The sequence below is a fragment of the Paenibacillus sp. FW126-R14 genome (assembly GCF_058789495.1).
Genome location: NZ_JBYTBS010000001.1, coordinates 57672 through 115342 on the forward strand (window position 1 = coordinate 57672; position 57671 = coordinate 115342).

General features: G+C 45.5%; 50 protein-coding genes and 1 riboswitch (2 of these 51 cut by a window edge). Of the genes, 39 read left to right on the forward strand and 11 right to left on the reverse strand.

The features are described 5' to 3' along the window. The 10 genes from AC3WRW_RS00205 to AC3WRW_RS00250 form a co-directional block, all read left to right on the forward strand. A protein-coding gene (locus AC3WRW_RS00205) for an ADP-ribosylglycohydrolase family protein (RefSeq protein WP_492543827.1) crosses the window boundary here: on the forward strand, positions 1–589 show its final stretch. The gene continues 812 nt to the left of window position 1, outside the view; only the last 589 of its 1401 coding nucleotides appear in the window; its start codon lies beyond the left edge, outside the window; its stop codon occupies positions 587–589. 28 nt (positions 590–617) lie between these two features. Continuing rightward, positions 618–1547: a ribokinase gene (rbsK, locus tag AC3WRW_RS00210; RefSeq protein WP_492543828.1), complete on the forward strand. Its 930-nt coding sequence runs from the start codon at positions 618–620 to the stop codon at positions 1545–1547. Positions 1548–1648: 101 nt separating this feature from the next. After that, a complete protein-coding gene (locus tag AC3WRW_RS00215) occupies positions 1649–1963 on the forward strand; it encodes an AraC family ligand binding domain-containing protein (protein WP_492543830.1) in 315 nt (104 codons plus the stop codon). 108 nt (positions 1964–2071) lie between these two features. Next, complete coding sequence (locus AC3WRW_RS00220) at positions 2072–2545, forward strand: helix-turn-helix domain-containing protein (protein WP_492543832.1); 474 nt, start codon at positions 2072–2074, stop codon at positions 2543–2545. Between the two features lie 61 nt (positions 2546–2606). Further along, positions 2607–3980, forward strand: coding sequence for an ABC transporter substrate-binding protein (locus tag AC3WRW_RS00225; RefSeq protein ID WP_492543834.1), 1374 nt, complete (start codon positions 2607–2609; stop codon positions 3978–3980). A 14-nt stretch (positions 3981–3994) separates the two neighbouring features. Next, a complete protein-coding gene (locus AC3WRW_RS00230) occupies positions 3995–4795 on the forward strand; it encodes an endonuclease/exonuclease/phosphatase family protein (RefSeq protein ID WP_492543836.1) in 801 nt (266 codons plus the stop codon). A gap of 6 nt (positions 4796–4801) precedes the next feature. Further along, positions 4802–5722 (forward strand): carbohydrate ABC transporter permease, encoded by a 921-nt coding sequence (locus tag AC3WRW_RS00235; protein ID WP_492543838.1) that lies wholly within the window; start codon positions 4802–4804, stop codon positions 5720–5722. Continuing rightward, on the forward strand, positions 5719–6546 hold the full coding sequence (locus AC3WRW_RS00240) for a carbohydrate ABC transporter permease (protein ID WP_492543839.1): 828 nt from the start codon (positions 5719–5721) through the stop codon (positions 6544–6546). The genes AC3WRW_RS00235 and AC3WRW_RS00240 overlap by 4 nt, the downstream gene beginning before the upstream one ends. A 26-nt stretch (positions 6547–6572) precedes the next feature. Beyond that, the gene (locus tag AC3WRW_RS00245) at positions 6573–7319 is read left to right on the forward strand and encodes a Cof-type HAD-IIB family hydrolase (RefSeq protein WP_492543841.1); all 747 of its coding nucleotides are present in this window, start codon (positions 6573–6575) and stop codon (positions 7317–7319) included. Between the two features lie 194 nt (positions 7320–7513). Beyond that, a complete protein-coding gene (locus tag AC3WRW_RS00250; RefSeq protein WP_492543843.1) occupies positions 7514–10837 on the forward strand; it encodes a pectate lyase-like domain-containing protein in 3324 nt (1107 codons plus the stop codon). A 90-nt stretch (positions 10838–10927) separates the two neighbouring features. Here the strand turns inward: AC3WRW_RS00250 and AC3WRW_RS00255 are convergent, their stop codons facing one another. Beyond that, positions 10928–11272: a hypothetical protein gene (locus AC3WRW_RS00255; RefSeq protein WP_492543845.1), complete on the reverse strand. Its 345-nt coding sequence runs from the start codon at positions 11270–11272 to the stop codon at positions 10928–10930. A 141-nt stretch (positions 11273–11413) separates the two neighbouring features. Here AC3WRW_RS00255 and AC3WRW_RS00260 point away from each other — a divergent pair, with 141 nt between their 5' ends. The 11 genes from AC3WRW_RS00260 (at position 11414) to AC3WRW_RS00310 (ending at position 24806) form a co-directional block, all read left to right on the forward strand. Continuing rightward, on the forward strand, positions 11414–12607 hold the full coding sequence (locus AC3WRW_RS00260) for an ROK family transcriptional regulator (protein ID WP_492543846.1): 1194 nt from the start codon (positions 11414–11416) through the stop codon (positions 12605–12607). Positions 12608–12737: 130 nt separating this feature from the next. Next, positions 12738–13886, forward strand: a complete 1149-nt coding sequence (locus AC3WRW_RS00265) for a Gfo/Idh/MocA family protein (protein ID WP_492543848.1) — start codon at positions 12738–12740, stop codon at positions 13884–13886. Positions 13887–13998: 112 nt separating this feature from the next. Further along, the gene (locus AC3WRW_RS00270; RefSeq protein WP_492543850.1) at positions 13999–15726 is read left to right on the forward strand and encodes a sensor histidine kinase; all 1728 of its coding nucleotides are present in this window, start codon (positions 13999–14001) and stop codon (positions 15724–15726) included. A 22-nt stretch (positions 15727–15748) separates the two neighbouring features. Further along, a complete protein-coding gene (locus AC3WRW_RS00275) occupies positions 15749–17356 on the forward strand; it encodes a response regulator transcription factor (RefSeq protein WP_492543852.1) in 1608 nt (535 codons plus the stop codon). A gap of 238 nt (positions 17357–17594) precedes the next feature. Then, positions 17595–18464 (forward strand): ABC transporter permease, encoded by an 870-nt coding sequence (locus AC3WRW_RS00280; protein WP_492544268.1) that lies wholly within the window; start codon positions 17595–17597, stop codon positions 18462–18464. An 11-nt stretch (positions 18465–18475) separates the two neighbouring features. After that, positions 18476–19363, forward strand: coding sequence for a carbohydrate ABC transporter permease (locus tag AC3WRW_RS00285; RefSeq protein WP_492543854.1), 888 nt, complete (start codon positions 18476–18478; stop codon positions 19361–19363). Positions 19364–19431: 68 nt separating this feature from the next. Continuing rightward, positions 19432–20979 carry an ABC transporter substrate-binding protein gene (locus AC3WRW_RS00290; protein ID WP_492543856.1) on the forward strand — a complete coding sequence of 516 codons (1548 nt, stop codon included), beginning with the start codon at positions 19432–19434 and terminating at the stop codon, positions 20977–20979. Positions 20980–20990: 11 nt separating this feature from the next. Then, positions 20991–22094, forward strand: a complete 1104-nt coding sequence (locus tag AC3WRW_RS00295) for a Gfo/Idh/MocA family protein (protein ID WP_492543858.1) — start codon at positions 20991–20993, stop codon at positions 22092–22094. Positions 22095–22122: 28 nt separating this feature from the next. Further along, complete coding sequence (locus tag AC3WRW_RS00300) at positions 22123–22965, forward strand: sugar phosphate isomerase/epimerase family protein (protein ID WP_492543860.1); 843 nt, start codon at positions 22123–22125, stop codon at positions 22963–22965. Positions 22966–23027: 62 nt separating this feature from the next. Next, complete coding sequence (locus AC3WRW_RS00305) at positions 23028–24248, forward strand: MFS transporter (protein WP_492543862.1); 1221 nt, start codon at positions 23028–23030, stop codon at positions 24246–24248. Positions 24249–24323: 75 nt separating this feature from the next. Beyond that, a complete protein-coding gene (locus AC3WRW_RS00310; protein WP_492543864.1) occupies positions 24324–24806 on the forward strand; it encodes a GNAT family N-acetyltransferase in 483 nt (160 codons plus the stop codon). A 42-nt stretch (positions 24807–24848) separates the two neighbouring features. On the opposite strand, the gene AC3WRW_RS00315 is transcribed toward AC3WRW_RS00310, so the two are convergent. Further along, complete coding sequence (locus tag AC3WRW_RS00315; RefSeq protein WP_492543866.1) at positions 24849–25577, reverse strand: SDR family oxidoreductase; 729 nt, start codon at positions 25575–25577, stop codon at positions 24849–24851. A 200-nt stretch (positions 25578–25777) separates the two neighbouring features. Here AC3WRW_RS00315 and AC3WRW_RS00320 point away from each other — a divergent pair, with 200 nt between their 5' ends. Then, the gene (locus tag AC3WRW_RS00320; protein ID WP_492543868.1) at positions 25778–26116 is read left to right on the forward strand and encodes a winged helix-turn-helix transcriptional regulator; all 339 of its coding nucleotides are present in this window, start codon (positions 25778–25780) and stop codon (positions 26114–26116) included. Positions 26117–26220: 104 nt separating this feature from the next. Then, a complete protein-coding gene (locus AC3WRW_RS00325; protein ID WP_492543869.1) occupies positions 26221–26574 on the forward strand; it encodes a hypothetical protein in 354 nt (117 codons plus the stop codon). Between the two features lie 86 nt (positions 26575–26660). On the opposite strand, the gene AC3WRW_RS00330 is transcribed toward AC3WRW_RS00325, so the two are convergent. Then, positions 26661–29126: a PAS domain S-box protein gene (locus AC3WRW_RS00330; RefSeq protein ID WP_492543871.1), complete on the reverse strand. Its 2466-nt coding sequence runs from the start codon at positions 29124–29126 to the stop codon at positions 26661–26663. 422 nt (positions 29127–29548) lie between these two features. On the opposite strand from AC3WRW_RS00330, the gene AC3WRW_RS00335 reads away from it, so the two are divergent. Beyond that, positions 29549–35173 carry a family 43 glycosylhydrolase gene (locus tag AC3WRW_RS00335; RefSeq protein ID WP_492543873.1) on the forward strand — a complete coding sequence of 1875 codons (5625 nt, stop codon included), beginning with the start codon at positions 29549–29551 and terminating at the stop codon, positions 35171–35173. Positions 35174–35248: 75 nt separating this feature from the next. Here the strand turns inward: AC3WRW_RS00335 and AC3WRW_RS00340 are convergent, their stop codons facing one another. The 7 genes from AC3WRW_RS00340 to AC3WRW_RS00370 form a co-directional block, all read right to left on the reverse strand. Further along, entirely contained in the window at positions 35249–36508 is a 1260-nt protein-coding gene (locus AC3WRW_RS00340; protein WP_492543875.1) for a Ger(x)C family spore germination protein, read from the reverse strand. Beyond that, a complete protein-coding gene (locus AC3WRW_RS00345; protein WP_492543877.1) occupies positions 36430–37908 on the reverse strand; it encodes a spore germination protein in 1479 nt (492 codons plus the stop codon). Before AC3WRW_RS00345 ends, AC3WRW_RS00340 begins: the two co-directional genes overlap by 79 nt. After that, positions 37909–38988, reverse strand: coding sequence for an endospore germination permease (locus AC3WRW_RS00350; RefSeq protein WP_492543879.1), 1080 nt, complete (start codon positions 38986–38988; stop codon positions 37909–37911). A gap of 128 nt (positions 38989–39116) precedes the next feature. Next, positions 39117–40553: a MocR-like pyridoxine biosynthesis transcription factor PdxR gene (pdxR, locus tag AC3WRW_RS00355; RefSeq protein ID WP_492543881.1), complete on the reverse strand. Its 1437-nt coding sequence runs from the start codon at positions 40551–40553 to the stop codon at positions 39117–39119. A 566-nt stretch (positions 40554–41119) separates the two neighbouring features. Further along, complete coding sequence (locus AC3WRW_RS00360) at positions 41120–42463, reverse strand: MFS transporter (protein WP_492543883.1); 1344 nt, start codon at positions 42461–42463, stop codon at positions 41120–41122. A gap of 30 nt (positions 42464–42493) precedes the next feature. Continuing rightward, positions 42494–43210: a purine-nucleoside phosphorylase gene (gene deoD, locus AC3WRW_RS00365; RefSeq protein ID WP_492543885.1), complete on the reverse strand. Its 717-nt coding sequence runs from the start codon at positions 43208–43210 to the stop codon at positions 42494–42496. Positions 43211–43392: 182 nt separating this feature from the next. Beyond that, complete coding sequence (locus AC3WRW_RS00370) at positions 43393–44133, reverse strand: GntR family transcriptional regulator (RefSeq protein WP_492543887.1); 741 nt, start codon at positions 44131–44133, stop codon at positions 43393–43395. A 182-nt stretch (positions 44134–44315) separates the two neighbouring features. After that, positions 44316–44395: riboswitch (ZMP/ZTP riboswitch) on the forward strand. A gap of 49 nt (positions 44396–44444) precedes the next feature. Between AC3WRW_RS00370 and AC3WRW_RS00375 the strand changes: the two genes are divergently transcribed. The 15 genes from AC3WRW_RS00375 (at position 44445) to AC3WRW_RS00445 (ending at position 57369) form a co-directional block, all read left to right on the forward strand. Then, the gene (locus AC3WRW_RS00375) at positions 44445–45539 is read left to right on the forward strand and encodes a GNAT family N-acetyltransferase (RefSeq protein ID WP_492543889.1); all 1095 of its coding nucleotides are present in this window, start codon (positions 44445–44447) and stop codon (positions 45537–45539) included. Positions 45540–45812: 273 nt separating this feature from the next. Beyond that, complete coding sequence (locus AC3WRW_RS00380) at positions 45813–46115, forward strand: MBL fold metallo-hydrolase (protein WP_492543891.1); 303 nt, start codon at positions 45813–45815, stop codon at positions 46113–46115. A gap of 479 nt (positions 46116–46594) precedes the next feature. After that, positions 46595–47611, forward strand: coding sequence for an ABC transporter substrate-binding protein (locus AC3WRW_RS00385; protein ID WP_492543893.1), 1017 nt, complete (start codon positions 46595–46597; stop codon positions 47609–47611). Between the two features lie 95 nt (positions 47612–47706). Beyond that, on the forward strand, positions 47707–48723 hold the full coding sequence (locus AC3WRW_RS00390; RefSeq protein WP_492543895.1) for a FecCD family ABC transporter permease: 1017 nt from the start codon (positions 47707–47709) through the stop codon (positions 48721–48723). Continuing rightward, on the forward strand, positions 48720–49502 hold the full coding sequence (locus AC3WRW_RS00395; RefSeq protein WP_492543897.1) for an ABC transporter ATP-binding protein: 783 nt from the start codon (positions 48720–48722) through the stop codon (positions 49500–49502). The genes AC3WRW_RS00390 and AC3WRW_RS00395 overlap by 4 nt, the downstream gene beginning before the upstream one ends. 207 nt (positions 49503–49709) lie before the next feature. Continuing rightward, positions 49710–49979, forward strand: coding sequence for a hypothetical protein (locus tag AC3WRW_RS00400; RefSeq protein WP_492543899.1), 270 nt, complete (start codon positions 49710–49712; stop codon positions 49977–49979). Between the two features lie 192 nt (positions 49980–50171). After that, on the forward strand, positions 50172–51284 hold the full coding sequence (locus AC3WRW_RS00405; RefSeq protein ID WP_492543901.1) for an SPFH domain-containing protein: 1113 nt from the start codon (positions 50172–50174) through the stop codon (positions 51282–51284). A gap of 13 nt (positions 51285–51297) precedes the next feature. Beyond that, the gene (locus AC3WRW_RS00410) at positions 51298–52416 is read left to right on the forward strand and encodes a hypothetical protein (protein ID WP_492543903.1); all 1119 of its coding nucleotides are present in this window, start codon (positions 51298–51300) and stop codon (positions 52414–52416) included. A 205-nt stretch (positions 52417–52621) separates the two neighbouring features. Beyond that, entirely contained in the window at positions 52622–53278 is a 657-nt protein-coding gene (locus AC3WRW_RS00415; protein ID WP_492543905.1) for an HAD family hydrolase, read from the forward strand. Positions 53279–53296: 18 nt separating this feature from the next. Beyond that, positions 53297–54199, forward strand: a complete 903-nt coding sequence (locus AC3WRW_RS00420; RefSeq protein ID WP_492543907.1) for an ATP-grasp domain-containing protein — start codon at positions 53297–53299, stop codon at positions 54197–54199. Positions 54200–54203: 4 nt separating this feature from the next. After that, positions 54204–54491, forward strand: a complete 288-nt coding sequence (locus AC3WRW_RS00425) for a type II toxin-antitoxin system Phd/YefM family antitoxin (RefSeq protein WP_492543909.1) — start codon at positions 54204–54206, stop codon at positions 54489–54491. Positions 54492–54903: 412 nt separating this feature from the next. Further along, positions 54904–55482 (forward strand): hypothetical protein, encoded by a 579-nt coding sequence (locus tag AC3WRW_RS00430; RefSeq protein ID WP_492543911.1) that lies wholly within the window; start codon positions 54904–54906, stop codon positions 55480–55482. Positions 55483–55544: 62 nt separating this feature from the next. Then, positions 55545–56126 carry a dienelactone hydrolase family protein gene (locus AC3WRW_RS00435; protein WP_492543913.1) on the forward strand — a complete coding sequence of 194 codons (582 nt, stop codon included), beginning with the start codon at positions 55545–55547 and terminating at the stop codon, positions 56124–56126. A gap of 135 nt (positions 56127–56261) precedes the next feature. Then, entirely contained in the window at positions 56262–56771 is a 510-nt protein-coding gene (locus AC3WRW_RS00440) for an AAA family ATPase (protein WP_492543915.1), read from the forward strand. A gap of 58 nt (positions 56772–56829) precedes the next feature. Further along, positions 56830–57369, forward strand: a complete 540-nt coding sequence (locus tag AC3WRW_RS00445; protein ID WP_492543916.1) for a GNAT family N-acetyltransferase — start codon at positions 56830–56832, stop codon at positions 57367–57369. A gap of 74 nt (positions 57370–57443) precedes the next feature. Here the strand turns inward: AC3WRW_RS00445 and AC3WRW_RS00450 are convergent, their stop codons facing one another. Further along, a protein-coding gene (locus tag AC3WRW_RS00450; RefSeq protein ID WP_492543918.1) for a RidA family protein crosses the window boundary here: on the reverse strand, positions 57444–57671 show its 3' portion. Its footprint extends 231 nt past the window's final position; only the last 228 of its 459 coding nucleotides appear in the window; its start codon lies beyond the right edge, outside the window; its stop codon occupies positions 57444–57446.

A 57671-nucleotide genomic window follows, 5' to 3' on the forward strand; every position in this document is an offset into this window, starting at 1 on the left:
GCGGGATGCAAGCTTTACGCACCGCCGGACCGGTGTCTACGCCACGATGTTCATAGCTGCTGCGATTGCTGTCGCACAGGTGCTGCGCGATCCGCTAGAAATAATCCGTACTGCACTGCAATTCGTACCTAGACGGAGCCGGTTCTACGAGATTACTCAGGATTGCCTGCAGATAGTCGCGCATGCAGACAACTGGCTGACAGCCTATCAGAGCATTAACCATAAGTATGCGAGTTATCGTCATTGTCAGGTTTATCAGGAAATAGGCACCTTAATAAATACATTTCGATTTGCTGAAAACGTCGGAGATGGGATTTGCAAGCAGGTGATGCAAGGCAACGATACGGACAGCTTTGGTGCAACAGCCGGTTCTCTTCTCGGGGCTTATTTTGGTTCTGGCAGCTTGGAAACCAGATGGCTTGAGCCATTTCAGGACCGAATTTATACGGGGTTATCTTATTTTAATGAGCAAAAGCTTTCCCGTTTGGCTGAGCGAATGGGGCGTTTGCCGGAGCTGCTGCACATCGGCCAACATCGCATTCAACCGAGCGAACTCTATGTGAGAGAGAACATGGATTCCTGCCTTTGAATTGACTTTATCAATGAGGTGTAAGCATGTGGTAAAAATCATTGTAGTAGGTAGTATGAATATGGATATCGTAAATCATGTTTGGAGACGGCCTCTCCCAGGTGAAACGATTAAAAGTGTAAAGACTGACTTTCATCCTGGAGGAAAGGGAGCGAATCAGGCTGTAGCAGCAGCTCAAGCTGGAGCTCAGGTTATCTTCATCGGCGCTGTTGGCAATGATCCCTTCGCCTCACAGTTATTGTCCGCGATTTCTGAATGCGGTGTCCAGTCAGATTATATTGTTCATAAAGATGAAAATACGGGAGTAGCATCAATTACAGTAGAGGCGTCAGGAGAAAATCATATTATTCTTTCTGAGGGAGCTAACGGCTTGTTAACAGTAAAGGATATACAAGATTCTCTTGATGCATTTGATGCTGCTGATATTGTGATGCTTCAAAATGAAATAAATTGGGAGACTACGAGATATGTGATGGAAGAGTCCTATAAACGAGGCATCAGCGTTTACTTTAATCCCGCCCCGGCATTACAAATACCGTCAGATGTACTTCATTTCATTGATGTGTTAATTCTCAATGAAACTGAAGCCGAGTCTGTAACCGGAATCCCCATCTCTAATGATTACGGAGCCGTGCAGGCATCAGTAAAATTAATAAACGGAGGAGTAAGGAATGTCGTGCTGACGTTAGGAGACAAAGGATCAATGTTTACCGATAGCAGCTGTAATGTTATACATGTTCCATCCTTCGACGTACAGGCAGTTGATACGACGGCGGCCGGGGATACCTTCGTAGGAGTTTTGGCTGCATCGACAGGTTCGAAGGGTATTTCGGAAGAGACTTTGCGTTTTGCCTCTGCTGCTGCTGCAATAAAAATTACACGAAAAGGCGCCCTAAATGGCATTCCAAATAAATCGGAGATTGAGACTTTCTTAACAACTGGAAATTCAAAGAAGTAACCAGATGTCGCCAAATGAACCGTCAGAAGGATCTGACGGTTTATTTACCGTAGTCAATAGTACTCATCTAAAGCTACAAGTACCGTGGAAGGGGCGCATTTATGGAAGTTTTCAATAAGCTAGAAGAAGGCATACCTGTAGGCATAATCAAATGGACGCCCAATTCGTTACTAGAAACATTCCATTGGCATACTTCATTTGAAATTGGATATTGTCTTTCCGGCAAAGGTTGGTTTTACTTTGGAGATAAAAAATTTAGCGTAAATCCCGGCGATGTGTTTATCGTCAATCATATGGAACGGCACATTGCTCAGTCTGATCCTGAAAATCCGAGCCATTACATCTTTGTCTTTTTTAAAAAAGAGCTCCTTGAAATTGAAAAAGAGCTATTAATTCCATTCTTCTATAGTCCATGAAAATTTATTAATCAAATATCTTCCGAATTAGAGACAGCCAAAGAAATCGGACAAATTATTTTAGCTGTAAACGAGGAGATGGAAAAGAAAAGAACGGCGTACCATGGCATGATTCGTAGTTATATTCTGCAAATTTGTGTTCTGCTTTCTAGACATTTCAAGAGTCATATATCGACGGGGGAATTTAACCTGGTCTTTGCGCTTTATTACAAATTAGCGCCTGTATTAACCTACATGCATGAAAATTTTAGAGAACCTCTAGAACTCTCAGATGTCGCTAGGAAACTTGACCTCAGCCCTTCGCGGGTACGTCACTTATTTAAAGAGATTATGGGAGAGGGGTTTAAGGAGTATCTGCTCCACCTACGTGTGAATGAAGCAAGGAGATTACTGTTGAATACAAATTTGTCCATTGTGGATATATGTTATCAATCAGGCTTTCAGAGTCACAACCCGTTTTACCATGCATTTCAAAAAATTGTAGGGATGTCCCCTGGGGATTACAGGAAAGCGGCGATGAGAATAAATAGCCCTTTTTGGGAATCGGATGAAGTATTTAGTGAAGAAATTTCACCTGTTTAGGATTATATTTTAAGTAGTTTATAGGGATTTGTGGAGATCGCATAATAGGAGGGTTCTATGAATGAAGAAGCAGATGAAAACAATTTTAACAGTAGTCGTCCTGGCTGCGGCATTAGCAGGCTGCAGTAGTGAACCGGCAGTTGGCACTTCAGCAAAACCAAAAAGCACTGGGCAGGTAAGCTTGACATTTTGGCACGCCATGGGGGGCTCGAACGAAGAAGTTGTCAAAAAAATGGTGCAAAACTTTAATGAAACGGTCGGCAAGGAGAAAGGGATTACAATCACACCGGTGTTTCAAGGATCCTACGCTGACCTTCTGAAAAAAGTAAAGGCTGCCGTTCAGGCAAAAAACGAAAAGGATTTTCCGGATATCGTACAGATTCCTGCTTCGGATACCTCCTATATTAAAGACGTACCGGCGGTCATCTGGGCTCAAGATTTGCTGGCCAAAGATCCGTCGTTCAAGGTCGCGGACATAGAGCCGAATACTCTTGCCGGATTTAGTTTTAAAGGTAAGCAAGTCGGCATTCCTTTTGCAAATTCCACGATTTTACTCTATTACAATAAAAACTTGTTTAAAGAGGCAGGTCTGGACCCGACTAAGCCTCCGCAAACGATAAACGAGTTAGGAAAATATGCGGCACAAATGAGCAAGAAAAACGGCAGCCAAGTGACCCAATGGGGCTTTTCCGTCACCCCCGATCAATATCAGCTGTCAAGCTGGATTGGCATGCAGGGAGCCTATATTGGCAACAACAAAAACGGACGTGCCGATTATATGACGGCTGTTGAGTTTGATGCGAACGGATCGATGAAACGCTTTTTGACAGAGTGGAAAAAAGCAGTAGATTCCGGAGGCATTCAGACGGGCACCGATTTCAAAGCAGATGAAGAGTTTGCGGCGGGCAAATTGGCGATGTTCGTTGGATCTACTGCCGCATTAAAAGGCACACTGGCGAAGGTCGCAGACAAATTCGAGGTTGGGACCGCTTTCCTGCCGAAAGTGAATGAAACGGATAAAGGTGGAGTCGCAGTCGGCGGTTCCGCACTATACATTATGAACCGTGGAGATAAAGCAGCCTCAGATGCCGCTTGGGAATTCCTGAAATATGGCATTACGCCGGAATCCCAATTTGTATGGCACACCGGAACCGGGTATTTTCCTGTGAATACCAAAACGTATGAGCTGCCTCAAATGAAAGAGCATTTGACCAAGAATCCATTGTTTAAAACAGCAATCGAGCAGCTCCATGCGTCGTCTCCCGACACGCAAGAGCCGATGGGACCGGTAAGCGGCGAGTTTAGTCAAGCGATGCGGGAGGAAACTTTGAACTATGTACAAGGCAAAAAAAGCATAGATCAGGCGATCACGGATATGGCAACTACAAGCAACAAAGCTTTGAAGGATTATAACCGGGCAAATAATATTAAATGATGCTGGGGGCAGCGATGAATATTACGTTGATGACTTTTAACTTGAGAACCTGCATGGCATCGGACGGCGATCATGCGTGGGAGCGCCGTTGCGATACAATGGCAGCAATGATCAGAGAGCATAATCCGCTGCTTATGGGTATCCAGGAAGGACATATCCGTATGCTGGAGGATCTGCAGTTAAAGGAATATCATTGGGTCGGCGAGGATCGGCTTGGCGATCATGGAGATGAGCACTGTGCGATCTTTTTCAAAAAAGATGAACTGGATATTGTCGAACACGGCACCTTCTGGTTATCCGAGCAACCGGAGGTTCCGGCAAGTATTAGCTGGGACAGCTCCTTACCGCGTATTTGTACCTGGGGGCACTTTCGGCATAAAGGTACAGGTACGGAACTGCTAGTATTCAACACCCACCTAGATCATCAAGGGCAGCAGGCCAAGGAACAAGGTGTTCGGCTTATATGGAAGCGGATCCAGGAGATGCGGGCAGCAAGAAAGATTCCCGTCTTATTGACAGGGGACTTCAATTCACAACCCGATCATGCGGTGATCCGCTTTATGAGGGGAGAGCCAGTTTGGGATGAGGCGCTTGTGGACTTGACGGATGCCTATTCCATGATGGTTGGACCCGTAGGAGCAACGTTCCATGATAACTATTCCGGTAAAATAGACGGCGAGCCAATCGACTACATTTTTGTTACTCCTGACGTACAAATGTCATCCGTTCAAATCGACCGACGGATGATTGACGGACGGTATCCTTCGGATCATTATCCGGTCGTCGCTCATCTGATTGCTAGTGAAGGAGAATGATCCCGCGTGAATATCAGTTCTACTCAACAAGTGAAAAGCAAGCGATTCACAGGTCATTTCACGAAGAAAAGATTGAGAGAAGCCGTTAAGCCCTATTTGTTTATGCTGCCGTGTTTGATTTTTGTGTTCTTATTCACCTATTACCCATTTGCGAAAACATTTTATTTGGGGTTTACATTAGTGGACTTGAATGGCAATCCCATTGAGTTTGTATGGTTTGAAAACTTTAAACAAGTATTCAGTGATCAAAGAATGCTGCAAACTTTTTTTCATACGCTGAAATATACCGTCATCACGATTCCGGGAACGATAATAATCAGTCTTGGAATGGCATTATTGGCGGAAAATAAACGGAAAGGGACAAGCATTTACCAGATCTTGTTCGCTTTGCCCATGGCTGTATCGATGTCCTCGGCGGCGATGATATTTCAATTGATCTTAAATCCGTCGATCGGCGTATTCAACGCTCTAACCGGACTCAGCATCAACTGGTTCGGCGATGAAAAGTATGCCATGCTCGGCATAGCTATAGTTTCCATCTGGATGGGCATTGGATTTAGCTTCTTGTTTCTTTTGGCAGCTGTCCGCAATGTTCCCGAAGAATTGCTGGAGGCGGCGGGTATGGAGGGAAGCAGTTATTTTCAATCGCTGATTCATATTAAGCTTCCGTTGATGTCCCCGACTCTTTTTTTTCTGATTATCACGGATATTATTCATTCGCTGATGGTTTTCGGTCCGATCATGGTTCTGACAAAAGGAGGACCTATGGGATCTACCGAAACGATGATATACCGGATGTACATTGAAGCGTTCGAGAATGGCAAGTACGGATATGGAAGTGCTATCGCGATTATGATCTTCATCATTGTTATGATATTTACGTTAGTTACCTTTGTGTATGAAAAGAAAGGAGTGCATTATTCATGAAGACGGCCATGCAGATGCGCGACTTTCTATATAGCACGATGTGTATCGTGATTGGTTTGATCGTCATATCCCCGGTTATTTATTGTCTGAGTGCCAGTTTTATGAGTTCCAGCGATTTAAGCTCATATCCCCCTAAATTTATTCCAAGCCAATTATTTCTAAAAAATTATGAGATCGTATTTACTTCAACGCCGATTCTCCGATTTATATGGAACTCTTTTTTGATTGCCATTATTGGAACCGTCGGCAGATTAATTACGAGCAGCCTGGCTGCATACGCATTTTCATTTCTGGAATTTAAAGCGAAGAAATTATGGTTCTTAGTCATTCTCGGGACGATGATGATTCCTGGAGACATGCTGTTTATAACCAATTATATTACAGTGGCGAACATGAAGTTAATTAACACGTATTCCGGAGTGATCATTGTCATGATGGCATCCGCGACTTATATGTTCATCCTGAGGCAGCATTTCTTGAGCGTATCAAAAGAATATAGGGATGCCGCTTTTATCGATGGCTGTGGCGATTTCCGGTTCTTTACAAGCATGTTGGTGCCTATGTCGAAATCCATCTTGTCATCCATTTTTATTGCATCTTTTATCGGTCTGTGGAACGCCTATTTGTGGCCGCTGCTGGTTACCAATTCAGAGAGTATGCGAACGGTGCAGGTCGGCATTACGATGCTTCAATTTTCCGAAAGTGTTATCTACGGTCCTATTATGGCGGGAGTAACCATCATCCTTATTCCTTCAGTTCTGATCTTTATCCTATTCCAGAAGCAACTGGTGCAAGGGATCACATTAGGCGGATTAAAAGGATAGATTATTCAAATTCTGGAGGCAACTACATGAGCAGGATAAAATTAATAGCACTTGATTTGGACGGAACGCTGCTGAACGAGAAATCCCAAGTCTCTGAAGAAAACCGGAAGGCGATTGCCGAAGCACGCTCCCAAGGAGTTACCGTCATTGTGGCAACGGGGCGGGAGGTGCAGAGCGCCAAGCCTTATTGGCAAGAGCTGAATTTGGCATCACCAATGGTGACCGTTAATGGAAGCGAAGTGTGGAACTCTTCCGGCGAGCTGCATATGCGGCGAATGTTCAATGTCGAAACGGTTATGGCGCTTCATACAATTGCCGTTGATGAAAATTGTTGGTTTTATGGCTATACGACAGAAGGAGTGATTGATGGTGACAATTGGAGCCGAACGACCCAAGAGTCCCAATGGCTGAAGTTCTGTTACTCCTCGGAAAACCGGAACCAACTGGAACGGGTTCGAGCAAAGGCAGAAGAGGTAGAGCTGTTCGAGATAACGAATTCCCATCCGAGCAACATCGAGCTCAATCCATCGGGTATTTCCAAAGCGAGCGGAATCCGTGAAGTATGCGCTCTGTTGGCTTTATCCATGGAGGAGGTGATGGCTGTGGGCGACAGCTTGAATGATAAAGCAATGCTTCTTGAAGCCGGTATCGGTGTAGCAATGGGCAACGCCCAGGACGAGCTGAAGCAATTGGCCAATGCCGTCACGGGCAGCAATAGGGAGGACGGAGTGGCGCAGGCGATCCGCCGGTATGTATTGGAGGCAGGTAAATAACGTTCCTGTCGGCATGGGCGGTTATTAAGATCTAGAGGAATATTCCAGTGACATATAATAAGCTAAGGGTGCCAACTAAGAGACAGCATCCTACTTTTGAAAGAAGAGAGGGGGTGATCGGCGCTAGAAATGTAATCGCTTACAAATTAGCATCAGGCATGATGTTTCTTTTCCAATCTGAGGGAGGTATATGAATGCGCAGTTTTAAGAAAATGATTTCATCCGTATCGATGTTGGCGATTGTCCTCAGTTTATGGAGTCCTACAGGTATTTCACATGCAGCAACTCCAATCACTGATGCGAATTCAACGATTTTTGGCCCCAATGTCTATGTATTTAGCCCGGATATGCCAGCAGCAGATATTCAAAGCACGGCTAGTTCCATATTTGGCAGACAGGAAAGCAATGAGTTCGGTACAGAAAGAGATGCCCTCTTATTTAAACCAGGAAGTTATAATGTTAATTTCTATGTGGGCTTTAATACGCAAGTATCTGGTTTGGGACAAAATCCGGATGATGTGCTCATTAACGGCGGGCTGAATGTAAATGCAGATTGGGATAACGGGAAAGCATTACGCAACTTTTGGCGCGGTATTGAAAACCTGAGTATTAATCCGACGCTCACCATTCCTGCTCCAGCGCATATTACCTCGGGGACAACGCAAATCGCCGTTTCGCAAGCAGCGCCTCTTCGACGGTTACATATTAAAGGAAAACTGAATCTGTTTGACTTTGATTCGAATTGGAATGCCGGATATGCAAGCGGAGGCTTTCTAGCGGATTCCATTGTCGATGGTCAGATAACGCCAGCCTCCCAGCAGCAATGGTTCTCTCGAAACAGCCAGTATTCGAGTTGGTCCAACGGGGTTTGGAACATGGTATTCGTAGGTGACAAGAATGCACCGGCGGGGACATTTCCCGATCAGCCGTATACGGTCGTTCCGAACACGCCTGTCATCCGGGAAAAGCCTTATTTATATATTGACAAAACGGATCAATATCAAGTGTTTGTTCCATCGCTTTCACAGAATACGCAAGGAGTAAGCTGGGCTGCGGGAGCAACGCCAGGTCAGTCCATCGGGATCGACCAGTTCTATATTGTGCGTTCGGATCAGCCTGGCACATCGAGTGCTGCAAGCATCAATGCTGCATTAGCAGCCGGGAAGAATTTGTTGTTTACGCCGGGAATCTATCGCCTTGATGATACAATTCGTATCAATAACGCAAATACGGTTGTGCTTGGAATCGGGATGCCGACGTTAATTCCAACGACAGATAAGCCTGCAATGACGATTGCCGATGTGGACGGTGTGAAATTAGCTGGACTGCTTTATGAGGCCGGTCCAAATGCAACCTCTACGCTATTGGAAGTCGGACCTACAGGCAGTACGAACAATCATGCAACGAATCCAACCTCGTTACACGATTTATTTTTCCGCACAGGCGGAGCCGTAGCTGGAACGAACGCATCCCAAATGAAAATTAACAGCAATAACGTCATCGGGGATCACTTCTGGATGTGGCGCGCTGACCATGGCGCAGGTGCCGGTTGGACTACCAACGTATCGACGAACGGTCTTATTGTGAACGGAGCCGATGTCACGATTTACGGATTATTCAACGAGCATCACAATGAATATCAAACGATATGGAACGGGAACGGCGGCCGCTTGTATTTTTATCAATCCGAGATTCCGTACGATGTTCCGAACCAAGCCGCTTGGATGAACGGAAGCAAAAAAGGCTATGCCTCCTATAAAGTGGCGGATTCCGTCACTACACATGAAGCTTGGGGCCTCGGCGTTTACTCCTACTTCAGAGATGCAGCTGTGAAACTCGATTCCGCCATTGAAGTACCTAACGCCGCAGGGGTCAAAATTCATCACGCTACGACCATTTGGTTAAATGGGACGTCAGGCAGTGAAATCACGCACATTATTAACAACCTGGGAGGGCGTGTCTACGGCAAGTCAGGTAGTGCGATGAGACAAACGCTCAACGAATTCGTCGGTACGGATGTTGGGGATACGATACCGCCGAGCACTCCTACGAAATTAACAGCGACAGCAACGGCGTATAACCAAGTTAATTTAACTTGGACAGCATCGACGGATAATGTAGCGGTAGCGAGCTATGACATTTATCGTAACGGCAGTCTGATTGGCAGTGCAACATCGAATTCCTATAGCGATACTAGCGCGAAGCCTGGAACGACCTACAGCTATACGGTTACAGCGAAAGATGGCGCCAACAACGTTTCCCCCGCTAGCAATACGGCCACTGCGACTACACCTAAGAAACCGTTGGATCGAACGGGCTGGACAGCCACTTCGACCTCGACAAGCACAGACGGTCCGATGAATCTTTTGGATGGCAACATGAACACGCGATTTAGCATGGGTAAACCGATGGCGCCGACTCCGGAGCAATCCTTCACGATCGATATGAAAGCTCCAACGGCCATTACCAGCATCGAGATGGATTCGACAGGCAGCAATACGGACTACGCGCGAGGCTATGAGCTCTATGTTTCAAATGATGGCGTTAACTGGGGTCGTCCAATTGCAACGGGTACTCCTGACTCGGGTCCGATCGTTACCGTTAACTTTGAACCCCAAACCGTCCGGTATTTCAAAGTGGTCCAAACGGGCACAGCCTCGAACTGGTGGTCAGTTCGCGAGCTTAGAGTATATGGCTTGACACCGGCATCGGCGTCCTTAACGGTTCCGGCGAATGTGAACAGCGGGCAAAACTTTGATGCAACGGTTGAACTAGACAGCGTGGTGTCTAGTGTATATGCCCAAGATATTAATTTCACTTACGATCCCAACGTTGTGGAGTTCCTTTCAGCGGAATCCTTACAGTCTAAAGTCGTTATTGCGGCACAGTCCAATGCTGGAGGCCGTTTGCGCTTCTTGACTGCGAATATCGGTGGCGGCGGCAATGTGAATGGTGCATTATTGAAGCTGCATTGGAAAGCAAAAGAAACAACGGATAATGTCAGCACCACCATAGCTCTTTCCAGTATTGCGCTGGCTGATCTACAAAAGGAGACCAATCTCGATGGAAGCTCGAAGGTCATTCTCGTAAAAGCCCTCGTAGATCTGACTGAACTGAGAGCACTGATTAATCAAGTACAAACGAAGCACGATGCGGCCACGGAAGGTTACTCCTCCGGTCAATACCCTATTGGCTCGAAAGCAAAGCTGCAAACTGCAATTACCTCAGCCTATAATGTAGCCAATAATCCGGATGCAACGAAATCAGATGTCGCAGGAGCAATAACGGCACTGACGGCAGCCCTGCAAGCATTCACGTCTTCCGTCTACACTTCTGACCCGGCAGACATGAATAATGACGGTAAATTCACGGTAGTCGATTTAGCTATTGTGGCAGCGGCATATGGCAAAACTTCCGCCGATCCTGATTGGGAGATGTATAAACGAGCTGATTATAACCGAGATGGCAAGGTAGATCTCACAGACTTGGCTGCTGTTGCACAACGTATTCTAAAATAAGGATCTCCGTAAATCGTTTAAGTTGGCAGAATAAGCTGAAGGATGCCCGCTATGATACATTTTGTATCGTAGCGGGCTTTTTACGTCAGTCTAACAGGAGCAGATCGCCGCGCGGCAACTGCTCCTTGTTTTAGCGACTCCCTCGGCAATCATTTTTTTGGCCGCTTCCGTATAACCGATCGTTAATAACACGTTTAACCGGTCCGTCTTCAGCAATTTTTTTAGATAGTCCTCTTGCCGGTAGTTGGGCTTAAACCGCTCGATTCTTATAAAGGAACCGTTCAAACCAATTTTCCGGCTTATCACCTGCATCTCAATACAGCCGGACCTTGGGCTCTTCAAGAAGAAATAAAGATCGCTAAGCAAACCGTATATGCCGGCGGTGTTCGTTGCTCCTGGATTGAAATTCCTGTAGCAGAGTAATGAACATAGCATTTAGGCGGAGTAAGAACCGGGACCCCGGTAGGGTACCGGTTCTTACTCATTCTCCTTGATAAAGAGAAAAGGAACCGTTAAAATTATTATTTATTGCACGAATGGACAAGCAGCGAAAGTGGTGAATAGAGGATGCACGCTATGACGGCGAGTGTACTTCAGATGATTAGGAGGGCAAAGTCCCCTCTGTCTAAAGCTGAATTAGCAGACGAACTTGGTGTATCGTTGTCCGCCATTTCTATACATGTGGAACGATTACTCAATGAGAAATTGATCGAGGTATCAAGAATCGGAGTATCATCAGGTGGCCGGAAGCCAAAGGAATATGCTTTGAATAAGGACTTTGGTTTAATTTTGTCCATTGAACTGGGAACTTCTCTTGTTCGCATAGCCCTCACTAACTTTAATTGCGAAATCCTGTGTTTAACAGCCTCTGACATTGAAATCACGGATGGCCCTGATCGCGTTTTGACACGCATTCATGGGCTTGTCGAACAGATGCTTTTAGAAAATAAGATCGATAAAGTTTCAATTAAAGGCATTGGCATTGGCATACCGGGGCCAGTAGATTTTATTAGAGGTATACCGATTTCCCCTCCCATTATGCCGGGATGGGACCACTATCCGATCAGGGAATTCTGGGCCAGGCATTTTGACTGTCCTTGTTATATCGACAACGATGTGAATATTATGGCGCTGGGTGAACACTCTAAAGGATTAAAGTTTGAGGTCGACAATATCATTTTCATTAAAGTCGGGAGCGGTATTGGCTCTGGAATTATTTATCATGGCGGGTTATACAGAGGTTCCACTGGAAGTGCAGGAGACATTGGCCATTTTGACATCGGGTCGGATGTCGTATGTTGGTGCGGAAATAAAGGCTGTCTGGAAGCATCGGCAGGCGGCAAAGCCCTCGTTTCAAAAGGAAAAGAGAGGGCTCAGCTAACCAACAGCGGTTATTTGTTGGATATTCTCAATAGCCGCGGAGAGCTGTCAATTGAAGATATAGGTGCAGGACTCCTTCAGCTCGACTCCTCTTGTGTAGAGTTGGTTCGTGAAAGCGGCGCTTTAATCGGAAGAGTCATAGCTTCCATTGTTAATTTTGCCAATCCTGACCTTATCGTGATCGGAGGGAGGATTGCTGAGTTCGGAGACATCTTCCTTGCGGCAATACGCCAAAGTGTTTATCAAAGATCACTGCCGCTCGCTACCCGGAATTTGATTATTAATTCATCCTCGCTTGGGAATAGGGCTGGACTCATTGGCGGCGCCTTCATGACGATCGATCAGATCATTATTCAGGCTACTGACAACGAGGTTGACAATTACTTTTAATAAATGAATGTAATCAAACACACCTTTTACATCCAAGAGGTGTGTTTTTGCGTTTCGACATGAATAAATAAACTTTTGACATTGAATGTTAAAAGTTCGTGTGTTAATGTTGTAAGTGAGGAGGGGAACTATGAAGAAAATAAAGGCGGCCATTATTGGAGCGGGTTTTATTGGAAAAGCGCATCTCGAAGCCATAAGAAGATTGGGCTACGTGGATGTTGTGGCTATCGGGCAAAGTAATCAAAAGAAGGCTGAAGAGTATGCAAAATCTTTAAAAATTCCTAAAGCTTACGGCAATTATATGGATCTGCTGCAAGATGATGAGATTGAGGTTATTCACAACTGTACGCCTAATCATCTTCATTATGAAATTAACAAACAAACGCTGCTCCATGGCAAGCATCTTTTATCTGAGAAGCCATTAACGCTTACTAGTACCGAAGCTAAGGAGCTTTATGAGCTGGCCCTTGAAAGGGGGCTAATTACTGGAATTAATTTTAATTACAGGCAGTTTCCGATGGTACAGCAGTTGAAGAATATGGTAAATGACAACGATCTTGGGGAGATTCGAATTATTCGCGGGAGCTACTTACAAGATTGGCTTCTTTATAATACCGACTATAATTGGCGCATGGAGCCGGAGTTTGGCGGGGAGACGAGGGCGTTAAGCGATATCGGTTCCCATCTCTTCGATCTCGTACAATATGTAACTGATCTCAGAATCACTGAGGTTTTTGCCGATATGTCCATCGTTCATCCCATTCGTTATACGCCAAGTAAAAGTGGGGAATCATCGCATACAACGAATAGCTTGAAACAAATGGATGTTAAAACAGAAGACTACTGTTCGGTTTTGGTGAAATTTACCAACGGGGCTCGAGGGGTTTTTACTGTATCGCAAGTATCTGCGGGTAAGAAAAATGCACTTGAAATCAATTTGGACGGTTTAACTTCTTCGGGTACTTGGAAACAGGAGGAACCTTTCCGATTGCAAATGGGCTACCGGGATAAACCAAGTGAAACGATTTTAAGAGACCCTACGTTACTTAAAAAGAAAGCGCTGCCCTATCTACACTATCCAAGCGGCCATGAGGAAGGCTGGACAGATAGTCTTAAAAATATGATGCAGCATTTCTATGATGCCGTATTCCATAACTATGAAACGCCTGCGGATTCAGTTGCTACCCTCAAAGAGGGCTATCAAGTTATGCTTATTAATGATGCTATCGTCAGAAGCGTTAAGTCTGGAACATGGGAAACCGTTCAAGGGATCGAATAAACTCGATCCTTTTTTTCGTTAGTCCAATTTATTCCCACTTGCATGCTTTCTCCGAACATGTCATCCTTACGATAATGCAGTATATTTGTTATTCTTGCCAGGAGGCACTCAAATGAGGATATCGAATTGGAGGCTAAATAACACTTTAAGTTCTAAGGTGATGTTTGTTTTTCTATTGTTCTCTTTACCGCTAATTTCCTTGCTGATTTACAATAATCTCTATGCGATCGGGGTCGTCCGGAATCAGGTGGCTCAATCGAATAAACACTTTATCAGCCTCTATATGAAGCAAATCGACAGCAATCTTCTTGATACGGATTACTATCTTTATAATATGGCAGCACAGGAACTGTTGACCTTGCAATCGAATGCGAATAACAATGAACAATATAACCTATCGAAAATACGCTTGTCGCAACAAATATCGAAAGATATCAACAATTATAAATTAATGGACGCTTTTTTCTTTTATTCCGCCAACAATGATGAGTTTGCTTTTGCGTTGAACGCTGAAATCCCATATGAAAAAAGAGAGAGCATCAACACAGACTTGAGGTCACAGTTTTCAGATCTAGAGCAAAACGACTTGCTGGCCGATAAACGATGGATGGTGAGGAAGGTAAACAGCGAATATTATATGTGCCATATCGTTAAAAATGGAACCGCATACATTGGTGCGTGGGTCAGAGTTAACAAGCTTATGCAGCAGCTGAATCTTGTCGATCTTGGTCAGAACGGAGTGGCCATTCTGGCCAACGAACATAACGAGCCGATGAATGAGACAGACTTTATACAGGAGCATGGTATTGATTTAAGTTTTGATAATATCAGTTATGAGCTGATTGGCCATAATGAAAAGTTCTTATCCATCGGTGAAAAATCAGCCATGGGCAACTTCAACTTGATAGCGCTATTACCCGATAGAGGAATTCTAGAGCGATTGCCGTTTTTGCAAAGAATTGTTCTCTTTATTCCAATAGGGACGTTTTTTATTTTGCTGCTGCTTCTTATCATTTTGCGAAAAATGATTTTACTGCCGATCTTCCGGATTGTGAAGGCAATGCGAAAAATACAGGACGGCATCATGGATATTCAAATTCCCCGTCATCCTTCGGCGAAGGAATTTCAAATCATGGACGAAACCTTTAATGCCATGGTCATGCAAATTGAAAAGCTGAAAATCGATGTCTACGAAGAAAAGCTGACAAGTCAAAAAGCAGAGCTTAACCATCTGCAGCTGCAAATTAACCCGCACTTCTTTTTGAACTCCTTAAATATTATTTACACGCTGGCTCAAGTCAAAAATTTTGCTCTGATTCAAGAGATGTCTCTTTGCCTTGTTGAATATTTCCGGTTCATGTTTAGAAGCAATTTGACTGTCGTGGCGCTGGACGATGAAATGAAACATGTCCAAAACTACTTGAGAATTCAGGAGCTGCGTTTTCCCGCACATCTGACGTACACCATCCATTTGCCGGAGTCGTTAAGAGTCTGCTCGATTCCCCCATTGATTGTTCAAACATTTGTTGAGAATACGATTAAACATGCGGTCACCTTGGACGAGCATTTGCATATTCAGATCGACATTGCAGCCTGTTCCCAAGAGGGAAAACACTTCTTATGCATTCATATTGCGGATTCTGGCCAAGGCTTTGACCCAGATATACTTAAGGATCTTCAGGAAGAGCGGGACCTGGCTAATGAACAGGGAGAGCATATCGGTATCTGGAACGTGAGGCGACGGCTGCGTCTCTTATATCATGGTCATGCACAGCTGCGCTTTTACAATGGTTCCCCACATGGCGCCAACGTTGAGTTGCTAGTGCCATTGAACAAATAATTTTCGAAACCAGGTGATCACAATGCTTCAAGCTATCATAGTAGACGACGAAATTCATGCGGTTCAAGGCATCAAAGAAGGAGTGCCATGGAATGACTTAGGCATCTTCCAAATACATGCAGCTTATAACATTAGGCAAGCGAAGGAGGTTCTTGAGCAGCACCGAATCGATATTATGATTTGCGATATTGAGATGCCGCAGGGAACCGGTCTGGAGCTTCTGCATTGGGTAAGAGAGCAGCACATTCAAGTGGAGTCCATTTTCTTGACCTGTCATGCCGAATTTCGTTATGCACAGCATGCCGTTCAGCTAGGCAGCTTGGAATATATGTTGAAGCCTGTTCGTTTCAATGAACTTGAGGCTGTTCTGAGAAGAGCTGTTGAAAAGGTGCAGAAAACGAATGAACAAGCCCAGTATAACGAAACGCTTCAACATTATAGCAAGCTTTGGTCGCTGCATCAGCCGTTATTGATTGAGAGATTTTGGATGGATTTAATCCAGCAAACGATCCCATCACAGCCTGGAGCTATACAAGAAGAGATGTCTAGAAGGGGTATTCCTTATACGATAGACATGAAATTCGCTAGCGTATTGGTTTCGGTTCGCGAGTGGCGAAAGGTGCTGCAAGCCAGAGATGAGAAGATCATGGAGTATGCGCTGCGCAACTCTGCGGAGCATGCGTTTCAGCTTAACCAACAGCCTTGCCAAGTCGTCCCTATCAAAGAGGGACTGCTTCTCATTATCCTGCCGAATGAAGATAACAATTCTCTGAGCGGACTAGGCTTGGAAGCGGCATGCATTTCCTATATCGAGTCTTGCGACCGCTACTTCTACTGTGATCTGAACTGTTATATCGGGTCGCTTGCTGCATTAGAGAATGTGCGGGAGAGGGTCGAAAGCCTTATTCAGATGGATGCGGAGAATGTGAATGGTATCGGCAGAGTATATGTTTCAGGGACATTGCCAAGCAAGGAATGTATGCTCCGTATGCCGGATTTAAACAGCTGGTCAACACTGCTGAAACAAGGATCCAAAGAAAAGCTGCTTAAAGAGATTCAATCGTTCTATGCAGATATGACTCAGGCGGAAGGATTAGACAGCTATACCTTGCAAGTGTTTTATCACGACTTCATCCAAATGGTCTATTATGTGCTCAAGCTGGAAGGGCTGCAGGCACACCGAATTTTTTCCAGTAAAGAATTCCAGCTCCTCGCTGCTGAAGCTACCCGATCTGTGAATCATCTTTTTGTTTGGGCGAGACAAGTGGCGGAAACCGCAATTGAGCATATGAACAGCACGAAACAATCAACCACTGTGGTGGAACGGGTCAAGCATTACATTCAAGAGAACATCGGACAGAATTTGAGCAGAGAAGATGTCGCGGGACATTTTTATTTAAACATAGACTATTTATCCCGAATATTTAAGAAAGAAACAGGGCAGCTGCTATCCGATTATTTGCTCGGAGAACGGATGCGATTGTCCATCGAGCTGTTGTTGACGACCGATTTGCCTGTAAGCGCCATTGCTGTCACGGTCGGTTACTCGAACTTCTCACATTTTGCAAAGATATTCAAGCGGGAAACCGGTATATCGCCGTTGGAATATCGAAAGCAGCATCAATCTTGAACGGTTCGCCTCTCGTGTTCATACGGGGGGCTTTTTTTAAAAGTCGTAAAAACGTCAGTGAAGAGTCGTATTTTTAGTGAAGAGGCTGTCCCTGAACTCGTTACAATAAAAGCAACAAGAGATGAAAGCGAGGGATAACAGCATGGAGGGAACACTGGTCAACAGGAAAGATCAGCCGATACAGGCGACCTTACTGAAAAAGCTAAAAAAACATAGGCGATTCGTGGTTTTATTCATCATGACGCTGCCTGGCCTCGTGTATCTGATGATTAATAACTATTTGCCGATGCTGGGGATCGTCATTGCCTTTAAAAACTATAATTTCTCGCAAGGCATACTAGGCAGCGAATGGGCCGGATTCAAAAATTTCGAGTATTTGTTCAAAACGAAAGATGCCTTCATCATTACTAGAAATACGATTCTTTATAACGCAGTTTTCATTCTTCTTCATCTGATTGCCGCCATTTCGATTGCGATTTTGCTGAATGAGATTAAGAAACGTTTCTTATCCCGATTGTATCAAAGCATTATTCTGCTGCCTCACTTAATTTCAACGGTCATTATCGGATATTTGGTTTTTGCTCTATTGAGCGCAGAAAACGGTTTTGTGAATAAGAACATTCTTCCGTTGTTGGGACATGACATTATTGCGTGGTACAGCGAACCGAAATATTGGCCGTATATTTTAACGTTCGTAAGTTTATGGAAAGGTGTCGGTTACCTCTGCGTCATCTTCCTGGCGGCGATTATTGGTATTGATCAGGAGTATTATGAAGCCGCTACCATTGACGGAGCAAACAAATGGCAGCAAATCCGGAGCATTACGATTCCTTTGATCACACCGGTCATCACGATCATGACATTAATGGCGATAGGACGCATTTTTTACTCCGACTTTGGGCTGTTTTATCAGGTTCCTCTGGATGCCGGGGTACTGCAACCTACAACGAATGTTATTGATACGTATGTATACCGTGCATTGCTAACGCTTGGGGATATTGGCATGTCGTCAGCCGCAGGCTTGTACCAATCCGTGGTTGGTTTTACGCTGGTGCTTTTATCGAACTATGTCGTTCGCAAAATTAATAAGGATAATGCCTTATTCTAGGAGGTAACGTAATGAAAGCAAAGGCCAACCTCACGCAATGGCTTCTGAATCTGTTCTTCATATTTGTGGCTGGCGCCTGCTTGCTCCCTTTCCTGCTGCTCTTCATGGCATCGTTTACGGATCAAAAAGAAATTCTTCAGAGCGGTTACAGCTTCTTTCCGAACAAAATGAGTATGAGTGCCTACACGTACCTGTTTAGGGATTCGGCACTTATTTTCAGGTCTTATAGCGTTTCGATTTTTGCAACCGTGTTCGGTACAATCGTGAGTCTTACGCTCATTTCGCTGTTGGCGTATCCGCTCTCCAGGAAGGACTATCCGCTTCGCACCCTTTCATCGTTTCTTGTATTCTTTACCATGTTATTTAATGGCGGGCTGGTCCCGACGTATTTAGTGTATACGCAATTGTTGGACTTAAAAAACACGATTTGGGCTTTAATTATTCCGTATCTTCTGCTAAATGGGTTTTACGTATTGCTGGCCCGCACGTTTTTTTCTTCTTCCATCCCGGTTCAAGTTATCGAATCTGCTTATATCGATGGAGCGGGGGAATTCAAAATTTTTTACCGGATCGTCCTTCCTCTCTCATTGCCTGTACTGGCGACGCTGGGCCTTTTTCAAACGATCAATTATTGGAACGACTGGTTTAACAGCCTTATTTTCATTACCGATTCGAAGTTGTTTAGTCTTCAATTTATGCTCAATAAAATTTTGCTGGACATTCAATTCCTGAATACAGCTAACCTGGGCGGCGAACAAGGCCGAATGATATCGGAAATGCCGACGGAAAGCGTACGCATGGCTATGGCGGTGATCGGCATACTGCCAATCATCCTGTCTTACCCTTTTTTCCAAAAGTATTTTGTAAAAGGACTTACCATCGGCGCTGTAAAAGGTTAATGTCCCATGGCTTCAATCAGTTCCAGCTGATTTAGCATAGAGAATGAAACTAAAAAGGAGGGTTTTCTGTGAAATCGAACATGAAACAGCTCGTAACCTTATCATCCGTTATCATAGCTTCGGCCAGTCTGTTATCCGCTTGCGGAACATCGCAAAATTCCGAATCCGGCACGAGAGCACCGTCCGCCACCCAGCAATCTTCATCCAGCGCGGATGCAAGCCAGTTGAAGCCTTATGAAATTACGGTGGCTTTTATTACAGTGGGCTCGCAAACGCAGGGAATCCCGGCCGTTCAGGAAGAGATCAATAAAATTACGAAAGCGAAAATGAATGCAACGGTTAAGCTCGTGCCGATCAGCTATGGCGCCTATACGCAGCAGATGAACTTGATGATGGCAGGGAATGAAAGCCTGGATTTGATAGTCAGCGGAATGGGAACCTATAATACTCAGGTCAGTCAAGGACGTCTTCTTCCGATGAATGATTTAATTGCAAAATACGGATCTGGCATTACGAGTGCGTTCAGCCCGGAAATTATTAACTCCACCCAAATTAATGGAAAAATATACGGAGTGCCGAGCAATCGGGATTTGGCTGCAGACTATGGGCTTGTGATGCGCAAAGATTTGGTTGACAAATATCATCTCGATATCGCGAAAATGAAATCTTTGGACGATCTGGACGCCGTATTTAAAACGATTAAAGATAATGAGCCGAATGTGACTCCGCTGGTCAGTTATGTTCCGGGAAGCACGCCTGTCGATAGCCTAGCACCGAGTAAGTTTGATGTGTTGGACGATAAAATTGGCGTATTGCCTGACCATGATAATAATCTGAAAGTCGTAAATATGTTTGATACCAATGAATATAAGCAAATGATTCAAACCATGAGACGATGGTTTACATCCGGCTATATTCGTAAAGATGAGGCGACCAGCAAAGATAATTCAACGGACTTAATTAAAGCGAATCGAGCCTTCTCTTTCTTCACTTCTTTGAAGCCGGGTTATGAAGCGCAAGCTTCGAGGGCGGCTGGCACGGAGATGGTAGCTGCACGGTTGTCGCAGCCAATCACGACAACGAAAAGTATTACAAATTTTATGTGGTCAATCGCCAAAAACTCGAAGGACCCGGAAAGAGCGATGATGTTCCTGAATTTGATGTACTCCGATAAAAACATCATCAACTTGCTGGATTGGGGGATTGAAGGCAAAGATTACGTCAAAGTATCGGACAATGTGATCGATTACCCGCAGGGTGTGAACGGCAGCAATGTAGCATACGGATTAAATTTAGGCTGGCTCTTCGGCAATCAGTTCCTCTCCTACGTCTTTAAAACCGATTCGCCAGATATTTGGAAAAAAACCGATGACTTTAATAAAGCATCCAAAAAGTCGAAAGCTCTCGGTTTTACGTTCGACGTGACGTCGGTAAAGACGGAATCCACTTCCGTGGCAAACGTCTTGAACCAGTATAAAGTCGGACTGGAGACAGGAACGCTGGATCCGGACAAAAACTTGCCGGAGCTCAACAAAGCGTTGAAAGAGGCTGGATTGGATAAAGTTATCGCAGAAAAGCAAAAACAACTGACGGAATGGGCCAATAATAAAAAATAGGAGTGAGTACAATGGTAGAAGGCAGAAAAAGGCTGAAAATTGGCATTATTGGTTGTGGCGGCATCGCTGAAATGAAGCACTTGCCGTCTTTAGAGAAGCTCCCGGAGCTATGTGAAATGGTTGCATTTTGTGACATTGTCGAAGCAAGGGCAGCGGCGGCAGCGAGTAAGTACGGAGCGGAAGGAGCCAAGGTTTATACGGAGTATAAAGAGCTTTTGAAGGACCCGGCGATTGATGTTATCCATGTGTTAACACCTAACTTATATCATTCTTTTATGACGATTGAGGCATTAGAGGCTGGCAAGCACGTGATGTGCGAGAAGCCTATGGCCATTAACTCCCAAGAAGCCCGGCTCATGCTGGATGCGGCAGAGAAAACGGGAAAGAAACTAACGATCGGCTATCAAAACCGGTTTTCAAAAGAAGCGCAATATGTGTATCGTACAAGCCAAAATGGCGAGCTAGGTGACGTCTATATGGCTAAAGCTCACGCAATCCGCAGGCGCGCAGTCCCTACTTGGGGCGTGTTCACGGATAAAAGGCAGCAGGGCGGAGGGGCGCTGATTGATATCGGCACGCATGCTCTTGATTTGGCGCTGTGGATGATGGGCAATTATAAGCCGAAATCCGTCACAGGCTCCGTGTTTTATAAGCTTCGGGACAAGCCTGAGGGGAATATTTTCGGCCCTTGGAACCCAGCGGAATTCGACGTAGAAGACTCGGCATTCGGTTTTATCAAGATGGAGAACGGTGCAACGATTTTCCTGGAATGCTCTTGGGCGCTGAATACAACAGATGTAAAAGAGGCGAAGACCTCCTTATACGGAACAGAGGGTGGCGCCGAAATGAAACAAGACGTGAACAATAAGCCCTATGTTGTGGTCAACGCCGTTAAACATGGCGAAATGGTGGAAACGAGCACGAAACCGGCCTCGCCGATCGCTTATTTCGCCGGAGGCAGCGAAGATCCGGGCGTTGCCGAGGCACGGCAATGGCTGCAGTGTATTTTGGACAATACGGAACCTTTAGTTAAGCCATATGAGGCGGTTGTCGTAACAGAAATTTTGGAGGCCCTCTACAAGTCGGCTGAAACCGGAAAAGAAGTCGAACTTTAATCGAAGATAATAATAAGGAGGAATTACGATGGGATTGGATTTTGGATTGCAGTTATTCTCGGTTAGAAAAGCATTGCAGCAGGATGCAGTAGGCACATTAGAAAAAGTGGCGGAAATCGGGTATCGGAATGTGGAGCTTGCCGCTCGTTACGATGAACACTTGGGCTTTCAAGTTGCCGGCTTAACAGGCTCCGAGTTGAGGAATCATCTCGAACATCTCGGCTTGAAAACTGTTAGCTGCCATGCGATTTTTAATGAAACAAATTGGGAACAACTGATTCATTTTGTTGAGGAAGCAGGCAGTCCGACCGTCATTATGCCCATTGCCTTTTTCAATAACAGACAAGATGTCCTTGACTATTGCCGCTTTTTGAATAAACATGGAGAGCTTGCGAAGAAGAGGGGGATTCAGCTGTATTATCATAATCACTTCCAAGAGTTTCAGGTATTCGAGGGAGAGAAGATTATCGATACGATGCTGCAGCATACGGATAAAGAACTGGTGAAGTTTGAATTGGATACGTACTGGACGGTAAGGGGAGGAGAAGATCCTGTTCACTGGCTGAATAAACTTGGGGATCGGTGCGATTTGATTCATCAGAAGGATTTGCCGGCCACTGCGCAGCCGGTTAGCTTTTTCGACATCTTCGGAGCGGATTCACAGATTACACTGGACACGTTATACAAAACACAAGAAGCACAGCATTTTACTGAAATCGGGGAAGGGACGCTAAACATCGCTTCCTACCTGGATGCGTTTCGTTCTTTGGGACATGCCAAGTATGTGTTCGTTGAACAAGATATGACGGCTCGGGATGAATTGGAAAGTATTGCGCTCAGCTATCGGAATATCGTTAAACTTCTTAAATAGGAATAACCTGAGGGGGATGCAAATCCCCCTTTTCATGTTTTCAGCAGCAAAGGAGAGTAGGAATGAAACCACGTTTGTTTCTATATATCGTTGGAATTACTGCATTGGTAGGCGGGTTTGCACAAGTGATGTATACACCCATCTTGCCGCAGGTTCAACAGGAACTGCATACCAATCATTTTCTGATTAATTTGACCGTTACGCTATATACCGTTACGATGGCGATCATGCAAAGCATTATCGGGCCGATCGTAGATCAAAAAGGAAGAAAATCTGTGCTGTTAATCGGTCTGATTGTATTTACTACGGCATCGTTGGGCTGTGCTTTCGCACATTCCGTTACGCAGCTGCTTCTGCTGCGCATTATACAGGGTATCGGAGGAGCTGTGATACCGGTTGTAGCGATTGCTGTCATTGGCGATTTATTTGAAGGCAAGGCGTTGATTAAGAGCATGGGTACTTTTCAGCTTTTGATGGCTTTGTCTCCCGCGCTCGGACCGCTGATCGGCGGTATAATCGGCGGGCAGTGGGGGATGTTGGGCGTATTTTTATTTCTAGGGTGTGCAGGCCTTCTGTTACTGATTGCCGTCTGCGCATTCCTGAAAGAAACACGGCCAAAATCCTTAGAACAAAAGCGATTCTCCATGCACGGCTTTGTTACCGTCTTTCAGCAGCGAAAAGGGATGGCACTTCTGCGGATCTGCTTTTTTCAGGCTTTATCCACAATGACGCTCATCGTCATGCTGCCCCGTATTTTTCTGCATCAATTCGGAATGGGGGCGGAAGGAACCGGGATTGCTTTTTTGTTAATGGCTCTATCCTTTATGATCGCTGTGAGAATCGGTGTTAATCTGCAAAACAAGTTAGGGACAGCGCGGGTTTTTGTCTATGCGACTTGGTTGAATGTATTCTCGTATGCGTTCATCGGTCTAGCCTCCATGGTGTCCCTGCCTCTAATGATTGCTGCTTTTTGTATATTCGGTATGACATACGGGTTATCGATGCCTCTTCCTTCAACGCTCATTTCCGAATGGTTTCATGATCATCGGGCTGCTGCTAACGGTGCGTTAAACATTGTTCGTTTTATGGGGACGGCAGCAGGCCCAATGGTGGGTACTTTCTTATATATAACAGAAAACAACCTGATTTTGTTCGGTTCATTGATGTTCATGTATGCGCTTAGCATGTGGGGGAGCAAACGATTATTGGTCGCAAAGGGCGCTGCATGCGCGGCTGTACCGTGCGGTGGTGCCATTCGTTCAACTACCGGGCAGGATACTTGAATTGTTGAATTATTTCTCTAATAATATTAAAGTTAATAAATTATTATTATTTTGATATTGAGGGGGAATGAAACCATGCAAATACGTGAAATTGAAGAACAGGACAATCAAACCATAGAGAGAATTATTAAACGCTCATTGGAATCGTTTAACCTAAACATTCCGGGAACAGCATATTTTGACCCTCAACTGAGCAGTTTGGCACAATATTACAAGGAACAATCAAATTCAAAGTATTGGGTTGCCGTGAACGAACAAAATGAAGTGGTTGGCGGTGTGGGAATTGCACCATTTGGGCAGGAACCGGGAATTTGCGAGTTGCAAAAGCTCTACATTACACCCGAAGCTCAAGGGATGGGTCTGTCGAAAGATCTTATGAAAGTAGCGCTCGACTTCGCCAAGGAACACTATACACACTGTTACTTAGAAACATTGAAGAAACTTCAAGCAGCAAATCTCCTTTACATCAAATTAGGTTTTCAACAACTTGAAAGACCACTAGCTGGTTCAGATCATAATGCTACAGACGCTTGGTTTATAAAAGAGTTATCGTTTTAATAAGGAACGAAGCTGCCGACACGATCGGCAGCTTCATTACGTTTATCTTAAAATATAACCGCCATCCGGATAGAGTGTGCTTCCAGTCGTATACCCATTGGTCATTAAATAGACCGCAGTATGAGCGGCTTCGTAAGCGTGGCCGACACGACCCAGAAGATTCAATCGGGTATACGCTTCATAGGCTTCATCTCTGACGGCTTGCTCAGCACCTTCCCAGTTAAAGGAAGTATGAATCGTCCCCGGAGAGATCACATTCACTCGGATGGGAGCAAGCTCGACAGCTAATGCTTTTCCGAGGCTTTCTATGGCCCCGTTGCAAGCAGCATAAGAGGCTCCGTCCGCCAACGGCCGTTGGCTAAATGCGCCCGACATCAAGACGATCGAGCCATTCGGGTTCATAGAGGGCACACCATATTTCACAGCATGGTATTGCGGCCAAAACTTGGCGTCGAAGCAGCTTCGTGCCACATCCAAGTCAGAGGTAATCGGTCCTCTCACATAGGAAGCGCCTGGAGTAAATAAGTGATCAAAGCTGCCAATCCGATCAAAAAAAGTCTTTAATTCCTCTACGTTTCTATTATCTAACGTAAAGATTTCAATGCCATCATTCCCAAGCCATTGACGGGCTTGTTCCAACTTCTCCAATGAACGACCGGCAATAACAACCTGCCCGCCCTGCTCAAGCGTTTGCTTGGCAACGGCTAGACCTATACCGGAGCTGCCGCCGATGATCACGACTCGTTGATTTTGTAATGTGTTATGGGACATTGTTTTCACCTCTATACAGTAATGAGAAGCAGGGTTCGGTTACAGTTTCTATTATTAGACAAGCTCCGCAGGCTGCCAAGTACGCACTTTTTTCGTACTTAGTATGAAATTTCGTACTATATAGAAGCTTAGGATGGGGAGAAGTCATCGTGCAAAAGTTGTCCACAGCAGGTATCATAGGGAGGAGGGGGCGTATAACGATGGATTTAAAAGAACCTAGGCTCAAAGGCGTACTTGCAACACTTCAAATGATGGGCAGCAAATGGAAGCCGCTTATCTTATTTATATTGTTAGTGGACGGAACCAAACGATTCGGGGAGCTTCGGCGCCTTATTCCGGATGTATCGCAAGGGACATTGACAAAGCAGTTGCGCGAGCTTGAAGAGGATAATTTGATAGAGCGCAGCATCTATCAAGAAATTCCTCCGAAAGTGGAGTACAGCTTAACGGAGCACGGCAAAACGCTATCCACGGTATTGGACAGTATGTGTGGTTGGGGACGCAAACATTTGGAGTTGGTGGAAAGCCGCAAAGATTAAACTTTGTGATTTCAGTTCGTCCAATCAGAGTAACCCTGGAATGAATAAGATATGACAGTGACATGATTTTTCGCAGGTATCTTCTTCATGAAAGGGGAGTATGTATGATTCGTAAATATACGACGGGACCTCTGAATAACCTAACGGAGAAAGACAAGACTGTATCCAGCTTTATTGTTGCGAATTCGCTAAACCAGCATCAACATAAGAAGGCTAAAGTAAGAATTAAAGTGTATGCATTAAACGGAAAGAAGAAATTGATTCATAATATTGCGTTTATCGTGAAACCGAATGCCTCCACATACAATAGCTTATTCGTGGGAAAAGCGAAGCAGTATGAGGTCCAATTTATTACCAATCAAATGAAGGTTCAATTTGCATCGTTTGGGATTAGTCCCAAAGATCGGTATGTTGCCGCACATCGCGTACTTAACAGTGAATTAACAAGAATCGTATGAGTATACGTAAAGCCGGTTCTTGAAACGACAACAACGCCTAAGTCGGGGTTCCGATCTTAGGCGTTGTTCTTTATGAGGCGCCTTGATTACTTAAAAGGCAAATTAATTTCAACGGTTGTTCCTCGGCCGACTTCGCTTTGAATTTGAATGGTTCCGTGATGCTCCTTGATTATTTTGTAGCAAACCATTAAACCTAGTCCTGTTCCTTTTTCCTTCAAGCTGAAAAAGGGTTCGCCAAGATGGGCAATTCTGTCCTGCGGTATACCGTATCCGTGATCTGTGACTCGAACCGAAACGGAATCCATGTTGTATTTGATCCTAATATCAATTTGACCGCCGTGAGGCATCGCTTCAATGGCATTTTTCACAACATTAATAAACACTTGGTTAAGCTGGTTTTCATCGCATTCAATGAACCGATCCTCAGATTCCGATTCGATCAAAATCTGTACATTGTGCATGGTCGCAAGGGGATAGAGAAAAGAAGCGACCTGCTGGACGATAACTCCTAATTTCCTCCTTTCAAATTTTACGATTTGCGGCTTTGCCACGGTCAAAAATTGGTTGGAAATCCATTCCATTTGTTGAATTTCGGTTAACATGACATCCAAGTACCAACCGTCTTTATCGGTTGTTTGGGACTTCAGTAAAGTGAGGAACCCTTTGAGTGTCGTAAGCGGATTGCGAATTTCGTGGGCAATCCCTGCCGCCAGCTGCCCGACAACAGCAAGCTTCTCCGTTTTACGCAGCAATTCTTCGGTTTGCTTTATTCCCGTAATATCTCTTGAAATTAGCACATACGCAACGGTATTGCCTTTGCTGTCAAAGAGCGGGGAGGCGTAATTGCTGACGTCAATCAGGCTGCCATCCTTGCGCTGTCTAACGGTTTCATAAGGGATGACTTGACGGGAACTGAACACATTGTTGCGAATTTCTTCTAATTCCCACTTCATGTGGTCAGGAATCGTTGGGTTCGGCTTACCGAGCAGTTCCTGTTCCGTCCAGCCAAATATTCTTTCAAAAGATCTGTTGGCTTTGACAATATGAAGATTGGCGTTGACGACGAGAACCGCGTCTTCGGTATTGCCGAAGTAGAACTCCAGCTGTTCTTTCGTAGACTTCAAGTCTTCGAAGATTTGTTGATGATGCGGAGCGATATCCCGGACTGCTTCATAAACGCCGACGATTTCGTTTTCCACAATGATCGGAAAGCTCTTTACCGAGACAAGGAGACTATGCCCCTGCTTATGCCGGAAAGCCGTGTCATATTCCTGCTGCTTTCCCTTTGTTGAATTGGTAAAAGCCCGCAATTTTTGTTCGATGTAGTCAGGGAATGTGAAGTCTTCGACCATGATGTTTCGCAGTTCGCTCGCATCATAACCAAGCATTCTTTCCGCAGCCGGATTGGCATCGAGGAGAACTCCTTGTAAATCATAAGTAAAGATGGCGTCCGGATGATGTTCGAATAGCGACTTGTAAAATTGATCTTGTTTTGAAACTCTTTTTTGACTTTCAACTGCTTCGTTTTTACTTAGTGGTGAGGAGGAGGCAGGGAACTGCCGGAAATCCGGTAAATAGTTGAAAACGGCAATGTCCGGCGGAAGGACATTGATAATCGAGCCGATGGCCACTCCGCCGTAAAAATAAGGCGAGAGTTCAAATAGCCACAATTTATTGTCATCCTTCAATTCCCAGTTTGCCTTGAAAGGAAAAGATTCTTTAATAAAAGATGTATGATCGAAACGATGTTCGGGCGAGATCCAGCCTTTTTTGTATAGCAGTTGAGAAGCTTTAATGACTCGTCCTCCGCGGTCCAGAACCGCTAGCGGCAGAGTCGTTCTTTTGGTTTGCTCAACAAAATATTGAGACAGCCGGAAACGTTCGAATTTCAATTGACTATAGAGCATATTTTCGATTTCTTGGGCCACCATAACAACGGCATCCAGAGATTCCGGTTCAAATACCGTCCAAAAGCTAGTTAGATCGATAACACCGAGTACTTTCCCTGTAGCGGGATCGTGAATGGGGGCGGCTGAACATGTCCAACCATGAATATCTTGGCAAAAATGCTCGCTGGCAAACACTTGAATCGGGACTCCGGTGGCGAGGGCTGTTCCAATGGCATTCGTCCCTGCACTGCCTTCGCTCCAATCGGAACCGGGCGAGAAGTTAATGTCTTCCGCTTTCAACATTAAAGACATATCGCCGTCAAAGTAAATCATTTCGCCGGCCGCATTGGAATAAGTCACAAGGTAGCCGGTATTTGCGGCAAGCTGCTTCAGCTTCTTTAAAAACGGTTCGACCAATTGGAATAGCGGATCAGACGTCACGTATTCTTGAATTTGATCAATTCCTAAGTTATTAGAGGCTTTACTAAGGAGAGGATGGACTCCTTGCTCCATGCAGCGCTGCCAAGATTGGTGCATAGAAGTTCTGACATTAAGCTGTGAGAAGCTTCCGGACATAAACTTTTCCCATTCGTGTTCGATCGTTGCTTTTTCACTTTTCAGAGAACGGTTAAAACGGAATGTCTCGAATTTATGATTTGCCATAATTACATCCAATGCCTCCTGCCATAACCTCAATGATTGTTACGGAATTGATAAGAATGGGGTTTTCATTAGGTATTATATTATAATAAGAAATGGATTCCCATAATATACATGAAATTTTACATTCTCTCACAATAAATCAGCGGCAGTCTGGGACTTGATTTCTTCGGTCCAAGCTGTCGCTGTTTCCATTTCTAAAAGGCGAATCGAAGAAGCCAAAAAATTATAATAAACGGATAAGTAATTCTATTTTTCTATCATAATGTAAGTGCTATCATTTTGATCAAGGCAGCGGAAATCTCATATCCTATGGGAGCAGCTACCAGAGTTGAAGCAGCAGTGATCATTTACATAATTCACAACGAATAGGAAGTTTCCGCCTTGTTTTGTTAGCGCATTCAAAATTGAAGGAGGATGAACGTGTGGGAAAAAAGATCGTTTCTCTGTTGTTGATGATTTCCATGCTGGCAGGATTGCTGCTTGGCATGCCGACGACCGGGGCAGCTGCCGAAGACAGCAGCTTGATGCTCTGGTATCGGTTTAATGAAGGCACGGGCACCACAGTTGCCGATTCTTCGGGCAATAACCGCAGCGGTAAACTGAGCGGCACCTACAGCTGGACGAAGGGGCCGGATGGCTCCGGCGCCATAAGTTTGGATGGCAGCAGCGGATTTGTACAGATGCCGAATGCCATTCTTACCGGTCTAAGCAGTGTTACGGTGGCAACCAACGTATTCGTGGATCAGGCGAACAGCAACCCTTCGTGGGTGTTCACCTTCGGTTCCTCAACCAACCCGAACGGCGATGCGAATGCCCATTACATGGGGTTTCTGCTGGAAGCCGGTGCTTATCGGGCCATGCTGGCGACAGCCCGCTGGACGAATGAGCAAAGTACAAAGGTGTCTTCCGATTTTGTCAAAGGCGTATGGAAGCATGTCGCCTACACGCAAACCGGAACTACCGGAACCATGTATGTGGATGGGGTTCAAGTAGCCCGGAATACGGGTGTAGCCTTTACTCCGGCTCAGATGGAGTCAACCATTGCCAACTATATTGGCAAACCGGCCTACACGGCCGACAGATTTTTCAAAGGGAAAGTATCCGATTTCCGGTTATACAACCGCGCTTTAAGCGCTTCGGAGGTGAAGGATCTGGCAAGCAGCAGCGACTTGGGTTCCGTTGCCCAGGATATGGCCGCACTCACTTTGGGCGATACGAGTGAGGTGATCACCAATCTGAGCTTGCCGTCAGCAGGTGCATTTGGTAGTGCCATAACATGGAGTACGAGTGACGCAAGTGTCATTACGAACACAGGCGTAATTACGAGCGGAGCTGCCGACAAAACGGCCACGCTGACGGCAACGATCGACAAAGGAGCGGCATCGGCTACCAAAACCTTTGCAGTAACCGTGAAAAGCAGCGATGTGGCTACAACCAGGTTCCTCCAAGAGGAGGCGGCCAAGCTTGCTGTTCGTGATGCGGATGCGCTTCGCGGCAATATTACGCTGCCCCTGACAAGCGATAAGGGAGCGGCGATTACATGGAAGAGCGACAAGCCGGATGTCATCAATACGAATGAAAGCGTAAATGAAAATTATGACAATACGCCGCCGGGCGTCCTAACAAGACAAGCCGTCGATACGCAGGTAACCTTAACGGCAACCCTCTCCTATAGCGGGAAAAGCTATGAGAAGACAATACCCGTTACCGTTAAAGCCAAACCGAAGACACTTACACCGTCGGATATGAAAGAATATTTATTCTCCTATTTTACAGGTGAAAGCTCAACCGGTGAACAGACTTATTTTGCCACTAGCAAAGACGGCTTGCGCTGGAAGGACCTGAACGATTTGAATCCAGTCTTGACCTCGGACATAGGGGAAAAGGGCGTTCGCGATCAGTTTATTTTACGGTCAGCTGAAGGGGACAAGTACTACATCCTTGCGACCGATTTAAGAATTGCCAGCGGGAAAGGCTGGACTACGGCCATGCATAGCGGAAGTACGTCGCTGGTGATCTGGGAGTCGACGGATTTGGTCAACTGGTCATCTCCAAGATTGGTGGATGTAGCGAGTGGCATTCCGGGAGCGGGATGTGCGTGGGCACCTGAAGCTACCTATGACGAAAAGACGGGCGAATACATCGTCTATTGGGCCACGATTTCACAACAGCCTGACTCGACGTGGAAAGCGATCGTCTATTATGCAAAGACAAGAGATTTCTACACGTTTACAACGCCGCAAAAATTTATTGAGCGTCCTTCGCATGATATCATCGATACAACCATTATTAAAGTCGATAATAGCAAATACAAATATTACCGCGCTTCGGGAGACGGTCAGATTACGATTGAAGGAAGCAACCAATTGCTTCATAGCGATTGGGATGTCATCGGCACGCTTCAGTCCGTAGGAAAGACAGGCAGCGATGTAGAAGGCCCTGAAATCTATAAGTTCAACGACAGGGATGAATTTGCCATCATAGCGGACCAGTATGCGACAGGAAAAGGGTATCTTCCGGTATTAACGAATGATCTCTCCGATCCTTCAACGTATCACATTCCGGATGCCTCGCAGTATTGGTTTGGCGTGAATAAGAAGAGACACGGCGGACTGCTCAGCATCACCCAGGAAGAATACGACAGAATTATGGCCAAATGGGGTGACGTGCCTGTCACGCCTAACGAACAGCCGCAGCAAAATCCCATTCTGGCATATAATTTTGACGAAAGCAGTACGGGCGGCACCATCAAAGATTCTTCCGGAAACAATTACACGGGTTCTTTGAACGGAAATGCAAAAGTTGTGTTCGATCAGGAAAAGAACTCGCAAGTGCTGTATCTGGACGGATCCAGCGGGACGTTTGCGGCTTTTCCGCAAGGCTTCTTCGACGGCCGGGATACGGTGACGATTTCCATGGACGTGAAGCCGGTGACCGTATCGGGCAATTTCTTTACCTTCGCAATCGGAAAGAACACGACTAAGTACATGTTTTTGAAAACGATGGACACCCAAATTCGAAACGCGATTACGATGGGCTCCTATTCCTATGAGGAGGAGGCTAAAGCCACAACGGCATCGGTCGCTAATAAGTGGATGAACATTAAGCTCGTGATGACGCCTACCACGATGACCTTATATAAAGATGGTGTTCTATTCGCGCAAAACAACAATCTGAACGTGCCGATATCGTACTTGGGCAAAGATGTGCTGGCATATTTGGGGAAATCGTTCTATTCGGGAGATGCTTACTTCAAAGGCAATTTCGATAACATACAAGTATACAACCGCGCGTTGACGGCGTCGGAAATAGCCGGCGAAGGAGGAGGAGCGGTAACCGGAGTGTCGCTGAACAAATCTGCTTCGGTACTTGAGGTAGGGAAGAACGATACACTCGTTGCTACAGTCGCACCAAGCCATGCAAGCAACAAGGGGGTCACCTTTGCTTCAAACAGCGCGGCAGTGAGCATATCCTATCCTGTCTACGATGCACAAACCGGAACCACAAGCGTAACGATCACCGGAGTGTCTGAAGGAAGCGCAGTGATTACGGCAACGACAGCGGATGGCGGAAAAACCGCGGTATGCACGGTAACCGTAACCACACCTAAAGTTGAGGGCCTGAAGCTGTGGTATAAGTTTGATGAGGTTAGCGGAACCATCGCGGCGGATTCTTCAGGCAACGGGTATAACGGTGCTTACGTGAACACGCCAGCATGGGGGACGGGCATGAGCGGGGGCTCCTTCAAAATGAGCGGCGGCAACTCCCAGTCAACAGCGCCCTATGTGAAAATACCTAACGGAGTACTAAGCGGTACCAATAATATAACGATTGCTTCCTACGTGAAATGGAACAGCTCCACGACCGTCAATCAATGGTTGTATGCGCTTGGTATAAATTCGAACCAATATATATTTACATCTCCATACAATGGATCCGGTCTGCTGCACTCGGCCATTACCAATTATAAAGGAACTTCTTCAAATTATGGGTACACCACGGAGGAAAAGTTCACGGCATCCACGGGATTAACAGGAAATACGTGGAAGCATGTTGCGCTTGCCATCGACTCGGATAACCATACGGGAACCATGTATGTAGACGGAATACCTGTAGCAACCAATACGAATGTCACTATTAAGCCATCTGATTTATATGATGCAAGCAAGGATTATTCCGGATATATCGGCAAATCGTTCTATTCCGCCGATCCGTATTTTGCAGGAGAAGTTGACGACTTCCGCATCTACGACAGGGCGCTTAGCGCCGATCAAGTGGCGGAATTGGCAGGTCCGCTGCTGCCTACGACCAGCATCGTCAAGGCAACTGCGTCCGGGCTCAAATACGATGCCATTATCGATAGCGCAACCTCGAAGATAACACTGGCTTTAAAGCCCGGAGGCAACATCCAAAGCATCGCACCGGCATTTACTTTGTCGAGCGGAGCGACAATCAGTCCGGCATCAGGCTCTGTGCAGGATTTCAACAATCCCGTTACGTATACGGTGACAGGCAAGGACGGGAAAACCCAGCAATGGACGGTTGCCGCTGTCATTGCCAACAATCCGGTGCTTCCCGGCCTGTATGCAGACCCTGAGGCGGCAGTGTTTGGCAACAAATTTTATATTTATCCTACTACGGACGGATATCCAGGCTGGGCGGGCACTTCCTTTAAAGCCTTCTCCTCCGATAACCTTATCGATTGGAAGGACGAGGGGATCGTCTTCGATCTGCAGACCGATGAGAACTGGGACGGCGCCGGCAAGTATGCATGGGCTCCGGCCATTGCCGAAAAGAACGGCATCTATTATTTCTACTATTGTGCAAACAAGAGCATAGGAGTTGCAACGTCGACCTCGCCGGCAGGCCCGTTCAAGGATGCTCTTGGCAAAGCATTGATCGCAGCCGGTGACTACAGCGGCCAAATGATTGATCCTGCGGTATTCAAGGATGACGACGGGCAATATTACATGTACTTCGGGCAAGCGCCGGGGTATGTAGTGAAATTGAATGACGACATGATTTCCCTGAACGGCAAGGCTCAGACTCTCTCGATCAGCGGGGACTCCTTCCACGAAGGCGAATTTATGATCAAGCGCAACGGCATCTACTACTTGATGTGGTCCAAGAATGATACCGGCAGCGAAAATTACCAAGTGGTTTATGCAACCGGATCTTCGCCAACAGGTCCTTTCACAGGTAAAGGAATTATTCTTCAAAAGGATCTGTCTCTTGGCATCAGAGGAACGGGGCACAGCTCCGTTATCAAGATACCGGATAAGGACGAATACTACATTGTCTATCACAGAATGGCCATTCCGGACGGAAAAGACGGCTACCATCGTGAAGTCTGCATAGACAAGCTGGAGTTCAACGCCGATGGCACGATCAAGCCCGTAGTGCCTACCCTGGGGGGCATATCGACGCCGGTTTATTTACCGGGCCATGGGGCCGTTCCTACGGCAGCGCTAAGCGGCGCTGCGACGGCATACCCTGGGCAATCCATTGATCTGACCTACCGTTTAAGCGGGGTGACGGACCGCATATATGCCCATGACATTACGCTTGCTTATGATTCGGATCGATTGGAATTTGAATCCGTACTGCCGCTTCGCGAAGGGCTGAAGGTCGTCAGAATATCGAGTCAGGCTCAAGGAAAGCTCCGGTTACTGGCAGCCGATGTGAGCGGCGGACAGATGGACGCTAACGCCGATTTATTCAAGTTCGTCTTTAAAGTCAAAGGTCAGGCCCTCCTTGGAAGCGTGAGTGTCAGCCCAACCGACTTGCTCATTGCTAACGGCGAGGGTGTCGAACAATCTGTAACCGGAATACCTTACAGCGTGAGCATTGTTGCGCCTCCAGGGGTACCGGGCGATGTGAACAGCGACGGTAAAGTATCGGTTGGCGACCTGGGTATCATTGCCGCCGCGTATGGCAAAACATCGGCCGACCCTGACTGGGCGAAGTACCAGAGTGCGGATATTAACCATGACGGCAAGGTGGATATTGAGGACCTCGCAGCCGTGGCAAGACTGATTTTGGGTTAAAATCATAGAAAGTGCCCCGCATGACGAATGAGGATTCGGTCGTGCGGGGCACTTTATTTGGCGTACTGCCGATGGCTACGAGGATTCGACGTTTGAGCTTGACCTTTTATTTTTCTCCGAACTGGTATGTGTAATATTGAGGTCAATATGGATATCATGGAGGGTATCGTCGGTAATCAAGCTGTCTTCCGCTTTGGACATGGCTTTCCATTCACCGTAATGATACCGGAATAAATGATACTCCAGATTCAAGATATCCGTCTTGTTAGCAATCCCCGTTCGGAACAAGCTGCGGATTTCGGCTTCGATCGCTTTCTCCGTCTCGCCGGTTAATTGTCCGAAATTGAGCAGGTTATCTTTGGTCCGGCTGACTACATATCCTGTCGCTTTCAATTTGACGTCATATTGGGGCCGATCCCCGCTGTTCCGATATGCAAGGTTCGCTTTGGGATTGTCGACGACGACTTGTACCGTCGGATCTTTACGATCCGGTACGGGGATGCCGGCGCGTACTGTACCTGCCTTAACCCAACGCAGTCCTGATAATTCTTTCATGGAAATATAACTTTTGTACGCATCGCTTTTGAGAAATATCGCCCCGTCGATTTTCAGTTTGGGCTCAGGCTTATTTTTTTCCGACCACTGTGTTTTATTAACCGACAACGTCGGGATGCACGAAGTAAATCCCGGTTCATTGATCTGTCTCATCAATTGTTGAAGCTTGATCGAAGTCACGTAGGAAGTCTGGGAGTGTATCCCTTTCGGCTCGTGAAGAATGGTGCTGAGGGGAGACCGCTGGAAAAATCCGGGTACGGAGAAAATATCTTTGACCGATTCTCTCGTGGCATACACCCACGGCGTCAGACGATATTCGTGATAACGGCTAAAGCTGTCATAAAATCCTTTTATCCCTTCTTTCAATGCGCTTTCGCTAATCAAAATAACGGTCACGTGCCCCCAAATGATTCTTTCCTGAGCGGTTTCATAGGTCTGGAAAAGCGCCTCTTCAAAGGTGTAGCCGACCCCTTCGCCTATCCATATTCTCGCTGGCCCTTTCTTACCGTCGGAAGTTTTCGCAACGTTCTGGAAATCGATGAATTGTATATATCCGTAATACTTCCCATCCTTGAAATCGACGCCGATGGCGTTCGCGTAATTCAATTTTTCAATATTTTTCATATCGGTGGCGCACCCCGAACCGATTAACAATTCAACGATCAAGACAAGTGTACATATCGATTTGCGCATCAGTCTGCTCACTTTTTTTGTTTTTTTAACATCGGAGTCGAGAAATGGGATCGCTTGAACGGATTGACCAAAAAAGCAGCCAACCATTCTTTAAACCGCAAAGAGGCTATCGGCTCGAGAAAGGCTAATCCGAAGCTTTCGAGCTTGCACAAGTAAATCAGGATGACGAACATGGCCATGATGAATCCGTACACGCCGAGGAAAGCGGAGGCTAACGTGATGAAAACCCTGAGAATGCTGACTGTGCCGGACAAGGATTGATTGACGAGCGAAAATGTAGCCACTGCCGAAATGGCGATAACGACGAGCAGCGTGGGAGAAGCAAGGCCTGCCCGGATGAGAGAGTCTCCGATGATCAGACCGCCCACAATGCCGATTGTCTGCCCGACTGCTTTAGGCATCCTGACGCCGGCTTCCCGAAGCAATTCGAACAAGAAAAGCAGCACCAGCGATTCAACGACCATAGGAAACGGCATGCCATCGCGGGAAATGACGACCGTCGACAATAGAGCTAGCGGAATCTGATCCAGATTCACGGTTGCAATCGCCATCCAGAATCCCGGTAAATAAATGCTTAGAATCAATCCGATGATTCTAAGCATCCGTTGAAACATAACGTAATAATAAGGAAAATGAACGTCTTCAGGCGTTTTGAGCAGTTCCAGAAAATTGCTCGGCCCGATGAGCACCATGGGAGATCCGTCGACAATAATAGCGAATCTTCCACGCAGCAAAGTTTCTATGACATAATCGGGCCGACCGATATAATCAATCAAAGGAAACAGCGAGTAAGTCCGATTCGACAGCCACTGTTCGAGCTGCCCGCTGCTCAGAACGCTTTCCGTTTGAAGAGATTCCAATCGATGGCGCACCTCGGCAATCATGTCCGGATTTGCTTTGTGGCTCAGATAGAGCAGCGATACGCGGGTTTTGCTCAAATTCCCGACGACGAACATTTCGCTGAATAACAGTCCCGTTTGCAGATGCTTCCGAATCAGAGCCATATTCGTAAACAGCTCTTCCGTGAAAGCATCCTTCGGTCCTTTAATCGAAATTTCCGTGCTGGATTCTTGTAAGGCGCGTTTCGGAATATCGGAAATGTCTACGACCCAAAAGTCGGTATTCCCAGCGTAATATAGGATCAGTTGGCCGTTGAAAAGCGCTGCAACCATTTCTCCGATCGACTTTTTTTTGACGAACAGAGGCAATGATTCCGTTTGCTCCAAATCTTCGCCCGGATGGACGTCTGCCTGGCTGGCATATAGGCACACGGTGGCGAAATACCCGTTTAGCTGATTTTTATCAATCATCCCTTCGCAATAGAGAGCCGTTAGTTTGTCCGACAGCTCCGGCAGCGGCAGCGGAGGAAAATAGATGTCGGAATATTGAGAGAAGACTTGAATCAGTGCCTCTTTCTGCAAGGTTCCATGGCTCAGATTATCGTTCAACTCCGCAAAGAGCGTAACTTCCTCGGGGGCTAGATTCATTCAATATCCTCCTTTCCTCTTCGGCATAAAGGAAAACACATAGAGAGCAGCCAACATGGCGATTCCGAAAATGAAAGCGAACGTATAAAAGTAGCGATGGGTGGCTTCCTGTATCTTAATGTCGCTGATTTGCAGGAGTGAAGGTATGGAAACAAGAGCCGTAATGCAGCCTAATACGGTTTGGCGAAACTTCGGGAATCGGCCTATGATGAGTTCGGTCAGCAAATGCAAAAGCAGGGCTGATCTTGTCACACTGCCGGCCATCAGTTGAAATACAGCCAAAAAATCGACATGAGAGATGTAGTCTCCAATCATGACCAACCGCCATTGTTCGAAGGCAGGAAATCGCATATTGCCGGCTTCGGCAGGACCAAACGCGGATAAGGACCCCAGGGTAGGTCCGGCAACAAGACCGATCAGCAAGGTTAGCAGGATAAAAAGCGTTCCGAAATTAATAGGTTTGCTCATTTTTTGCTGCAGCAGCAGCAAGACCAGCAGCTCTATGCTTCCTCCGAATACAATTACCCCTCCATGCAGCTCCGGACCTAATCCTTCCACAAAGAAGGGACGAACGATGCCATAATCCTTGCTGTTCATGGTAAACAAGGAAATGCCGATACCCAGCAACCACACGATCGGCAATAAAACGGTAGACATATAGACGATCGTTTTGAGTCCCGATCGTGCCGCGCTGTAAGAAACAAGCACAAAACTGAGAACGACTACGGTGTTCGGCGTTCTGGGAAGCAAGTAAATGTTTATGTTTCTTGTTGTATCGAAGATGATCAATATCCCTAAGATCAGGAGGTATAAGACCAATACGCCGCAAACGAGCCAACATCCGATTGTTCCGATCCGGTCTTTAAGCCAATCGTAAAATGTTGTAGCGCGCATGGATTTTAAAACCAAATACAATACCAAACTCCAGCCTAACAAAACCACATACCCAAGCAGAATGCTGAACCAGGAGTCCCGTCCTGCCGCTTGGATAAGATGAGGAATAATGAACACATGATTCGAGATGCCAAGCGACAGCAGCAGCATGAACAGGATCTGCCGTCTTGAGAAAGTTGACTCCATCGCTTCCCCCCGGAAAAAGGATCATAGTATGTATTGGTATAGTATCCATAAATGGAATCTATATACATGTAATATCCGTACGACGAACCATCCTGCCCAGCAGAGGCTTTCGCGTTGTGCAAAAGCCTTCATCCAATCAACTCACGTATGGCCCTGGCAAATCGGGCTATCCCCAGTTCAATATCCTCCGGCTTCGTTCTGGCGAACGTAAACCGCACGTAACCCGAATCCGAACCGTACACACTCCCGGGTACAAAAATAATTCCTTTCTTAATGGACTCCTCCAACAATTTAGCGTCCGGAATATTCGGGATCAATTTGCACCAGAAATGCAATCCCCCTTCTGGCGCGGCGTACTCAATTAGACCTGAAAGCTCCTTCTCCAAGGCTCCGATGAGTAAATCCCGTTTGAATTGAAGTTGGATACGCAATCGTTCCAAATGAGGACCCAAATAAGAGGACTGTAGAAATTGTCCCGCTACTAGCTGCGGAATGATGCTTAATCCAAAATCCATCTGTTGTCTGGCATCGGCTAGTCGTTCCACAATAGAACGGGGCGCTACCATCCAGCCTATCCGCAAGCCGGAGGCTGCGATCTTGGAGAATGAGCCAATATACAGAATTGAACCCATCGTATCCATGGATTTGAGCGGTAGAGGAGGAACGCCATCATAAGACGTTAAGCTATAGGGATCATCTTCTACAACCGGAAGTCCTAATTCGCTAATGATATCAAGAAGACGCTTACGTCTTTCATTACTTAGTACCGTTCCCGTCGGGTTCTGGTAGCTCGGATTCAAGAACACCATCTTAATGCGATGTTTTTTGTATAAAGTGCGAATATCTTCCGGCTGTATGCCATGATTGTCGACCGGCAGGCGGAACAAACGAAGACCAGCCGATTGAAACATAGGCAGCGAATAGCAGTAGGAAGGATCTTCAATCGCAACGGCATCGCCAGGTGAAAGCAGACATTGCGTGATTAAATATAACGATTGCTGGGATCCCGATGTGATCAGAATGGAGGATTCCGTTGTCCGAATGCTGCGATAATTGTTCAAGAAGTCTACTAAAGCCTCTCTTAATAGAGTCGAACCTTGAGGATTATCGTAACCCATATAAGACGTATATGCGTTTCTACTCATTAATGTAGCTATTTCATCTGTGGGTGCTAAATCAGCCGATAGTTCAGGGCTCGCAAAATCAATCAGCGATGGATTCTGAGCTAACGCTTCGCGGATTCTTCGCAAAAAGGGCAGGTTCGGAAGAAAGCTTCCTCCTTCGGCAAAGCGGCTCCAGTTCGGAGTATGCTTCGGAGTGGCCCCCCATTTGGTTGTACTTACCCGAGTTCCGCTGCCCGTATGGCTTTCGATGATCCCAAGGGATCGGAGTTCGGCGAATGCAGAAATGACGGTGCTGCGGTTCACATCAAACAGTTCAGCAAGCTTCCGCTCAGAGGGCAGCAAACTGCCCGGAGGAAACTCCCCATATGAAATTCGTTGCTCGAGATGATCGGCAATTTGTTCGTAAAGCGCTTTTTTCGTATTGCGTTCAGGTTTCCACATCTTAAAATCCCCTTGAATAATCAATCAAACGACACAAATTTTAAATTTATAATACCACTTATCTACGAAAAATAATCGATGTTTTCGGCTTTATCATTTAGCATTCTGTGAACATGGATGGTCAGTGGATGGCATAAAAAACGGATGGATTGGTTGGTTACATTCGTCCGCTTCAATTTTATGATAGTAGTAGCTTACGGTTGATGTCATAGACTGTGGAAAGGAGATGGGCCAATTGGCAGCTTCGATATCTTTTATTTTGCTTTGTTGCGCACTTGTAGCAAGTCCTTTGGTTATCGCTATAGAGGGGGCTGCTCTCATTCGTAAAGATGAGCTTGAGATGAGTAAATCGTAGAGGAGAATTACAATGAATAATTCACATAGCAACAATTACGAACAAAAATTGGATGGACTTCTACCGTTAACGATTATTTTCTTTCTCTCCATTTTTTCAGGTTTTTTCTATTTTGTATTTAATGAAGTTTTATTGAAGTAAAGCTATTGTAGCGAAGGAACGCAAAAAAACACCCCTAAAGAGGAGGTGTTTTTTTGTCTTAAGCTGTGAGTTATCTTGATTTGGACTCATTGAGTCGGCCTACAAGCAACCCGTACATCAATAGAGCGAACAGAGTAATTATAGAAAGGATCCATAACACTTTGCCATAAGATACTACATCCATCAATGACGCAGTATAGGTAATGCCTATCGAAACGGCCACATTCAACACCAAGTTGTAGAATCCAATGGCTGTTCCCGATTTTTCTACAGGAATAGTGCTTATACAGGAATCGAGCATCGGTGCGTACATGAAGGCGAATGCCCCCGAGAACAGCAGCATGGAGAGAACATAGACAATAATTGAGCTACCAATAAGTCCGGGCAAAGCAAGGCTGCATGCGATAATAACCATAGCAACGGAAACCGCTTGCTTATTGGTCAATACTTTGGCAATTTTTCCTGATAGCGCCCCAACCAGCACCGCTGTTAGATAACCTGGAATCAGCAGCAATGAGATCTTGTCGAGCTGAAGACCATACATCTTCTGAAGCAGGAAGGGGAAAATAAAGATATAGCCCAGCTGAACGGAATAAATCACAAAGGCGATGGCCAGAATGGCGGCGAACCGTTTATTTTGGAAAAAGGAAATCCCAATGAACGACTTCGTGCTCTTACTGATGTAGCCAAGAAATAGCCCCGCCGCAGCTGCGAAAATCACAATAAAGAGCCAATTGAAATTCGTTAAATACAGCATGACTGAGGTAGCGATGGCCGAAATCAAAAGCAGACCGATGAAATCGACATGGCTCTTTCGGGATTGTTCCTTTGGCAAATATTTAAGAATGAAGGGAAGCAGGATTAAGGACAGCAGCGGAATTAAAAATAACATTGACCAATTTAAGTAGGTGGATACGTATCCTCCCGTAACGGAGCCGATAACAAGGGAGAGCGAATAGCTGCTAGTGCTGAATCCCAAAAACTTTTTCTGCTCCTCTTTGGGCAGATGCTTCGTGACATAGATCACATATAAAGTCTCAGCGGAGGCCAAGCCTGCCGTCTGGATCATACGCGCAATAATAACAAGCAAGAAAGAGTGCTGAAAAATAAAACCTATAATAGAACCTATACAGATTAAAATAATACCTGCACTCAGCAGTTTTCTAATACTGAAAGAGTCGGCCAGAGAGGCATAGATCACGGCGCCAATGCCAATCACAAGCCCAGCAAGGGAGGCCTGCCAGCTAACCGCGGCTGCCGATATTCCCAAATCATCGGCAATAGCTACCGAAACCAGCTTAAAGGAGTTATCGATAATCAAGGCAAAAATGAAAAAGAGCAAAATTACAGGCACAGCCTTTTTGGCCTGAAAGGATGGGGCAATTTGCAGTGTTTGTTCAGTTCGTGTAGCCATTAGCCATTTTCCTTTCGTTAAACGAAATGGTTAAGCAAGTTCCAAGGCAATTTCCATCATTTTGGTGAAAGACGTCTGTCTCTCTTCAGGGGACGTGGATTCATGTCTGAAAATATGATCGCTGATCGTCAAGATACATAGTGCATTAACGCCTGCATGGGCTGCGTTCATATACAGTCCTGCGGATTCCATCTCGGCGCAAAGAATGCCCATTTCACTCCATCTCTTCAGTGCCGTTGGATCTGCATTATAGAAGATATCGCTGGAGAGCACATTGCCTACATGAACCTTTTGCCCTTGCGCATCCGCTATTTTCTTGGCTTTTTCCAACAGCTCGAACGATGCCGTAATCGAATAGTGACCTGGGAGATTGTATTGATATCCATAATTGGAATCGGTTGCAGAACCCATTGCAAAAACAATATCATACAGGTTCAAATGATCTTGCATCGCTCCTGCGGAACCGATCCGAATAAGATTTTTAACACCGAATACATGAATCAGCTCCCATGAATACAGACTCATGCTTGGAGTGCCCATTCCGGTTCCCATCACGGATATTTTTCTGCCCTTGAAAGTTCCCGTGTAGCCCAGCATGCCGCGGACTTCATTGAACTGGACAACATTATTCAGATAGGTCTCTGCAATAAACTTCGCTCTTAAAGGATCGCCTGGCAATAGAATCGTCTCAGCAATCTCTGCTCCTCCGGGTTTAATATGCGGCGTTTCTTTATTGGATGTATTCAATGTACATCTCACCCTTCTTTATGAATTTGTATAGTTGTATAACGACTTGTCTAATTGGTACATAGATAAAATACCATACATCGTAATCCATTATCAACTCTTTTTTGCGGGATGCAAAATAGGCAGCCGACTCTCCGTTATGGAGATCCCGCTGCCCTGCAATTATAACGCCCTAGCTATGTCTATTTCGAAGCGTTGATCCTAATCTGGCTAAATTCTTTAGGAATGTAGTATTTATTGTATACAATAGGGTGCTGTTCATTTACATATAGACTTTCCAGCAGCAAGTCACACCCTTCGCCGCTATCAAGTTCAAATATTTGAGATGAGGTATTCAGCACCGTGGAATGCTTGACCTCCACCGTTGCAGAGTTAGCCAACTCATAGATCTTATTCTCCAGCATGTCCAGCAGTTGCGCTTCATTCTGAAGGTCCAAGTTGAGTTCTGTTACGGCCTCAATGGCCATAAAGGTAAATCCGAAGGCCACTACCTGATCTTTGCTTTTGTACCAACGTTCAATGGCTACCACCGCGGTGGCTTTCCTGTTCAGGACCTCTTTGGTGTAGTCACTCTCCAGGTCCAGTCTGAACTTTATTTCTACATGATCAATGTCCTCTGTATGGCACTTATAAATCGGATTCCCGATTTTCTCCAGGCCCACCTTTGTCTCGGTGATTCGAGATCGGGTAACAAAGTTGCCTTTACCATGAATGCTCTTCACCAGCCCGTCATCCTGCAATAGAGCCAGAGCTTGTCTTAACGTCATTCTGCTTACATCGAACATTTTGGCTAGTTCAGGTTCCGTAGGCAATTGGCTGTCGGGGGGGAACACGCCATTCATGATTTGTTTGAAAAGTTCATCGTATACGGTAAGGTAAAGCGGTTTTTTGGATTTGGCCAGCTGTTCCGTCTTTATTTCCATTAGTTCACACCTATATTCTCCTAATTCATCAGTTAAGGAACATTATATCATGTGATGGTGTGTTTGGAAGCCCATACATGATTACGCACTTGTTTGGTTATTAATTCAGAAGCGAGAGATTGGTTTCGACCTGGGGTTTCATCTAGACGCTTCTAAATTTTCTATGTATAATAAAGTAAATTTCTGGTATGCGTAACTGGCGAAACGTAGAGGACTACGGGGGAGCGCATATTTCATACAGCCGATCGCCTGGGCAGAGCGTTTGATCCGTTGGGTCGAAGGCTCTTTTTATTTCTAAGGAGATGATGTCGATGGAATGGGTAAAGCAGGTTGGCGTTGTGTTGTACGATAAGGTAGATATGTTGGATTTTGCCGGTCCTCATGATGTGTTTGGGGTGGCTGGATACTTGGGTGGGAATTTTCAGGTCTTTACGGTAGCCGAAAAGAACACCCCTTTGACAACCGTTAGCGGCATCACGATTACTCCCCAATACAGCTTCGATACTTGTCCAACGATAGACATCCTCATCGTCCCCGGAGGTTTGGGGTCTCGGACAGAAATAACCAACTCGCACTTGATCGCTTGGGTTCGCGAGTCGGCGGGCAACGCCGAGATTGTGCTTTCGGTATGTACCGGAGCCCTGCTGCTGGCGAAAGCCGGGGTGCTGGAGGGGCTTCGGGTGACAACGAATCGGATGGCGTACGACCTTTTACGAGGCATGGTTTCACCAGGTGCAACAATTGTGGAGAATGCTCGGTATGTCGATAACGGCAAAATTATCCTGTCAGGCGGTGTCACTACAGGGTTCGATGCGGCGCTGCATGCCGTTGCAAGGTTGTGCGGCGAATCGTTGGCGATGGAAACGGCTTCGCGGTTGGAGTACCGCTGGCATAACAAGCTGGACATTCGAAGAGCGGGACTGGAGGATGCGGAAGCGGTACGTGGACTTTTGGCCGGTGCGGCACAGTGGATTCAGCGGACGCAGGGCTTTGTCCAGTGGCGCGAGGAGCGGTTTACGCATGCGTACGTGTCCGATGTGATCGACCGGCATGAGGTATTTGTGGCGGATATGCATGGTGTGCCCGTCGGCTGTTTTTCCGTTCAGTGGGAGTATGAAGAGATCTGGGGAGATCAGTTCCACGAAAATGCCGGCTATGTACATCGGCTGGCTGTTTCCCGGGATTGTCTAGGCATGGGAATCGGCACGCGGCTGCTCAATTGGGCTGATGGCTATGTCAAAGACCAAGGCAAAGCTTGGCTGCGTCTGGATTGTATGGCTGATAATGCGGCGCTTAATGGGTATTATGCCCGTCAAGGTTTTGCGTTTTGTGGACGCTATGAAGGTCAAGGCTGGAGTGCGCACTTGTACGAACGGCGTATCGCAGGAAATGCAGATGTGAAATAACGCTAATGAGGGTAAAACACGTGGGGTTAGATCGTATCTCGTTGAGCTTTTGAGATTATGAGCGGTGAACCCTACCACAGGTAACGGCGAAAAATTGAGGTTGAGGGAACGTTACTTTGTCCAGAGAATAGGAATGTGATAGCTTAAATTGCCCTGCCCCACCCAATTGAAAGGTTGGGATACCAAATCTACGGACGGACGGGGGCAAAAGGTTATTACCTTTGTACTACCTCTTAATTGTGCGGGGGCAAAACGTGAAGGAGGATTTATTTGATGGAATTGAGACGGATAACAGATCGTGTTTTTTATACTATGTTTAGTAAAGAGTCCGATAGGCCGGTTCTTGGATATATACATGGGCAAAAGTATTCTTTAATGGTGGACTCAGGCAATTCTAAAAATCATGTTGAATTGTTTAATGAAGCTGTACGTAACGAAGGCTTCAGAAAGCCGGAAATAATTGCGATTACGCATTGGCACTGGGATCATACTTTTGGGATGCATGCAGTGGAAGGGGTAACAATAGCACACCAAAAAACGAATGATAAATTAGCAGAAATAGCTAAGTGGGAATAATAATTGCTACTTAGATAAAGACAAATTGCGTTCTCTAATTACAGCGATTGAGGGATTTGATTTTGATACTTGTGTAGTAGGACATGCTGAGCCTGTAAGTAAACAAAAGATTGTTAATATCATGAATTCTCTTCTGGAACGTTAAATATATGATCATTTCGTACAGAAAAACAAGTTATCGCCAACAACCATCAATGACCTTCCTGAGGTCGTCGATGGTTGTTTTCTAGTTAACCATTAATTTTGATGGACACTCGATGTCCCCAAATCCTTGTCTTGGATGGACATGAAAAAAAAGGTAATTTTCACATGATCGTAACAACTATAGCTCTATCTGGTCATGTGGAGAAGGAACTCATTCATTATTATTGGTAAATCAGAAGAAACCAAATCGCTGCTTGCAGAAATGGATCATGGATTCAGAAATTAGGACTAAATCCACAAGATCTCGTGTATCCCGAAATTTATGGAGGTGCGTAATGAGTATGAAGAAATATGCAAGGTTGAACAGATTCGCATTAACGATTTTAAGTGTTTTTGTGGCATGGACACTGGCAGGCTGCGGTTCCAAGATAGACCATAGCTCCATGGAGAATATGACTAAGGAGACAGGCCAAGCCACAACGCCATCTTCCGATGCGCAACCGTATCTGACGTTCACGGATGCTGAGGGACAGAAAGTCGTATCGGCTAAAAAACCAGAACGAATCGTGTTCCTAGCCTCTGAGGCGCTCAATTTGTTCTACCAGCTTGGTGGAAGCGTTGTCGGATATGCAACTTCCCCTGGAACCCCTGTTCCAGAAGCGGCTAAGACGGCTAAGAATGTAGGGCAGGTCGATAGTGCAAGCCTGGAGTTAATTCAAAGTTTAAAGCCTGATATTGTCATTGGACAATGGTTCGCTAATCCCGCGTTAAGAGAGCCTTTCGCATCCAGTAACATTCCGTTTGCTCTCCTGAAAATTACTAATTATGAGGAGCTTCAAAAAGCAGGCCGTTTGTTCGGACAACTGATTGGCAAAGGAGAGGAAGCTGGGGCAACGCTAGATGAATTGGACAACAGGGTTCAGGCTATCGTTAGCAAGCTGCCGAAACAATCACCGACCTATGCACAAGTTACACTTATGGAGTCTATGGGGACATACATTACAAAAGGCGGCAGCATGACGTCTGATATTGCAAATAGACTTAATCTGAAAAATGCAGCTGTCGGGATGACGGGGGAAGTGATACCGGATTACGTTCCATTCAGTCTGGAGAAATTGATTGACATCGATCCAGAATACTTGTTAATAAACTTTCATGGTGATGAAGATATTAACCGAAAAATATTGGAACAAACTATGCAGAGCAACCCTGCCTATAACTCTCTTCGAGCGGTGAAGGAGAACAAGGTATTAATTCTTCCGTCGAAAATCGAAGCTGCGCCTGATTTAGACATCGATAAGCTGTTCGAAAAAATCGCTAAGTTTGTTTATCCCAATGTTTATGGGGCATAAAATCTTAAGCTAATAACAAGGGGGCGCTTTTATGAGGCGCCCTTTATCTTGAAAGGGGCAAGAGGGAGGAGCCGGTATGGCGTATCCCGTAATCTATGAAACAGCGTAAAGAAAGATTGGCGGTCAAGGAACGTATTTCGTGGAAAATGTTCGTCATTAGTCTGTTTCTTGTGCTAGCGGTGATCAGCATCGTTGTCAGCTTAGCCTTCGGAGCAGTGGATGTAAGTCTACCCAACATTATTTCCATTATCCTAGGAAATAAGGGGGCGCACAGTTACACGATTATTTGGAATATAAGACTTCCCAGAACCTTCGTTGCTGCGTTGGTCGGTATGAATCTAGCTCTCTCCGGTGCGCTGCTGCAAGGTGTAATGAGAAATCCGATGGCGGATCCGCAGATTATAGGCGTATCCTCCGGGGCGGGATTGTTTGGAATGGGCCTTCTGCTTGCTTTTCCCGCATACGTCCATTTACTTGTTCCGGCCGCTTTTGTCGGAGCATTGGTTACGGCCCTGTTTGTATATCTATTGGCATGGAATAAAGGAGTCACACCCATACGGATTGTATTGGCGGGGGTTGCTGTCTCTGCATTTTTGAATTCGGCCGTATCGGGCCTGTTCACCTTCTACAGCAACCGCGTGCCGGGCGTTCTCGGTTTTATGGTAGGCACATTGTCGGCTAAAGACTGGGCAGATTTTAGAATGCTTCTACCCTACTCCATCATCGGGGTCATATTGGCAATCATCGGCTCTCAGCGTATGAACATTTTGTTACTGGGAGATGCCGAAGCTAGGTCACTTGGATTAAATACGGAAGCTTATCGGCTATGGTTTGTCGCGATTAGCGCATTGCTGGCCGCAAGCGCTGTAAGCGTCGTTGGATTATTAGGCTTTGTCGGCTTAATTGTGCCTCATGCTGCGCGATTATTAGTGGGGAATGATTATCGGATTTTGTTGCCTTGCTCAGCCTTGCTTGGCATCACGGTTATAACGGCTTCCGACACGCTGGCGCGTGTCGCCTTTGCTCCAATCGAGCTCCCAGTTGGCATCGTCATGGGAGCAATCGGAGCCCCGTTTTTCTTATATTTGCTTAGAAAGAAGAGCAGTCTATGATTATTGAAGCCAAAAATGTAGAGATAAAATATGGAGATAAGACGGTCGTTTCTTCGATCAGCATTCCGTTTGAACAAGGGAAGATTCATAGTATTTTGGGACCTAATGGATGTGGGAAAAGCACATTTTTGAAAGTCATTGCAAGACAGTTGAACATGAATCAGGGAAGCACAACACTATATAACAAAGAGATCAATCAATGGACACGCAAGGAATTGGCAAGGGAAATTGCCTTTTTGATGCAATCACACGAACAAACACCGGAAATTTCGGTACAGAATCTTGTTGCTTACGGAAGATTCCCTCATAAAAAGCCGCTGCAGCGTCTGAACAATGAGGACCAGAAAATCATCGAGTGGGCCCTTGATTTGACGAATTTGAGGCCGCTTGCGACTCGAAATGTGAACAGTCTTTCTGGAGGAGAACGGCAACGCACATGGATCGCAATGGCGCTTGTTCAGCAGCCTAATGTCCTTCTGCTGGACGAACCGACAACCTTTCTGGATATTCACCACCAGCTGGAGATTATTGAGCTGGTCAAGCTGTTGAATGCGGAGCACGGAATGACAATTATTATGGTTCTTCACGATCTTAATCAAGCAGCGATGGTATCCGATCAATTGGTGGTGTTCTCAGAAGGGAAGCTTTATGATAGAGGACATCCTCTTGAAGTCATCCATTCTAAAATGCTCAAAGAGGTCTTTCAGGTGGAAGCTGACATTCAAATCGAGCAACAAAGCGGAAGACCCTATATCAGCTTGATGAAATTAATTAAGTAAGTGATGAGAGTGGAGATGCAGGCCTGGAAAGCACCGTTTGATATAGCGGAGGAAACCGCACATTTCATGGAATTCAATATCAGAATGACGAAAAGCCTCTTTTAGGGGCTTTTTTGGCGTTAAAAGAAATCTCAGTCCTAAATATGGAATTAATTTCATTATTAATTTATACTTATCGTAAGTAAAGCTATGAGAGGAGCACTAAACATGCTGCAACAAATATCAGATTATGTTTTTATGGGCTCGCTAGGTCTTTTGGTGATATTACTTATCGTTTTTCCTTTTGGAAGTGAAGGCAGGTCGAATTATATCAATATTTGGAATTCAACAGGCGCTTTAACCGATTTACAAAGAAATCACGACCACACAAAAATGGTAACCGCGCAACATAAGTGGGTAGTTGGGCTTCTAAAATCATACAGGTTTTGGATTCCAGTTGCTGGAATGATTTCTTCGGTTATACTCTCTAAAATTTAGTGAAGATATTATCTTATGCACGATAGAATATTAAGCAATAGCCACCAATCCAGGTGGTTTTTTATTTGATTTGAAGAGTGGGAGCTGTAACGAAGACGGTCTATACCCTACTCTGGCTTTTTACCGTATAATGAAAAGTATTGAAAAGCGATAACGCCATGAAAAAAAGAGTATCCGATTGGAGGATGAACGATGGGACTGTTTTCATTTATTAAGGGCCAGTTTATCGAAGTTATCGAATGGATTGAAGATACGGATTCGATCGTGTACCATTTTCCGGCATACGACCACGCGATTAAGATGGGGGCGCAGCTGACGGTACGCGAAGGGCAGGCCGCGATCTTCGTAAACGAAGGACAAATCGCCGATGTGTTCGGTCCGGGCAAATACGAGCTGAGCACGCAGAATATGCCGGTGCTGACGGCGCTCAAATCGTGGAAATACGCCTTCAACTCCCCGTTCAAAGCGGATGTGTATTTCGTCAATACGACCAACATCACCGATCAGAAATGGGGTACGACGAACCCGGTCATTATGCGCGACAAGGAATTCGGAATGGTGCGCGCGCGCGGCTTCGGGAATTATTCGTTCAAGGTGAAGGATCCCGCTGTGTTTATGAGGGAAATTTTCGGTTCGCACGAGGATTTCAATCCAGGACAAATATCCGGTTTCTTCAAAACGATGATCGTCTCGGGCGTGAGCGACCTGCTGGCCGAATCGGGCATCCCGATCATCGATCTGGCCATGCATTACGATGAGCTTAGTTCGCAGGTTGGCGCCAAGCTGCAGCCGAATTTTGCGGCGATCGGGCTTGCACTGACCGGCTTCGTGATAGAGAATATTTCCCTGCCCGAAGAGGTCGAGAAGATGGTCGACCGCAGATCGTCGATGAACATCGCCGGGAACCTTGATCAATACATGAAGTATCAAACCGCCGAATCGATCCGCGAAGCGGCCAACAACCCCGGTGGCGGATTGGCCGGAGCTGGGGCGGGACTTGGCGCTGGCATGGCAATGGGGCAAATGATCAACCAGATGATGACCGGATCCGGGCAGCAGCCCATCTCGGCTAATCCTGGCGGAGACGCCAAGGCTCACAATCCGAACCAGGCCCAGACACAGGACGTTCCGGATCAAGACGGCAATACCGAGCTATGCGGTAAATGTAACCATTCGCTAAAGGCGAACGACAAGTTCTGTTCTGAGTGCGGAACCGCCCGCCCTGAGCACCGTTTCTGCCATGAATGCGGCAGCGCGCTGACTCCGGGAGCGAAGTTTTGCTCCAGCTGCGGCACCAAATTGTAAAGGATGATTTAAGATGGGAGCCAATGAGCCAATACCGCCGCAAGATCAGACGGTTACCTTCCCTTGTCCGGGGTGCGGTGGCCAGATGCAGTTCGATACGGCCAGCCAAACGCTGAAATGCCGCTATTGCGGCAGCGAGAAGCCTATCGGAGATGGCGATGAGGAGGAGCCGGAGGAACACGAACTCGATTTCTCCGACGAAGATGACGCTTCTTTGAAGGATTGGGGTACGGAACAGCAGTTGATCAAATGCGGCAACTGCGGAGGCGAAATGCTGCTGCCTGCGAACCAAACCGCAGCCGTGTGCGGGTTCTGCGGATCGCCCAAAGTGCTGCCGCAAGGCAATCCGGGAAGCATTCGTCCGGAATCCGTCATTCCATTCCATATTTCCCGGGACCAAGCCACCAAAGCTTTCAATGCCTGGCGCAAAAAGAGGTGGTTCATCCCGAACGAATTCAAGAAACGGTCCGTCAATTCCAATCTGAACGGCATCTACGTGCCGTTCTGGACGTTCGATACCGATACGGATTCGTCGTATACTGCGGAGGTTGGCGTCTACCACTACCGGCAGGAGACGCGCACCCGCGTCGTCAACGGCAGGACTGAAACGTATACGGAAACGGTTCGTTACACTGTATGGCACTGGACCAAGGGCACATACGGACAATTTTATGACGACGTGCTCATCCCGGCTTCTGGACAATATGACAGCGCACTGCTGCACAAGCTGAATGACTTTAAACTCGACCAGCTTGCCCATTATAAGCCTGAGTATTTGAGCGGGTTTATTGCGGAGCGCTATACCGTCTCCCTTCGGGAGGGCTGGAACCAGGCGAAATCCCATGTGGACGACCAACTGGAAAGCGAGATCCGGAGTGCGATCGGCGGAGACGAAATCCGAAACCTGGACATCCGCACCAGATACTTCGACCGTACCTACAAGCACATATTATTGCCAGTGTGGAATGCGACCTATATGTACAAAAACAAAACGTACCGCTACATGGTGAACGGCGAGACAGGGAGCGTCACTGGCCGCGTGCCGAGAAGCCCTTGGAAGATTACTTTTTTTACTCTGTTCTGTATCGTGATTGTCGTATTTATCTTCTACTTGATCGGCCAACAGCAGTAGAATGCGCGTGATCTGCTGATTTGGGCTCCGACCATTGGTGGTATATATAATAAACATTAGACGTGTGCTGATTCCATGATCGCTGTAAACGATCAATCCAGTCACGTCTTTATGTGCTTCAAATGTCTCTCTGAACGGCAGGATAATTAAGCAAATATATGGAATTTAATGGTGAGAAAATATTTCCGGAGAAGGAGTTTTTTTCATGACCACTGAACTAATCTTATTTGACTTTGATGGTACTCTAGCAGATACGTTACCTTCATCTTTTGCCGCGTTTAAAGCAGTTTTCAAAAAGTACGATGGGCAAGATGTTACCAATGATAGGCTTGTATCCATGTTCGGCCCTACAGAAGATGACATTATTGCGATGAACTTTCAAAATAAAGAGTTAGTTCAAGATGCAATAAAAGAATATTATGATTTATATGGCCAAGGACACTCTGAAATTAACGAGATTAATTCAATTCTAGACCTATTAAGTTTGCTTAAAGAGAATAATAAACAAGTAGCAGTTATTACAGGAAAGAGTAGAAAAGCATTTAATATCTCATCGGAAGCATTAAATATATCGAAATATTTTGATTACGTTGTAACTGGTGATGATGTTGAAAGGGCTAAGCCCGATCCAGAAGGTGTATATAAAGCTATAAAATTCTTTGGGGCAAAAGCAGAGGAAGTAGTGTTTCTAGGTGATAGCAATGCTGATATTATTGCCGGGAAATCTGCGGGGGTTCGGACTTATGCGGTTCAGTGGTTATCTACATATCAAAGCACAGTATTTGACATAAAACCTGATGAGATTTTCTCAAACACAGCTGATTTTATTTCACTTTTAAAATGTGAAGGTTCATTACGCTAATAAGGGAGTCGAATCTACATGCTTCTTATTTTTTGTTCGGATCCGTTGAATAAAAAAGCAGTCGACTTTGAATATGAGAAGGAATACTCCATAGCTAAATCTCTTGGGTTTTCTGTCATGTTGATTAGTCTTGAAGAGTTATTGGAAGGCAATATTGACAAGTCCCTAAGTAAGATTCATGTAGTTGAATCTCAAGAATCAGCTCTATATAGAGGCTGGATGATGAAACCCAAGGACTATGAAAACTTATACATGGGATTACAAAAGAAGAATATAATTCTCATCAACAATCCTGATGCATATAAGAATGGTCACTGGCTTCCCAATTCCTATGATAAGATCAAAGACTTTACCCCTTATAGCAATTGGATTCATATTGAAAACTTGAAGCATGATTTCGATCAAATTTATAGGAATCTGTCTGAGTTTGGAAATAAGCCGATTATTATAAAGGACTATGTGAAATCCAGGAAACATGAATGGAACGAATCATTTTTCATACCTGATGCTTCGGATAGAAGCCAGGCAACCATTGTAATCAAGAATTTCATTGATCGACAAGGTGAAGACATTAATGAAGGGATAGTATTTAGAGAGTTCGTGAATCTTGAAAGAATATCTATGCATACGAAGAGTCAGATACCACTCTCAAAGGAATATAGGTTGTTTTATTTTCAAAGACAATTTCTTTTTCAATTCGATTATTGGGAAGATATTCATTACGATGATGAGAAACCTGACTTAACGATCTTCAATCGTCTTGCTCAGAGTATCGGAAGTAATTTTTTTACGATGGACATCGGAAAGACAAAGGCTGGAGATTGGATAGTTATTGAAATTGGGGATGGGCAAGTATCTGGCTTGCCAATTGATTCAGATATTCTCGGATTTTATAAATCCATTAAAGAGCGTACGGGGTGATAGCATGCCACATATTAGACCAGTTTCGGATTTGCGTAATAATTTTGCTGGAATTTCAAGAGTTGTACACGAAACATCAGAGCCCGTATTTTTGATCAAGAATGGTTATGGAGATATGGTTGTGATGAGTATTGAAGCGTATGAGCGAAAGCAATTTGAAAGTGAAATTTACTTCAAGCTTAAAGAAGCTGAACTTGAAGCCAAGTCTACGGATAAGCGATATTCGCATGAAGAAGTGTTTTTTGAATTAAGGGCAAGGCTTGTCGATAAGGCCAATGGGAAAAATGTTTAAGCCGCGATGATATGGATGAATCCATATTCATGCTTCGGCAATTTCCTTTCTGTTGCAGGGTGTATCAATCCATAGATGATATGTGAGAACTCAAAGGCCGCGACAACGGGCATTAAAACAACTTCAAATCATAAATCAAGGGAGGCACATTGCCTCCCCTTATTTGTTTACAAAGGCAACTTGATATGTTCCACCGGGTGCATTTCTTATGCTGATCCCGAATATCCGAGCTAAACAATTCTACGTAGTAGGATACCATGTCTAGCGTCGCGTGACCGAGTATGCGCTGGAAGGTGAAAGCATCGCCGCCGTTCAAATACCGTATTCATGATATAAAAAGGAATCTTCCCTAATCTTGTCGAAATTTACTAAATAAAGACTCAGTTGAATCTAGCGTGCAGGGGGCGAAGAATTGAATCCGAAATTCAATCATCATAAGTTCGTGGTTAGAAAACAGATCCTTTCGCTGGTTGGAGCTAAAATCGATATTTTCGACATGAATGAAAAGGCAATTCTGTTCTCGAAAATGAAAGCCTTCAAGTTGAAGGAAGATATCCGAATATACGGAGATGAAACAATGCAAGATTGTTTGATCAGCATTCAAGCGCGAAGCATCATTGATTTTTCCGCAATCTTCGAAGTAGTTGATGTTGAAACCGGGAGCAAAATAGGATGTTTGCGACGCAAAGGGGTGAAGTCGATCTTCAAGGATGAATGGGCGATTTTGGACCCCAGTGAATCGGAGATCGGTTTGATCAAGGAAGATAATGTGCTGCTTGCTCTTTTGCGAAGATTTCTGACAAATTTGATTCCTCAGCATTACAATGCGGAGATGAATGGAACCAAGGTCGCAGAGTACAGACAGAATTTCAACCCGTTCGTCCAAAAGCTAAACCTTGATTTCTCCGCAGACCACAACGACAAATTTGATCGCCGCTTGGGCCTCGCCGCCGCGGTGCTGCTGATTGCTGTTGAGGGCAAACAGGGATAGAAAATCTATGATGAGTAAGAGGCGCAAATTTCCATAATGTTGCTCAGGGGAGGAGAAGAGAAATGGCCGAGGTTCTTTTATTTCACCATGCACTCGGACTGACAAAGGGGATTTACACCTTCGCCGACGAGCTTAGAAGGGAGGGGCACACTGTACACGTTCCTGACCTTTTTGACGGTCACTTGTTTAGCACGATCGAGGAGGGCATGGCCTATGTCAAGGAGATTGGGTTCGAAGAGATAGTGGAGCGAGGTACACGTGCGGCTAGTGAACTTCCGCATGAGATTGTCTATGCGGGGTTTTCGCTCGGTGTAGTGGCGGCCCAGAAGCTCGCCCAGACCCTTAAAGGCGCTCGTGGCGCGTTGTTCTTTTACTCCTGCGTTCCGACCTCGATGTTCGGATCTCCCTGGCCAGCGGATCTGCCCGTGCAGATTCACGGCATGGACGCAGATCCCTATTTCGTTGACGAGGGCGACATTGAGGCGGCACGCGAGCTCGTGGCGTCGGCCAAACATGCTGATCTTTTTTTGTACCCAGGCGATCAACATTTCTTCGCAGACAGCAGTTTGTCGTCGTATGACGCTGACGCGACGGCGTTGCTGTTGCAGCGTGTGCTTGAATTCCTCCGGCATTTGGATGATTGAGCGTAACAATAATTATGAAGGCAGCCGAGCAGATGATCGGGTGCTTTTTTCAAATTTCGGACAGACCAGTGAATACGTGCTATTTTAAAAAAATAAGGAATAACATCTTTACAAAAAGCGGTGATCCATCTGAATATGAATATCCCGAACAAAATACATATTATAGGCTCAGTTGGGAGCGGGAAAACCACACTTGCTAGACATTTATCTCGTATGTACAGCGTTCCTTACTATGAATTAGATAACGTAGTTTGGATAAGGCATGAATCTGAAGATATTAGAAGATCTGACGAAGAAAGGGATGAGTACTTAGACAATATAATCCGTACGGACCGTTGGATTATAGAAGGAGCTCATAGCCATGATTGGGTTTTCAAAAGCTTCCAGAATGCAGATTTAATCATATTCTTGGACACACCGTACGCGTTAAGATTAATTAGGATTACTAGAAGATTTCTCTTGCAAAAACTAGGGATTGAAAAAGCGAACTATAAACTAACATTTAATATTTTTATGAGGATGTTCGCATGGAATGCCGGATTTGAAAAACATAGTAAACCGATGATTTTGAAAATGCTCCATCAGGATAACATAAAGTCTTTGATTTTGAAGGATAGCAGTATGATTGACCGATACTTTGCATGAGTAGAGCACAAATGGAATAATCCGCTTCATCCAAAAACAACTTCAAACGGGGTGTGAAATGATATATTTTGAAACATCGCGATTGCAATTTCGTGACTGGGAAGAATCAGACTTAGAGCCACTTAGGAAATTAAATGAAGATGAACATGTCATGAGGTATTTTCCTAAAACCTTATCGACTGAAGAAACAAATAGATTTTATCAATCCATTATAGAGGAATTTAAGGAATGCGGTTTTGGGTTATATGCTGTCGAAGTAAAGGAAACTAGAGACTTTATAGGGTTTATAGGATTTCACAGAGCAGCATTTGAGTCTGACTTCACGCCATGTATCGAAATTGGCTGGCGACTGAAAAAAGAGGCATGGGGAGTAGGGTATGCAACTGAGGGGGCAACAGCCTGTTTACAATATGGATTTAACAACTTGGGTTTTAATGATGTTTATAGCTTTACAGCTCATGTTAATGCTCCTTCAAAAAACGTCATGATAAAAATTGGGATGAATTTTGTTAAAATTTTCCATCATCCGAGAATTGAGAAAGATAGTCCTTTAAGCAAACATGTTCTATTTCATAAACAGCAACAACAATTCCGCTAACGGGAGCGGTAGTAATATGGCACCGGGCCGCCAGCAAGAACGGCGGCCTTTTCATTTACCGGGCAGATCTCTATCTATTCCTCAACCTCAAAGATGGAATCAACGATAATCGGAAGATTGTCTCTTACTGATACAGCACCAAACACAGAACGAGCATGAATACCCTTTTCGGCGAAAACATCCAACATTAAATCAGAACAACCATTCAACACCTTGTGATGCTCCTCAAAAGTGGGCTCTGCATTTACAAAACCTTGAAGTTTAACCACTCTTTTGACTTTTTCCAAAGAACCTAATGCTGA

Bases quoted from the DNA above. Each gene is read 5' to 3' on its own strand.
- AC3WRW_RS00285 (WP_492543854.1), top strand. From the start codon at position 18,476: ATGAAAGCAAAGGCCAACCTCACGCAATGGCTTCTGAATCTGTTCTTC.
- AC3WRW_RS00425 (WP_492543909.1), top strand. From the start codon at position 54,204: ATGCCACATATTAGACCAGTTTCGGATTTGCGTAATAATTTTGCTGGA.
- AC3WRW_RS00260 (WP_492543846.1), top strand. From the start codon at position 11,414: ATGACGGCGAGTGTACTTCAGATGATTAGGAGGGCAAAGTCCCCTCTG.
- AC3WRW_RS00270 (WP_492543850.1), top strand. From the start codon at position 13,999: ATGAGGATATCGAATTGGAGGCTAAATAACACTTTAAGTTCTAAGGTG.
- AC3WRW_RS00405 (WP_492543901.1), top strand. From the start codon at position 50,172: ATGGGACTGTTTTCATTTATTAAGGGCCAGTTTATCGAAGTTATCGAA.
- AC3WRW_RS00255 (WP_492543845.1), bottom strand. From the start codon at position 11,272: ATGCTATGTTCATTACTCTGCTACAGGAATTTCAATCCAGGAGCAACG.
- pdxR (WP_492543881.1), bottom strand. From the start codon at position 40,553: ATGTGGAAACCTGAACGCAATACGAAAAAAGCGCTTTACGAACAAATT.
- AC3WRW_RS00215 (WP_492543830.1), top strand. From the start codon at position 1,649: ATGGAAGTTTTCAATAAGCTAGAAGAAGGCATACCTGTAGGCATAATC.
- AC3WRW_RS00280 (WP_492544268.1), top strand. From the start codon at position 17,595: ATGACGCTGCCTGGCCTCGTGTATCTGATGATTAATAACTATTTGCCG.
- AC3WRW_RS00300 (WP_492543860.1), top strand. From the start codon at position 22,123: ATGGGATTGGATTTTGGATTGCAGTTATTCTCGGTTAGAAAAGCATTG.
- AC3WRW_RS00225 (WP_492543834.1), top strand. From the start codon at position 2,607: ATGAAGAAGCAGATGAAAACAATTTTAACAGTAGTCGTCCTGGCTGCG.
- AC3WRW_RS00370 (WP_492543887.1), bottom strand. From the start codon at position 44,133: ATGGAAATAAAGACGGAACAGCTGGCCAAATCCAAAAAACCGCTTTAC.
- AC3WRW_RS00445 (WP_492543916.1), top strand. From the start codon at position 56,830: ATGATATATTTTGAAACATCGCGATTGCAATTTCGTGACTGGGAAGAA.
- AC3WRW_RS00395 (WP_492543897.1), top strand. From the start codon at position 48,720: ATGATTATTGAAGCCAAAAATGTAGAGATAAAATATGGAGATAAGACG.
- AC3WRW_RS00410 (WP_492543903.1), top strand. From the start codon at position 51,298: ATGGGAGCCAATGAGCCAATACCGCCGCAAGATCAGACGGTTACCTTC.
- AC3WRW_RS00390 (WP_492543895.1), top strand. From the start codon at position 47,707: ATGAAACAGCGTAAAGAAAGATTGGCGGTCAAGGAACGTATTTCGTGG.
- AC3WRW_RS00245 (WP_492543841.1), top strand. From the start codon at position 6,573: ATGAGCAGGATAAAATTAATAGCACTTGATTTGGACGGAACGCTGCTG.
- AC3WRW_RS00350 (WP_492543879.1), bottom strand. From the start codon at position 38,988: ATGGAGTCAACTTTCTCAAGACGGCAGATCCTGTTCATGCTGCTGCTG.
- AC3WRW_RS00345 (WP_492543877.1), bottom strand. From the start codon at position 37,908: ATGAATCTAGCCCCCGAGGAAGTTACGCTCTTTGCGGAGTTGAACGAT.
- AC3WRW_RS00385 (WP_492543893.1), top strand. From the start codon at position 46,595: ATGAGTATGAAGAAATATGCAAGGTTGAACAGATTCGCATTAACGATT.
- AC3WRW_RS00275 (WP_492543852.1), top strand. From the start codon at position 15,749: ATGCTTCAAGCTATCATAGTAGACGACGAAATTCATGCGGTTCAAGGC.
- AC3WRW_RS00360 (WP_492543883.1), bottom strand. From the start codon at position 42,463: ATGGCTACACGAACTGAACAAACACTGCAAATTGCCCCATCCTTTCAG.
- AC3WRW_RS00435 (WP_492543913.1), top strand. From the start codon at position 55,545: ATGGCCGAGGTTCTTTTATTTCACCATGCACTCGGACTGACAAAGGGG.
- AC3WRW_RS00305 (WP_492543862.1), top strand. From the start codon at position 23,028: ATGAAACCACGTTTGTTTCTATATATCGTTGGAATTACTGCATTGGTA.
- AC3WRW_RS00420 (WP_492543907.1), top strand. From the start codon at position 53,297: ATGCTTCTTATTTTTTGTTCGGATCCGTTGAATAAAAAAGCAGTCGAC.
- AC3WRW_RS00440 (WP_492543915.1), top strand. From the start codon at position 56,262: ATGAATATCCCGAACAAAATACATATTATAGGCTCAGTTGGGAGCGGG.
- AC3WRW_RS00325 (WP_492543869.1), top strand. From the start codon at position 26,221: ATGATTCGTAAATATACGACGGGACCTCTGAATAACCTAACGGAGAAA.
- AC3WRW_RS00220 (WP_492543832.1), top strand. From the start codon at position 2,072: ATGATTCGTAGTTATATTCTGCAAATTTGTGTTCTGCTTTCTAGACAT.
- AC3WRW_RS00375 (WP_492543889.1), top strand. From the start codon at position 44,445: ATGGAATGGGTAAAGCAGGTTGGCGTTGTGTTGTACGATAAGGTAGAT.
- AC3WRW_RS00320 (WP_492543868.1), top strand. From the start codon at position 25,778: ATGGATTTAAAAGAACCTAGGCTCAAAGGCGTACTTGCAACACTTCAA.
- AC3WRW_RS00400 (WP_492543899.1), top strand. From the start codon at position 49,710: ATGCTGCAACAAATATCAGATTATGTTTTTATGGGCTCGCTAGGTCTT.
- AC3WRW_RS00265 (WP_492543848.1), top strand. From the start codon at position 12,738: ATGAAGAAAATAAAGGCGGCCATTATTGGAGCGGGTTTTATTGGAAAA.
- AC3WRW_RS00250 (WP_492543843.1), top strand. From the start codon at position 7,514: ATGCGCAGTTTTAAGAAAATGATTTCATCCGTATCGATGTTGGCGATT.
- AC3WRW_RS00330 (WP_492543871.1), bottom strand. From the start codon at position 29,126: ATGGCAAATCATAAATTCGAGACATTCCGTTTTAACCGTTCTCTGAAA.
- AC3WRW_RS00295 (WP_492543858.1), top strand. From the start codon at position 20,991: ATGGTAGAAGGCAGAAAAAGGCTGAAAATTGGCATTATTGGTTGTGGC.
- AC3WRW_RS00230 (WP_492543836.1), top strand. From the start codon at position 3,995: ATGAATATTACGTTGATGACTTTTAACTTGAGAACCTGCATGGCATCG.
- AC3WRW_RS00340 (WP_492543875.1), bottom strand. From the start codon at position 36,508: ATGGTTGGCTGCTTTTTTGGTCAATCCGTTCAAGCGATCCCATTTCTC.
- AC3WRW_RS00380 (WP_492543891.1), top strand. From the start codon at position 45,813: ATGGAATTGAGACGGATAACAGATCGTGTTTTTTATACTATGTTTAGT.
- AC3WRW_RS00310 (WP_492543864.1), top strand. From the start codon at position 24,324: ATGCAAATACGTGAAATTGAAGAACAGGACAATCAAACCATAGAGAGA.
- AC3WRW_RS00415 (WP_492543905.1), top strand. From the start codon at position 52,622: ATGACCACTGAACTAATCTTATTTGACTTTGATGGTACTCTAGCAGAT.
- AC3WRW_RS00315 (WP_492543866.1), bottom strand. From the start codon at position 25,577: ATGTCCCATAACACATTACAAAATCAACGAGTCGTGATCATCGGCGGC.
- AC3WRW_RS00240 (WP_492543839.1), top strand. From the start codon at position 5,719: ATGAAGACGGCCATGCAGATGCGCGACTTTCTATATAGCACGATGTGT.